General features: G+C 39.3%; 59 protein-coding genes, 1 other RNA gene and 2 other annotated features (1 of these 62 running past the window's edge). Of the genes, 8 read left to right on the top strand and 52 right to left on the bottom strand.

The genetic code is table 11. The features are described 5' to 3' along the window. Positions 1–160 carry the 3' end of a replication-associated recombination protein A gene (locus tag AC4D4A_RS14680; RefSeq protein WP_490996581.1) on the top strand. Its footprint begins 1127 nt before the window's first position, so only the last 160 of its 1287 coding nucleotides appear in the window; the start codon falls outside the window, past its left edge; its stop codon occupies positions 158–160. A 60-nt stretch (positions 161–220) separates the two neighbouring features. Here AC4D4A_RS14680 and AC4D4A_RS14675 read toward each other — a convergent pair whose 3' ends face one another. From AC4D4A_RS14675 to AC4D4A_RS14655, 5 genes are all read right to left on the bottom strand, one after another. Beyond that, positions 221–982, bottom strand: a complete 762-nt coding sequence (locus tag AC4D4A_RS14675; protein ID WP_066105431.1) for a tRNA threonylcarbamoyladenosine dehydratase — start codon at positions 980–982, stop codon at positions 221–223. A 401-nt stretch (positions 983–1383) separates the two neighbouring features. Beyond that, a non-coding RNA gene (ssrS, locus tag AC4D4A_RS14670) (6S RNA) lies at positions 1384–1571 on the bottom strand. Between the two features lie 31 nt (positions 1572–1602). Beyond that, the gene (gene aspS / locus AC4D4A_RS14665) at positions 1603–3387 is read right to left on the bottom strand and encodes an aspartate--tRNA ligase (RefSeq protein WP_490996580.1); all 1785 of its coding nucleotides are present in this window, start codon (positions 3385–3387) and stop codon (positions 1603–1605) included. Positions 3388–3402: 15 nt separating this feature from the next. Continuing rightward, positions 3403–4677 carry a histidine--tRNA ligase gene (hisS, locus tag AC4D4A_RS14660; protein ID WP_490996579.1) on the bottom strand — a complete coding sequence of 425 codons (1275 nt, stop codon included), beginning with the start codon at positions 4675–4677 and terminating at the stop codon, positions 3403–3405. A gap of 99 nt (positions 4678–4776) precedes the next feature. Further along, positions 4777–5010 (bottom strand) — a binding site (T-box leader). A 53-nt stretch (positions 5011–5063) separates the two neighbouring features. Continuing rightward, positions 5064–5240, bottom strand: a complete 177-nt coding sequence (locus tag AC4D4A_RS14655; RefSeq protein ID WP_175354278.1) for a hypothetical protein — start codon at positions 5238–5240, stop codon at positions 5064–5066. Between the two features lie 138 nt (positions 5241–5378). Here AC4D4A_RS14655 and AC4D4A_RS14650 point away from each other — a divergent pair, with 138 nt between their 5' ends. Then, positions 5379–6644 (top strand): N-acetylmuramoyl-L-alanine amidase family protein, encoded by a 1266-nt coding sequence (locus AC4D4A_RS14650; RefSeq protein WP_490996578.1) that lies wholly within the window; start codon positions 5379–5381, stop codon positions 6642–6644. A gap of 363 nt (positions 6645–7007) precedes the next feature. Here AC4D4A_RS14650 and dtd read toward each other — a convergent pair whose 3' ends face one another. The 7 genes from dtd to AC4D4A_RS14615 form a co-directional block, all read right to left on the bottom strand. Then, complete coding sequence (gene dtd, locus AC4D4A_RS14645) at positions 7008–7451, bottom strand: D-aminoacyl-tRNA deacylase (RefSeq protein ID WP_490996577.1); 444 nt, start codon at positions 7449–7451, stop codon at positions 7008–7010. Positions 7452–7461: 10 nt separating this feature from the next. Then, positions 7462–9657, bottom strand: a complete 2196-nt coding sequence (locus AC4D4A_RS14640; protein WP_490996576.1) for a RelA/SpoT family protein — start codon at positions 9655–9657, stop codon at positions 7462–7464. A 215-nt stretch (positions 9658–9872) separates the two neighbouring features. After that, positions 9873–10385, bottom strand: a complete 513-nt coding sequence (locus AC4D4A_RS14635; protein WP_066105448.1) for an adenine phosphoribosyltransferase — start codon at positions 10383–10385, stop codon at positions 9873–9875. Then, the gene (gene recJ, locus AC4D4A_RS14630; RefSeq protein ID WP_490996575.1) at positions 10376–12745 is read right to left on the bottom strand and encodes a single-stranded-DNA-specific exonuclease RecJ; all 2370 of its coding nucleotides are present in this window, start codon (positions 12743–12745) and stop codon (positions 10376–10378) included. The genes AC4D4A_RS14635 and recJ overlap by 10 nt, the downstream gene beginning before the upstream one ends. Before the next feature lie 67 nt (positions 12746–12812). Beyond that, the gene (locus AC4D4A_RS14625) at positions 12813–13103 is read right to left on the bottom strand and encodes a LapA family protein (protein WP_490996574.1); all 291 of its coding nucleotides are present in this window, start codon (positions 13101–13103) and stop codon (positions 12813–12815) included. Positions 13104–13367: 264 nt separating this feature from the next. Next, positions 13368–15635, bottom strand: a complete 2268-nt coding sequence (gene secDF, locus AC4D4A_RS14620) for a protein translocase subunit SecDF (protein ID WP_490996573.1) — start codon at positions 15633–15635, stop codon at positions 13368–13370. Positions 15636–15872: 237 nt separating this feature from the next. Continuing rightward, the gene (locus tag AC4D4A_RS14615) at positions 15873–16181 is read right to left on the bottom strand and encodes a post-transcriptional regulator (RefSeq protein ID WP_490996572.1); all 309 of its coding nucleotides are present in this window, start codon (positions 16179–16181) and stop codon (positions 15873–15875) included. A gap of 131 nt (positions 16182–16312) precedes the next feature. Between AC4D4A_RS14615 and spoVB the strand changes: the two genes are divergently transcribed. Next, positions 16313–17878, top strand: a complete 1566-nt coding sequence (spoVB, locus tag AC4D4A_RS14610) for a stage V sporulation protein B (protein ID WP_490996571.1) — start codon at positions 16313–16315, stop codon at positions 17876–17878. Between the two features lie 9 nt (positions 17879–17887). On the opposite strand, the gene AC4D4A_RS14605 is transcribed toward spoVB, so the two are convergent. Beyond that, the gene (locus AC4D4A_RS14605; protein WP_490996673.1) at positions 17888–18523 is read right to left on the bottom strand and encodes a DUF421 domain-containing protein; all 636 of its coding nucleotides are present in this window, start codon (positions 18521–18523) and stop codon (positions 17888–17890) included. 170 nt (positions 18524–18693) lie between these two features. Here AC4D4A_RS14605 and AC4D4A_RS14600 point away from each other — a divergent pair, with 170 nt between their 5' ends. Continuing rightward, positions 18694–19086: a TIGR04086 family membrane protein gene (locus AC4D4A_RS14600; RefSeq protein WP_306821561.1), complete on the top strand. Its 393-nt coding sequence runs from the start codon at positions 18694–18696 to the stop codon at positions 19084–19086. Between the two features lie 32 nt (positions 19087–19118). On the opposite strand, the gene yajC is transcribed toward AC4D4A_RS14600, so the two are convergent. The 9 genes from yajC to safA form a co-directional block, all read right to left on the bottom strand. Next, positions 19119–19406: a preprotein translocase subunit YajC gene (yajC, locus tag AC4D4A_RS14595; RefSeq protein WP_490996570.1), complete on the bottom strand. Its 288-nt coding sequence runs from the start codon at positions 19404–19406 to the stop codon at positions 19119–19121. Between the two features lie 37 nt (positions 19407–19443). Next, entirely contained in the window at positions 19444–20583 is a 1140-nt protein-coding gene (tgt, locus tag AC4D4A_RS14590) for a tRNA guanosine(34) transglycosylase Tgt (RefSeq protein ID WP_490996569.1), read from the bottom strand. Positions 20584–20606: 23 nt separating this feature from the next. Continuing rightward, positions 20607–21635: a tRNA preQ1(34) S-adenosylmethionine ribosyltransferase-isomerase QueA gene (gene queA / locus AC4D4A_RS14585; RefSeq protein ID WP_490996568.1), complete on the bottom strand. Its 1029-nt coding sequence runs from the start codon at positions 21633–21635 to the stop codon at positions 20607–20609. Between the two features lie 120 nt (positions 21636–21755). Then, positions 21756–21962 (bottom strand): DUF2905 domain-containing protein, encoded by a 207-nt coding sequence (locus AC4D4A_RS14580; RefSeq protein ID WP_490996567.1) that lies wholly within the window; start codon positions 21960–21962, stop codon positions 21756–21758. Further along, the gene (gene ruvB, locus AC4D4A_RS14575) at positions 21959–22960 is read right to left on the bottom strand and encodes a Holliday junction branch migration DNA helicase RuvB (RefSeq protein WP_490996566.1); all 1002 of its coding nucleotides are present in this window, start codon (positions 22958–22960) and stop codon (positions 21959–21961) included. Before ruvB ends, AC4D4A_RS14580 begins: the two co-directional genes overlap by 4 nt. 12 nt (positions 22961–22972) lie before the next feature. Continuing rightward, positions 22973–23584, bottom strand: coding sequence for a Holliday junction branch migration protein RuvA (ruvA, locus tag AC4D4A_RS14570; RefSeq protein WP_066105483.1), 612 nt, complete (start codon positions 23582–23584; stop codon positions 22973–22975). Between the two features lie 147 nt (positions 23585–23731). Next, positions 23732–24280, bottom strand: a complete 549-nt coding sequence (locus tag AC4D4A_RS14565; RefSeq protein WP_490996565.1) for a BofC C-terminal domain-containing protein — start codon at positions 24278–24280, stop codon at positions 23732–23734. 632 nt (positions 24281–24912) lie between these two features. Further along, the gene (locus AC4D4A_RS14560; RefSeq protein ID WP_490996564.1) at positions 24913–25881 is read right to left on the bottom strand and encodes a phosphotransferase; all 969 of its coding nucleotides are present in this window, start codon (positions 25879–25881) and stop codon (positions 24913–24915) included. Then, complete coding sequence (gene safA / locus AC4D4A_RS14555) at positions 25878–27515, bottom strand: SafA/ExsA family spore coat assembly protein (protein ID WP_490996563.1); 1638 nt, start codon at positions 27513–27515, stop codon at positions 25878–25880. Before safA ends, AC4D4A_RS14560 begins: the two co-directional genes overlap by 4 nt. A 170-nt stretch (positions 27516–27685) precedes the next feature. On the opposite strand from safA, the gene AC4D4A_RS14550 reads away from it, so the two are divergent. After that, on the top strand, positions 27686–28225 hold the full coding sequence (locus AC4D4A_RS14550) for a transcription repressor NadR (RefSeq protein ID WP_490996562.1): 540 nt from the start codon (positions 27686–27688) through the stop codon (positions 28223–28225). A gap of 110 nt (positions 28226–28335) precedes the next feature. Here AC4D4A_RS14550 and pheA read toward each other — a convergent pair whose 3' ends face one another. From pheA to AC4D4A_RS14400, 30 genes are all read right to left on the bottom strand, one after another. Beyond that, on the bottom strand, positions 28336–29178 hold the full coding sequence (gene pheA, locus AC4D4A_RS14545) for a prephenate dehydratase (RefSeq protein ID WP_490996672.1): 843 nt from the start codon (positions 29176–29178) through the stop codon (positions 28336–28338). Positions 29179–29244: 66 nt separating this feature from the next. After that, positions 29245–29697, bottom strand: a complete 453-nt coding sequence (locus AC4D4A_RS14540; protein ID WP_490996561.1) for an ACT domain-containing protein — start codon at positions 29695–29697, stop codon at positions 29245–29247. A gap of 40 nt (positions 29698–29737) precedes the next feature. Then, positions 29738–31027, bottom strand: a complete 1290-nt coding sequence (gene obgE / locus AC4D4A_RS14535) for a GTPase ObgE (RefSeq protein WP_490996560.1) — start codon at positions 31025–31027, stop codon at positions 29738–29740. A 42-nt stretch (positions 31028–31069) separates the two neighbouring features. Further along, entirely contained in the window at positions 31070–31600 is a 531-nt protein-coding gene (locus tag AC4D4A_RS14530) for a Spo0B domain-containing protein (protein ID WP_490996559.1), read from the bottom strand. 224 nt (positions 31601–31824) lie between these two features. Then, positions 31825–32115, bottom strand: coding sequence for a 50S ribosomal protein L27 (rpmA, locus tag AC4D4A_RS14525; protein WP_066105513.1), 291 nt, complete (start codon positions 32113–32115; stop codon positions 31825–31827). Positions 32116–32130: 15 nt separating this feature from the next. Continuing rightward, positions 32131–32454: a ribosomal-processing cysteine protease Prp gene (locus AC4D4A_RS14520; RefSeq protein ID WP_490996558.1), complete on the bottom strand. Its 324-nt coding sequence runs from the start codon at positions 32452–32454 to the stop codon at positions 32131–32133. A 10-nt stretch (positions 32455–32464) separates the two neighbouring features. Continuing rightward, positions 32465–32773, bottom strand: coding sequence for a 50S ribosomal protein L21 (gene rplU / locus AC4D4A_RS14515; RefSeq protein WP_066105519.1), 309 nt, complete (start codon positions 32771–32773; stop codon positions 32465–32467). A 13-nt stretch (positions 32774–32786) separates the two neighbouring features. Continuing rightward, positions 32787–32859 (bottom strand) — a sequence feature (ribosomal protein L21 leader region). Positions 32860–32906: 47 nt separating this feature from the next. After that, complete coding sequence (locus AC4D4A_RS14510) at positions 32907–34403, bottom strand: ribonuclease E/G (protein WP_490996557.1); 1497 nt, start codon at positions 34401–34403, stop codon at positions 32907–32909. Between the two features lie 56 nt (positions 34404–34459). Next, the gene (locus AC4D4A_RS14505) at positions 34460–35326 is read right to left on the bottom strand and encodes a M50 family metallopeptidase (RefSeq protein WP_490996556.1); all 867 of its coding nucleotides are present in this window, start codon (positions 35324–35326) and stop codon (positions 34460–34462) included. Next, positions 35319–36113, bottom strand: a complete 795-nt coding sequence (locus AC4D4A_RS14500) for a peptidoglycan DD-metalloendopeptidase family protein (RefSeq protein WP_490996555.1) — start codon at positions 36111–36113, stop codon at positions 35319–35321. Before AC4D4A_RS14500 ends, AC4D4A_RS14505 begins: the two co-directional genes overlap by 8 nt. Before the next feature lie 117 nt (positions 36114–36230). Continuing rightward, positions 36231–37034, bottom strand: a complete 804-nt coding sequence (minD, locus tag AC4D4A_RS14495) for a septum site-determining protein MinD (protein WP_066105532.1) — start codon at positions 37032–37034, stop codon at positions 36231–36233. Positions 37035–37036: 2 nt separating this feature from the next. Then, positions 37037–37720 carry a septum site-determining protein MinC gene (gene minC / locus AC4D4A_RS14490; protein ID WP_066105536.1) on the bottom strand — a complete coding sequence of 228 codons (684 nt, stop codon included), beginning with the start codon at positions 37718–37720 and terminating at the stop codon, positions 37037–37039. A 76-nt stretch (positions 37721–37796) separates the two neighbouring features. Next, on the bottom strand, positions 37797–38312 hold the full coding sequence (gene mreD / locus AC4D4A_RS14485; protein ID WP_490996554.1) for a rod shape-determining protein MreD: 516 nt from the start codon (positions 38310–38312) through the stop codon (positions 37797–37799). After that, entirely contained in the window at positions 38309–39181 is an 873-nt protein-coding gene (gene mreC / locus AC4D4A_RS14480; protein ID WP_066105543.1) for a rod shape-determining protein MreC, read from the bottom strand. Before mreC ends, mreD begins: the two co-directional genes overlap by 4 nt. 55 nt (positions 39182–39236) lie before the next feature. Further along, positions 39237–40253 carry a rod shape-determining protein gene (locus tag AC4D4A_RS14475; protein ID WP_066105546.1) on the bottom strand — a complete coding sequence of 339 codons (1017 nt, stop codon included), beginning with the start codon at positions 40251–40253 and terminating at the stop codon, positions 39237–39239. A gap of 162 nt (positions 40254–40415) precedes the next feature. Next, positions 40416–41105, bottom strand: a complete 690-nt coding sequence (radC, locus tag AC4D4A_RS14470) for a RadC family protein (protein ID WP_139892620.1) — start codon at positions 41103–41105, stop codon at positions 40416–40418. Between the two features lie 37 nt (positions 41106–41142). Beyond that, positions 41143–41751: a Maf family protein gene (locus AC4D4A_RS14465; RefSeq protein ID WP_490996671.1), complete on the bottom strand. Its 609-nt coding sequence runs from the start codon at positions 41749–41751 to the stop codon at positions 41143–41145. A 120-nt stretch (positions 41752–41871) separates the two neighbouring features. Next, positions 41872–42828: a hypothetical protein gene (locus AC4D4A_RS14460; protein ID WP_490996553.1), complete on the bottom strand. Its 957-nt coding sequence runs from the start codon at positions 42826–42828 to the stop codon at positions 41872–41874. 95 nt (positions 42829–42923) lie between these two features. Continuing rightward, positions 42924–43394: a type II secretion system protein gene (locus tag AC4D4A_RS14455; RefSeq protein ID WP_490996552.1), complete on the bottom strand. Its 471-nt coding sequence runs from the start codon at positions 43392–43394 to the stop codon at positions 42924–42926. Positions 43395–43424: 30 nt separating this feature from the next. Then, positions 43425–44237 (bottom strand): hypothetical protein, encoded by an 813-nt coding sequence (locus AC4D4A_RS14450; RefSeq protein ID WP_490996551.1) that lies wholly within the window; start codon positions 44235–44237, stop codon positions 43425–43427. Then, a complete protein-coding gene (locus AC4D4A_RS14445) occupies positions 44234–44881 on the bottom strand; it encodes a hypothetical protein (protein WP_490996550.1) in 648 nt (215 codons plus the stop codon). Before AC4D4A_RS14445 ends, AC4D4A_RS14450 begins: the two co-directional genes overlap by 4 nt. Further along, a complete protein-coding gene (gene pilM / locus AC4D4A_RS14440; RefSeq protein ID WP_490996549.1) occupies positions 44881–45876 on the bottom strand; it encodes a type IV pilus biogenesis protein PilM in 996 nt (331 codons plus the stop codon). Before pilM ends, AC4D4A_RS14445 begins: the two co-directional genes overlap by 1 nt. A 24-nt stretch (positions 45877–45900) precedes the next feature. Beyond that, the gene (locus tag AC4D4A_RS14435; protein ID WP_490996548.1) at positions 45901–46650 is read right to left on the bottom strand and encodes a prepilin peptidase; all 750 of its coding nucleotides are present in this window, start codon (positions 46648–46650) and stop codon (positions 45901–45903) included. Beyond that, complete coding sequence (locus tag AC4D4A_RS14430) at positions 46650–47111, bottom strand: type II secretion system protein (RefSeq protein WP_490996547.1); 462 nt, start codon at positions 47109–47111, stop codon at positions 46650–46652. The genes AC4D4A_RS14435 and AC4D4A_RS14430 overlap by 1 nt, the downstream gene beginning before the upstream one ends. Positions 47112–47227: 116 nt before the next feature. Then, entirely contained in the window at positions 47228–48436 is a 1209-nt protein-coding gene (locus tag AC4D4A_RS14425; RefSeq protein WP_490996546.1) for a type II secretion system F family protein, read from the bottom strand. Beyond that, positions 48437–49477 (bottom strand): type IV pilus twitching motility protein PilT, encoded by a 1041-nt coding sequence (locus tag AC4D4A_RS14420; RefSeq protein ID WP_490996545.1) that lies wholly within the window; start codon positions 49475–49477, stop codon positions 48437–48439. Between the two features lie 11 nt (positions 49478–49488). Continuing rightward, positions 49489–51150 (bottom strand): GspE/PulE family protein, encoded by a 1662-nt coding sequence (locus tag AC4D4A_RS14415; protein ID WP_490996544.1) that lies wholly within the window; start codon positions 51148–51150, stop codon positions 49489–49491. 38 nt (positions 51151–51188) lie between these two features. Next, a complete protein-coding gene (locus AC4D4A_RS14410) occupies positions 51189–52565 on the bottom strand; it encodes a VanW family protein (RefSeq protein WP_490996543.1) in 1377 nt (458 codons plus the stop codon). Positions 52566–52583: 18 nt separating this feature from the next. Continuing rightward, the gene (locus tag AC4D4A_RS14405; protein WP_490996542.1) at positions 52584–53426 is read right to left on the bottom strand and encodes a PRC-barrel domain-containing protein; all 843 of its coding nucleotides are present in this window, start codon (positions 53424–53426) and stop codon (positions 52584–52586) included. Positions 53427–53454: 28 nt separating this feature from the next. After that, positions 53455–55194: a hypothetical protein gene (locus AC4D4A_RS14400; protein WP_490996541.1), complete on the bottom strand. Its 1740-nt coding sequence runs from the start codon at positions 55192–55194 to the stop codon at positions 53455–53457. A gap of 137 nt (positions 55195–55331) precedes the next feature. On the opposite strand from AC4D4A_RS14400, the gene AC4D4A_RS14395 reads away from it, so the two are divergent. The 3 genes from AC4D4A_RS14395 to AC4D4A_RS14385 all read left to right on the top strand — a co-directional run. Further along, a complete protein-coding gene (locus tag AC4D4A_RS14395) occupies positions 55332–55799 on the top strand; it encodes a type IV pilus modification PilV family protein (protein ID WP_490996540.1) in 468 nt (155 codons plus the stop codon). Then, positions 55796–56419 (top strand): PulJ/GspJ family protein, encoded by a 624-nt coding sequence (locus tag AC4D4A_RS14390; RefSeq protein WP_490996539.1) that lies wholly within the window; start codon positions 55796–55798, stop codon positions 56417–56419. Before AC4D4A_RS14395 ends, AC4D4A_RS14390 begins: the two co-directional genes overlap by 4 nt. Before the next feature lie 11 nt (positions 56420–56430). Continuing rightward, the coding region (locus AC4D4A_RS14385) for a hypothetical protein (RefSeq protein ID WP_490996538.1) at positions 56431–57671 on the top strand (1241 nt) is incomplete at its 3' end.

The raw sequence follows: 57671 nt of genomic DNA, 5'->3' as shown, positions 1-57671 counted from the left end.
GCATGACTACCCAATCGGCACATTTGGTGGATGGGTTAAACAAGATTATCTCCCAGGCAACTTAAAGGGAACAAAATACTATGATCCGATTGAATCCGGCGAAGAGAAACGATTAGCCGCTATATATGAAAGACTGGAACAGTTTAAAAATAAGCAGTAAAAAAAGATTGGCTTTTATTAGCCAATCTTTTTTCAAGCAGGTGACGATTCGCCGATAACGTTAATCATTCACTCGTTTGATTTTTATTTCCTTCAATGCTTCTCTAACAACCCAGCTCGCTGCAATTAATCCAGCCGTAGAAGGCACAAATGCATTGGATGAAGGCGGGAATTTAGCCTTGCGAATATCTGCATCCTGGTTGCCCACCACTTTTGTCACTTCATCAAAAGGCACAATCGGGCTCTCGTCGGAGAAAATGACTGGAATCCCTTTTCGAATGCCTTCTTTCTTTAATTTAGTACGAATCACTTTAGCTAATGGATCTGTATGTGTTTTGGATATATCCGCTATTTGAAAGCGGGTTGGATCCATCTTATTGGCAGCGCCCATGCTTGAGATGATAGGGATATTCCTTATCAGACATTCTTTCATCAAGTGAATTTTGTAAATAATCGTATCGGAGGCATCGATTACATAATCGGGTTTATAAGCGAAGAAATCCTGATATGTTTCCTCCGTATAGAACATTTTTAAAGCAATTACTTCGCAATCTGGATTGATGTCAAAAATACGCTTTTTCATCGCATCTACTTTTTGCTCTCCAACAGTGGATAATAACGCATGAATTTGTCTATTCACGTTTGTTATATCTATATCGTCCTTATCTACTAATATCAACGTGCCCACCCCGGAACGTGCCAAAGCTTCCACGGCAAAAGAACCTACTCCGCCAATACCGAGAATCGCCACAGTTGTATTTTTTAATATTTCCAAGCCATCTTTCCCGACAGCCAATTCATTACGTGAGAATTGATGCAACATGAATAGCTCCACTCCAATTTCATTTTTGTTATTAAATGTAATTACCTATTTTTATTTTCCTAAACATTTCTGTTTATCTACACGCACTTCACTCTTTGATTGTATTTTATCCGAAAACATTTATCTCTGTAAAATACAGTTTCAGCTGATTCAGCAGCAGGCCACGATATTTCTCCCTATCCCTTTATTCACTTGTTTGAAGGATTGGAGTAACCATTAATCACCAATCGCTGAAGTAATGTATTGTTCTTTAATTATGTATCTTTTCTTCAGTAGGCGTCCGTCGTGTCGATTTATGATACCATACTTTCCTACTAGGAATGAAAGGATATATTTCTCATCGATAAAAATAAAAAACTCATTGCAGCAACTGCAACGAGTTTTAATAAGTTCATAAGTATAGACGCCCCAAATTGTGCCGTTTGATGCCTAGTGCTTTGGCCCGCCCTCGGCAGGTGGGTGTCCTGTTCCACTTTGTTGCAAGTCCTTCACGAAAAAGGCATTTGCGCAAGCGGTAAACTCCGGACTCCCGTTAAAAGAAATGTTCGGTCAAAACAAAAAGGATGCATAACGTACACTTCAGGACGTCTATTAATTGATTTAATCATATCAAAAGCAGGTTACTTTTTCAAGCCTGATTCCGTTTTTGAGACCTTTAGACTAAGCTCCTTAAGCTGACTGTCAGATACTTCACTCGGTGCATCTGTCAACAGGCAGCTCGCGCTCGCAGTCTTAGGAAATGCAATCGTATCACGCAGGTTAGAACGGCCGGAAAGCAGCATGACTAAACGATCCAATCCTAGCGCAATTCCGCCATGCGGAGGAGTACCATATTCAAATGCTTCCATCAAGAAACCAAATTGCTCATTAGCCTCTTCTGGTGTGAATCCAAGTACCTCAAACATTTTTTCCTGGATATCACGTTCGAAGATACGCAAGCTTCCTCCGCCCAATTCATAACCATTTAACACAAGGTCATAAGCAATGGCTTTTACTTCACCAGGGTTTTCATCAAGCAAAGGAATTTGTTCTCTAACAGGCATAGTGAATGGGTGATGAGCTGCATAATATCTGCCATCTTCTTCTTTATATTCAAGAAGCGGCCAGTCAGTTACCCATAAGAAATTAAATTTACTTTCATCAATTAGGTTTAATTCTTTTCCTAATTTATTTCGTAAATTACCCAATGCATCCGCGACAACAGATTTCTTATCAGCAACAAAGAGCAGCAAGTCTCCAGCTTCAGCACCAGTAACCTCGATTAAACCTTTTCCGTCTTCATCCTGGAAGAATTTTGCGATTGGTCCTTTTAGACCTTCTTCCTCCATCTTCATCCATGCAAGCCCTTTTGCACCGTATCGGGCAGCAAATTCACCTAATGCATCAATATCTTTTCTGGAATAATTGGAAGCAGCACCTTTTACATTCAATGCTTTAACCTGTCCGCCGGATTCCACTGCACCTGCGAATACTTTAAAGCCTGAATCTTCAACGATGTTGCTAACGTCAATTAATTCCATCGCAAAACGAGTATCTGGTTTATCAATACCATAACGGCTCATCGCTTCATCATACGTCATTCTCGGTAATGGTAAAGAAAGCTCGATTCCTTTGACTTCCTTCATCACTTTAGCCATCATGCGTTCAGTCAAATCCTGAATATCCTCCTGGCTCATAAAGCTAGTTTCAATATCGATTTGTGTAAACTCAGGCTGACGGTCTGCACGTAAATCCTCATCACGGAAACAGCGTGCCACTTGATAATAGCGTTCAATTCCAGAAACCATTAATAATTGCTTAAAGATTTGCGGTGATTGCGGCAATGCATAGAATTCACCTTCATGCACACGGCTAGGTACTAAGTAATCACGCGCGCCTTCTGGAGTGCTCTTAGTTAAAATAGGTGTTTCGATATCAAGGAAGCCCTCTCCATCCAGGAAGTCACGGATTGCTTTAGTTGCTTTATGTCTCATTTTAAACGTTTCAAACATAACCGGACGGCGAAGATCTAAATATCGGTAAGATAAACGAAGGTCCTCAGATACTTCTTCGTTATCCGTAATCGCAAATGGAGGTGTTTTAGATTCATTGATAATGATTACCTCTTCTGCCTGAATTTCAATACTACCTGTTTTAAGGTTTTTGTTAATCGTTCCCTCTTCACGAGCTACCACTTTTCCCCGTACGCTTAATACATACTCACTTCTGATTTTTTCAGCTAGACCTAAGGCTTCAGGTGATAAATCTGGGTTGAATACAACTTGGACAATCCCTGTACGGTCTCTTAAATCGATAAAAATCAACCCGCCAAGGTCACGTCTTTTTTGGACCCACCCTTTGACAGTGATTTCTTCTCCGATTGCTGTTATCGGTACTTCTCCGCAAAAATATGTTCTTCCGTACACTGTAAATTCCTCCTATTATCTTCCCAGTTTAGTTTTTAATTCTGTTACTAACTCAGCGAGATCCACTTGCTGTTGCTCACCGGTTTGCATATCCTTTAAGGAAATTTTATTTTCTTTCAGCTCATCTTCTCCGAGGACCGCTACAAATTTAGCGTTCACCCGGTCAGCCGCCTTAAATTGTCCTTTTGCTTTGCGATCTGAGTAATCTTTTTCAGCTGATACTCCATTTCTGCGTAGCTCATCTACCAGTTTCACAGAATAATCCTTTGCTTCCTCACCAAGTGATACGATAAAACAATCCACACTTTTTTCAATCGGAAGCTCAATATTCTCGACTTCAAGTGCAGAAAGCAATCTTTCAATACTTAACGCAAAGCCAATGCCCGGGGTTTCAGGACCGCCAACCTCCTGTACAAGGCCATTATAACGGCCGCCTCCACAAAGAGTTGTAATTGCCCCAAATCCTTCAGAATCAAGCATGATTTCAAAAGCTGTATGATTGTAATAATCAAGTCCGCGAACCAAGCCTGGATCAACAACATAAGCAATTCCAATCGCATCCAAGTACGCTTTTACCTTGTTGAAATACTGTGTAGACTCTTCATTTAAGTAATCGATAATGGACGGTGCGCCAGACATCAACTCATGATTACGGTCCTCTTTGCAATCCAGTATTCGTAATGGGTTACGCTCTAAACGATTCTTACAGTTCGGACAAAACTCCTCAATCCGGGGCTTAAAGTGCGCAATCAAAGCTTCTCTGTGTTTTGCACGGCTTTCTTTGTCTCCAAGACTGTTGATCACTAGCTTCAGATTCTTTAACCCTAGCTTTTTATATATATTCATGGCTAATGAAATTACTTCTGCATCAATCGCCGGATCGGAGCTCCCTAAAGCTTCCACACCAAACTGTACAAATTGTCTGAAGCGCCCTGCCTGTGGACGCTCATATCGAAACATTGGCCCGATATAGAATAACTTAACAGGCTGAATGGCATTCCCATACATTTTATTTCCCACAAAGGAACGAACTACGGCTGCGGTACCTTCCGGGCGCAGGGTTAAACTGCGGTTTCCCTTATCCGTAAATGTATACATTTCTTTTTGTACAATATCTGTTGTATCTCCCACACCTTTTTCAAATAACTCGGTACTTTCGAAAATTGGTGTGCGTATTTCTTGATACTGATACACTGAGCAAATTTCTTTTGCTATGTTTTCGATATACTGCCATTTTTCTGATTGACCAGGAAGGATATCCTGGGTTCCCCTTGGTATTTGAACGGCCATATCAAAATTCCTCCTTAAAATGCAATCTATAACCATTTCCAATTGGCATGGCTTGGTAATTTTAGGTAAAATAAAAACAACTCCCAGTCCCATGCATATGCAAGGGACGGGAGTTGTTACCCGCGGTGCCACCCTAGTTGGAGCATAAATAGCTCCCACTTTTACAGTTAACGCCTGTTCAACGTTCATCCCCTACTAGAAACTAACGTTTTTTCAGGGCGAAACCTACGGTGTGTTCGTTCATAAGGGCACATGCAGAAGTGTTTCCAGCCTAAGACACTTCTTCTCTGCTCATGTGTGATCTATATTACTCTTCACCATCATTGGAATATAATATGTATTTTTATTTAATTAATATTACGAAGTAACTTCCTAGTTGTCAACCCTTAAGAACGTCCAAGTTTCTTTTTTAGTTGTTTCACGTCTCTGACGGACAGGCCAAATTCCGATGCAAGCTCCACCATGGAATTATTCTGTTCTTTAACCAAAAAATCATGAAAATCCACTCCGAATATTTGTTTACCGGCATTTTGTGTGATTAATCCCTTTTCACTGTATCTCATATCATGAACACCCCTTATTTATTTAAACTACAGATTGTCTTAATCAGTATTCCCGACAGTTTAAAGTATCTTTCATAAAAAAAATTTTTTCTTTAACAAATGCCAGATCTGATTTTTAAAGAAGGAGCGATTCCCACCTTGCCAAAAAAAATTATGTTTTTTCTATGTGTAACCCTTCTAATTGCGCCGATAAAAAATTCTATATCAACTGTACATGCAACAATCGATAAAATTGTGGTTAATGAGCCATCTATTTATGTCCGAGAGGAGGCAAATATAAAGGCACCCATCATTGATGAAATCCAGGCGGGGAGTGTTTATGATGTCCTCGAAATAGATCAAGATTGGATTAAACTAAAGCTCAGTGACAAAAAAACAGGATGGGTAGCCAGTTGGCTCGTTACAGGCTATGAAAAGGCGAATCTCACCTCCGATTCCGGTATTATCACTGCAGATGGTCTGCGTGTTCGAAAAGGCCCAGGCACAGAGTTTAAGGTACTCGGCAATCTTCCCATCGGAACAGTAATCCACATAATAGAGAAACAGAATAGCTGGATTTCATTCACCTATGAGGACCAAATAGGCTGGATACACAGCAACTACATCCATCAACATCAATTACAAAAATCCTCAAAGAGAATCCGTATAACGGCTTCCGTTTTAAATGTACGAGCATCGGATAAACCAAATGCATCAGTCATTGGAACAGTAATAAAAGATGAGGAATATACCGTTCTCAAAGATATTAGAAACATGCTTAAAATTGAACTTCCATCTAAAAAAGAAGGATGGATCCCGAGTTGGTATACAGAATCAGAGAGTGAACAAAATTCAAGTCCTCAAAGGAATGAGTCATTAATGGGGAAAACTATCATCCTGGATGCCGGTCATGGGGGCACGGACGGCGGAGCATCCGGACCAGCTGGGACTTTAGAAAAAAATCTAACGCTTCAGACCGTTAAACTGGCATATGAAAAGTTACGAACAGCCGGAGCGAACGTAATCATCACTCGTTCCAGCGATCGGTATGTAGCGTTACATGCAAGGGCCAATCTTGCAAATATGAATACAGCCGATGCCTTTATCAGTTTTCATTATGATAGTAATGAGAATGGGGATAAAAGCGGTATTAAAACATATTATTATCATTCCTATCAAAAGCAACTAGCCTTAACTATTCAAAAATATCTAATGCAAAACGAGACATCTCTAAATGACCAGGGAGTAAAACAGGACAACCTGCACGTTTTACGAGAAAATCTTCGGCCGGCTGTTTTATTGGAATTAGGCTATATTAATAATCCTGCTGAGGAAACTCTTATCCAAACAGAATACTATCAGGAGACCATCACAGATGGGCTTGTAAATGGACTGGCTGCCTACTTTTCCGATTTAGGAATTTAGCGTTTGAAAAGCTTTGATAAATGGGAACCGTTGTAAAAATCAGTAACTGTTCATAGGTCTGTACTAAATAACTTAGAGTCTCCCTTTATGCTTTTAATTGATAGCTTAAAGGGAGTATTTTTATACAGAATTCTTTGGACGGAGAATGCAAAATAGTTAGAGGGGTTCGCTGGTTGAATATTTATTGTGTTTGGCTGGATAATTGGTAGAATTGGCTGGATTCTTGCTCAGTTTGGCTGGTTTCTCTCCTGTATATCTAGATCACTAATTATTGATACACAAAAAAACACCACCATATGTCCGAAATAACTCAGACATATGGTGGTGCACGGTTCTAAAAGAACGCCACTGCGTTGTTGACTTTTAGCTTTTGCTTTCAAGAATAAGCGTCACAGGTCCGTCGTTAATGAGCTCGACATCCATCATCGCCCCAAATCTGCCTGTTTCCACTTTCAAACCTTTTTCTCTCAGCATATCGTTAAACAAATCATACAATTTTTCAGCTTCATCCGGCTTGGCTGCTGCCATAAAGTTTGGGCGCCTTCCCTTGCGGCAATCACCATATAAAGTAAATTGGGAAATCGATAAAATCTCGCCGCCCACATCAAGCAAGGAATGGTTCATTTTCATATTTTCGTCTTCAAATATGCGCAAATGAACGATTTTATCAGCAAGGTAACGGCAATCCTCTTCTGTATCCTCATGAGTGATTCCAACCAATAACACAAACCCGGAGGTAATGGCGCCGACTGTTTCACCATCCACACGCACTGAAGCTGCCTTTGAACGTTGCAATACCACTTTCATTTTTTTACCCCTAACTCATAATTCTTCTGACAGAATAAATATCTGAAATTTGCTTAATTCGTTCAACTACCTTATGCAAATGACTTACATTATAAATGGATATAGACATGGTAATTGTTGCACTTTTGTTCCTGTCTGTACGACCTGATACAGCCGTAATATTGGTCTTCGTTTCACTTACAGCTTGAAGCACTTCATTTAACAAGCCATTCCGGTCAAATCCATTTATTTCGATATCAACATTGTATTCTTTTCGTACGCTCTGACTGCTTTCCCATTCTACCGGGATAATCCGTTCTTTACTTTCTTCATCCAATACATTGACACAGTCTGCCCGATGGACCGAAACACCGCGTCCTTTTGTAATGTACCCAACTATTTCATCACCAGGAACAGGATTACAGCAGCGTGATAATCTGATTAACATATTGTCAATCCCTTTTACACGAACCCCGGAATCCTTCTTCTTCGTTTTCGGTATCATACGCAACTCAGAGACCGCATCAAGCAAGCTTACTTCCTGATCTTTTTCTCTCTTTTTACGAAGCTTATCCGTTAACCTTGTCGCAATTTGAGCAGCTGTTATTCCGTTGTAGCCCACTGCTGCATACATATCATCTTCATTGGCAAAATTGAATTTTTCAGCGACTTTCCGCAGGTTCTCTGTAGTACAAACTTCTTTCACATCGTATTCCATTGCCTTGACTTCTTTATCAACTAATTCTTTGCCTTTTTCAATATTTTCTTCTCTGCGTTGCTTTTTAAAGAATTGTCGTATTTTATTTCGTGCCTGTGAAGTTTTTGCCAGCTTCAGCCAATCCTGACTTGGGCCATAGGAATGTTTAGATGTTAATATTTCAATAATATCGCCAGTTTTCAGCACATAATCCAGCGTAACCATTTTCCCGTTCACTTTAGCGCCAATCGTTTTATTGCCGATTTCTGAGTGGACGCGGTAAGCAAAATCAATCGGTACGGATCCTTTTGGCAGCTCATACACATCACCTTTTGGTGAAAAAACAAATACCATATCCGCAAATAAATCCAGTTTGAGAGATTCCATAAATTCCTCTGCATTGGTAGAGGCATCCTGGAATTCAACAATCTCTCTGAACCAATCCAGCTTTTTATCCATTCGTTGTGTCGACGTTAAATCCTTGCCTTCTTTATAGGCCCAGTGTGCCGCAATCCCGAATTCAGCTGTTCGGTGCATTTCAGTCGTACGAATCTGCACTTCCAATGGTTCACCCTTTGGACCAATAATGGTCGTATGAAGGGATTGATACATATTTGCTTTCGGCATGGCTATATAATCCTTGAAACGACCAGGCATTGGCTTCCAGCATGTATGAATGATACCAAGAACTGCATAGCAATCTTTAATACTATTTACAATAATACGGACTGCCGTTAAATCATAAATCTCTTCAAACTGTTTATTTTGAAGAGCCATTTTCCGATAGATACTGTAAATATGCTTTGGTCGTCCAAATATATCAGCCTGAATAGAAACTTCCTTCAGCTTTTCCTTCATTCGGTCGGTGACATCTGATAGATACTCTTCTCGCTCTGCCCTCTTCTTTTTCATCAAATTCACAATTCGATAGTATTGCTGAGGATTTAAATAGCGGAGAGCGGTATCTTCAAGTTCCCATTTAATCGTTGAAATACCGAGTCTATGCGCAAGCGGAGCAAATATTTCGAGCGTTTCATTCGCAATCCTGCGCTGTTTTTCAACAGGTAAATGTTTCAGAGTACGCATATTATGCAGCCTATCAGCCAATTTAATCATGATGACACGAATATCCTTAGCCATTGCGATAAACATTTTGCGGTGATTCTCAGCTTGCTGCTCTTCCTTTGATTTATATTTAATTTTTCCAAGCTTTGTTACACCGTCAACCAAAAGGGCTACTTCTTCGTTAAAGGTTTCCTTAATGTCTTCCAGTGTTACGGAAGTATCTTCCACAACGTCATGTAAAAATCCGCCCGCTACTGTAAATGTATCCATCTCTAAGCTCGCCAGGATGGCAGCAACTTGAATTGGATGGATAATATACGGCTCACCGGATTTGCGATATTGCTCCTTGTGAGCTTCTTTGGCGAATTCATACGCTTTTTCTAAGAATGCCACATCTTTTTCATTCATATAGTTTCTTGCTTTATCAAAGACCTGCTCAGCGGTATAAATTTGCTCATTTGCCATGAAATCACCTTTTACTCCGTATTTCCACGTTTTTTGCATATCGTTATCTATGTTAAACCATATAGGTTAATCGTTAAAAAGAGGATTGTTTCTATTATCATCAAAAAAAGTTTTCTTGTAAAGTAACGAACAAGATTTAATCTGTTGTTTCGCTATTATTCGCAATTTGATAATATAAAAAGCGCTCTAATAATTAGAACGCCATTACTATATGCTTAATATTCCATTAATGTGAGTATATCATAGCCGGCAAGTTTTTTTCTGCCCTCAAGGTATGTTAACTCAACTAAAAATGCTAATCCTGCTACAACTCCGCCAAGCTCTTCAACCAATTTAATAGTTGCTTCCATTGTTCCGCCTGTAGCCAATAAATCATCAGTAATTAATACTCTCTGACCTGGTTTGATTGCATCTTTATGAATAGTTAACACATCTTTACCGTATTCCAAACCGTATTCAACTTTAAAGGTTTCTCTAGGCAGCTTGCCTTCTTTACGCACTGGCGCAAAACCAACTTCCATTGCATAAGCTACAGGGCAGCCGATAATGAATCCACGTGCTTCAGGTCCTACAATAATATCAATTTCTTTCTCTTTAGCAAACTTTACAATTTGATCTGTTGCATATTTATATGCCTTTCCGTTATCCATAAGTGGGGTAATATCTTTAAATTTAATCCCTGGCTTAGGCCAATCCTCTACGATCGCTATATATTGTTTTAAATCCATTGCTCAGTTTCCTCCTTGTTTTCCATGTGGGATCGAATCAACTTGCCAAGGTATTCATAAAGCTGATTGAATGAAGCGTAGAGAAGCTCTTGTTCCAACGCCATTCTTGCTTGTCTTTCTTGATAGGTTTTAGATTCTTGCAGATCCCGTTTCATACTGGTCCTTACCAAATCAATGAGTCCGTTATTTATTGTAACAAACTCGAGCTCAAAAAACACCTTTGTCATAAAATCAATATTTTCTTTTGACCAACCTTTATGAATATTCAGCATGGAACGCAGTTCTTTATAAGATATGGGTCCCTTTTTTGCCAACAAGGCATAATACCATTTAAATTGGTCTCTTGTTGGAAACGCTGAGAAATAATCATTTTGAGTGGTACGAAAATAAACATACACTCTTTTAGGCAATTTACCAATAAAAAGTGCTTCAAATATATCTTTTTGTGAAGGTAAATCTGCTAAAACTACATGGTAACCGTCTAAAGTTTCCTGTTGAGCGGCTTCTAAAGAGGAAATATGGATAATTTGATCATTCTCTTTAGTATATTCCGTCAGCCATACCTTACTCTCTTCCTGAAATAAGATAATTTTGCGTGGAGACGGCACTGTCTGAACATGTATTTTCCCCTTATCGCTGCGACAATCAAATAACTGCCACCCTGGTACAGATAGATCCTGTAAAAACAATTGCGGCTTTTTTATATTATTCCATTCATTTATCGCCAATTCTCCAATAACAGATACCTTGGCCTGTGGAGATAAATGATCAAGGAACTCTCCTAATCCAAACCCAATGGTGTCTAACCCAGCATCATTTTGTTCAAGCTGAAGTTTAAGGTGAGTTTTATCTGCTCCAATTTTCCTGGAAGTTGTTATTGAGGCATCCTCAATCAAAATCCGCGGTTTTGGGTTTTTCATCCCGTACGGTGCAAGCTGGGACATTTGCTGAATAAGCGTTAATGAAATTTCATCAATCGCAACTAAGCTATCTATCTCAGTAACAGGCTGGAAATCTTCTTCTGTTAGAATTTCATTAGCCTGATTGATCAATCGTTGTCTCAATTCCTCAACATCTTCTATTTTCAGTGTCATACCAGCAGCCATAGGATGGCCCCCAAAATGAGGAAGCAATTCTCTGTTTAAAGATAAGTTTTGAAATAGATCAAATCCCGGGATACTGCGTGCAGATCCCTTTGCTGTTCCTTTCTCACGATCAATACTTAATACGATTGTCGGACGATAATATTTTTCTACAAGCTTACTGGCTACAATCCCTACTACTCCAGTATTCCAACCTTCACGGGCAATAATTAGGACCGGATTGGTTTCAGGTGGATACTTATTCTCCACTTCTTCAATCGCTTCCTGGGTCATTTCTTTTACGATTGATTGCCGCTCTTTATTCAACAAATCTATTTCGTCGGCTATCGAATCAGCTTCTTCCTGACTTTCAGTAAGTAAAAGCTCTACAGCCGGATCTGCTGATTCCAATCTTCCTACAGCATTTATTCTCGGTGCCAATCCAAATCCAATGGAATCCTCATTTAATGAATCGCGCTGAATACCTGCTTTTTGACAAAGGGCAAGGATTCCTGGTCTTGTTGATTTCTTTAATGCCTGAATCCCTTTAATCGCAATTAATCTATTTTCATCATGAAGAGGAACTAAGTCAGCCACTGTTCCAATTGCAGCAATGCCTATCAACTCATCAGGCAATTCACCAAGTAAAGCATGGGCCAATTTCATTGCCACACCGGCACCGGCCAACTCTGAAAACGGATAGGTTTCACCCGGCTTTTTGGGATGAAGGATAGCTAATGCCTGCGGTAACTCAGGACCCGGTTCATGATGGTCCGTCACAATATAATCCATTCCCAATTCTTTCGCCACTTGAGCCTCATGGATGGCCGAAATGCCACAGTCTACTGTGATAAGCAACGTAGTTCCCTGTTCTTTTATGAATTGAAAAGCCTCTTCATTTGGGCCATAGCCTTCTGTAAAGCGATTTGGAATATACCATGACACATGTTCTGCTCCCATTATTTTAAGCGTGAGCATCAAAATGGTTGTACTGCTGACACCATCGGCATCATAGTCTCCGAATATTGTAATCTTTTCGTTGTTTTTTACTGCTTTCACAATCCGCCTCACAGCTTCTTCCATACCTGACAGTAAAAACGGATCATGGAAATCATGCTGGGCTGCATACAAAAAAGACCGCGCTTCTTCTACGGTCTTTATTCCTCTGTTGACCAATAATGTAGCCACAATACGCGGCTGTTCAAGTTCTTGCATGAATAGATTTATAATCGTTTCGTCAGCTTTTTTTACAAGCCAACGTGTTTTTGATTGTAACATATTGTCACCCCTGACCTATCTATTATAAAAAATATCTATCAAAGGTTCAATGAGTGATTCTAAATATTTATGATTTAGGGTGAATGTTACGTTCACTACCATCCAATTCATTATGAACTATCCGTTCATTTTTTATTTCTTTTATCTGCTTAGTCAGAGAGACAATCCGAACTGCCATTACAGAACCAACAATGATTCCACCCATGGCAACCGAACCTAATATAACCAAAATTAATGGCCAATGAGCCGTTCCAAAGACATAATTAACATCCACTTTATCTACATTAACAACAGCAAAAATAGCAACGATAAGAGCAAATACTATCCCAAGAATCACGTACCATTGAAGTTTTTTCATATTCTTACTCCTTTATAAAGTATTATGAAATATCCTATTAAATCTTTGTATATAGTTTTAATCCCCTTATCATACAAAGGGAAAACGTACTCGATGAATGTTTGTTAGTCTATTGTTTACCTTTACCATATCTTGCATACACAACAAAAAAGCACACAAAATGATCAGTTATAACATAAAGTCTTTTTGTAAATCTGGTGTAGCTCTCATAAAAACAGCCCGTTTCTCAAGAAAGAGAAACGGGCTGTTTTGTATGAAACGTCATTAAACTTGCGGTTGATCGTTGTTTACGCGTTTTTCTTTATATGTTTTGATAACACCTTTCTTCTTCAGCTCTTTGCCTTTTAGGATTCCATAAATAGGGGCTGCAAGCAGAATAGAAGAATACATACCTGTTACCAAACCGATTAATAGAGCAAGGTTAAAATTAAAGATTGATTCGCTTCCAAGGAACATCATCGCCAACACAGTAACTAACACGGTTAGAACTGTATTGATAGACCTGACCATTGTTTGGCGAACACTGATATTAATAATCTCATTAATTTCTTCCTGAGTCTTAATGCGTTTTTTCATTTGCATATTCTCACGAATACGGTCAAACGTAACGATTGTATCATTAATCGAATACCCAATAATGGTTAATATAGCTGCTATAAACGTTAAGTCCACTTCGATTTTAAAAATACTGAAGATGGTTATAATCATAAACGCATCATGCAAGAGTGCCAGTATAGAAGGAAGAGCCATTCTCCATTCAAAGCGGAGAGTCGCATAAATGACAATACCAACTGAAGCAATTGCTACCGCAATCAGTGCATTTTTGGCTAACTCCTTACCAATTGTCGGGGATACCGTACTTATATTCGGATTATGCCCATACTTGGATTCAAAGTAATTGCTTAGCTCTGCAATTTCATCTTTTGAAAAGACATCTTTCGTCCGTACGACAGCCGATGTGTTACCCTCACCAGCCATAACGATATCTTGCGAATCAATTTTGTTTTCACTCAAATCTTTTTGAATTTCATCTACTGATAGTTCTTTATCAGCATTAATTTGAATTCTGGATCCGCTGGAAAAATCAATACCTGTATTTAAACCATTTATAAATAAGGATCCTACTCCAATTATGGTTAATATAATAGAGAAGATAAAGAATTTCTTAGCAGGCTTAATGAAATCCCATTTATCAAACTTCGTAGGTAAATATTTATCCTTTTTAAATTCATTTAAATCATGAATGTCACTTTTCTTAACAGCGAACCAGCCTGGGCGATTGTTAAGGAAGTTACTGTTCACCCATAAGGACATAATCAATCTTGTACCATACACAGCCGTTATAAAGCTGACTAATATACTGACAATTAAACTGGTCGCAAATCCTTTGACTGAGCTTATCCCAAAAAAGAACAGAACAGCCGCTGCAAGCAAGGTTGTAATATTAGCATCCATGATTGTGGCTAAAGAGTGTTTATTCCCTTCTTTATAGGCTGCCTTAATGGAACGACCCTTGCGAATTTCGTCCCGGATCCGTTCATTTGTAATAATGTTCGCATCGACTGCCATCCCTACCCCTAGTATGAGGGCAGCTATACCTGGCAATGTAAGAACTGCATTCATCCAATCAAATACGAGAATGACTAAATAAATATAGGCAGACAATGATACAACCGCAATCACGCCTGGGAAACGATAATAAGCAACCATAAAAATAAAGATTGCCAAAATCCCAACAATTCCGGCTAAAAGAGTATTATTTAATGCTTCTTCACCGAATTTAGCACCAACAGATGTTGAATAGATTTCATCAAGTTTAACCGGCAGCGCACCTGCATTTAAAATTTCAGCGAGGTCTTTAGCCTCTTCTACAGTGAAATCACCTGAGATAACGGCTGTATCTGAATTAATCACTTGATTTACGTTTGGTGCTGAAATAAATTTAGGATCCTCTTTTGTTATCTCTTCTTTATAAGAATCTTTTCCTTCTTCAAAATCCAGCCAAATCGCTAATTGATTCTCTGGAGCCATAGCTAATATATCACGTGTTACCTGTCCAAATTTTTCCGCATCTTTTAATTGGACCTGTACAATGGGTTGATTGGTTTGACTATCAAAGGATTGGCTCGCCCCTCCTTCTTTTAAGTCCCCGCCATCCATTCTCACTTTATCGTTTACATCACGAAAAGTTAAATTAGCTTGCGTTGAAAGAAGTTCCCTTGCCTTCTCCTGGTCATCTACACCTGCAAGCTGTACCCGAATTCTATTTCCGCTTTCAACTTGAATACTCGGCTCACTGACACCGAGAACATTGATTCTTCGGTCCAGCGCGCTGGCAGTAGCCGCCATTGCTTTTTCATCGATCTTTTGTCCATCTTTTGCTGGCTCCACTTTATAAAGAACTTCAAACCCGCCCTGTAAATCAAGGCCCAGCTTAATGTTTTGCATGATATTAGACGTTGTACCAACAAAGGTAACTCCTAATACGATTACAATAAGGAAGAAAGCCAGGATTCTACTTCTCTTAACCATTATGTAAATAGCCCCCTAATCATAATATCCCGATTGAAGCAGCATGGAAGGACGCTACTTTAATAAAACGTGATAATCCGAAATACTTCGGTTCCTATGTTTTATTCCAGTTGTTTCAATCTTTTAAAATTTAATTTTACCGTTCTTATTATGAAAGATAGAATACAAAGTGTCAATTTGATTTCTTATGAATTGGAAATTAATGCATGGTTATATACCGCTTATATTTCTATAAAATCACGAAAATAAATCTTTGAATTCTTCAAGCCCTGAAGCCATATTTTTCTTCATAGCCTCACCTTCTTTTAATGCCTCTATTGTCACATAATTCATATAATGTGCCACTTTAACACTCATGATATCTTGAAAAATTTCATATGCCCTTATTTCAGGATTAGGTTTCTTCCATTTTTTATTCGTTAAATACATCCAAATATCGTTTCCCTCAACCTCCGGATAACCTAACAATTGAAATTCTTCTTGTTTACTTTTTAAAGCTGGTAACATTTCTGAACGAAATTTCTCATACGGATGCTGTCTGTCCAATTTAATCGTCCTCCAACCCTCATTTTTCATAGATATTCACTTTTTCTGTGAAGCTTGTCATGGTTAGTCCATTTGCATGCATATAGATAATTGTATATGATTGCTGCTTGTTTGAGAAGGAGGGGAATTGAATGTCCAAGTTTATAAGGGGAACTGTTATCTTATTGATTGCAGGATTCATTACGAAAATCTTAGGATTTATTAATCGAATTGTGATTGCCCGCTTTATCGGTGAAGAGGGCGTCGGTCTATATATGATGGCATTGCCATCATTATATCTAGTGATTGCAATCGTTCAGCTTGGAATGCCCATTGCAATCTCAAAATTTGTGGCAGAGGCATCAGCAAAAGGGGATCATCAAAAAACAAAGAAAATACTGGTTGTTTCTTTATGTGTAACCGGAGGTCTTTCTCTTATTTTCACCCCATTATTATTTATGCTTGCTCCATATTTATCAACTCATGTATTTACAGACTCCCGAACTTTACTGCCTTTATTGGCGATTGCACCGATTGTACCAATTACGGCTGTTTCAGCTGTCTTGCGCGGATACTTTCAAGGGAAACAAAATATGAAGCCATATGCCATCTCAAATATTATCGAACAAATCGTACGTATTTCAATGATAGCAGCATTGACGAAGGCCTTTTTGCCCTATGGAATTGAATATGCAGCTGCCGGTGCCATGGTAGCCTCAGTCATTGGAGAAATTGCCTCCTTGCTATATTTAATGTTGATGTTTAAATTTAAAAAGAGTTTCAAAATGAGAAAACAATTTTTCAGCTATGTTTCATCTGGTAAAGATACATTAAAGGAGCTTTTATCCATTGCCATTCCTACTACAGGAAGCAGGATGATTGGATCTATTACTTGGTTTTTTGAACCGATTGTTGTGGCAAGGAGTCTTTTGGCAGCGGGGGTTGCGACAGGCGTTGCTACTGCACAATACGGTGAACTGGCGGGGTATGCCGTACCATTGCTTATGCTCCCTTCCTTTATCACCCATTCACTGGGTACATCATTAGTCCCTGCTGTCAGTGAAGCCTATTATAAAGGAAATATTAAACAGGTGATCCACCGGCTGCAGCAGTCGCTCCGATTTGCTTTTTTAAGTGGAACCCTAGCCGTGGTCACTCTATATGTACTCGCTGAACCAGTCATGCAGGTCATGTATCATAATGACCATGCCAGCATATATGTACGATTTATGGCACCCTTTTTTCTGCTCTTCTTTTTTCAAGGTCCTCTTCAGGCTACGTTACAGGCTCTTAATATGGCCAGAGCGGCTATGTTTAACAGTCTAATTGGATCAATAACGAAAATTATCTTAATCCTCACACTCGTAACACAGCCGAATATCGGGATTATGGGAGCTGCTATTGCCATCTGTGTATCTACTGTCCTTGTTACTCTTTTACATTTTGCTACTGTCATGAAGAAAATCCACTTAACTATTTACTTGCATGAATACATCATGGCTCTTGTCGTCATGTCCATCTCCGGATTAATCGGACACATGCTCTATGAACAATGGTTAGTCGGAATCCCTGTGATTCAGCGTTTAATTCTATCAATAGCAGTTATCGTATGCGTCTTTGCAATTGGTTGTTTATTAACAGGCTTAATACGAAAGAAGGAAATCAGAAGAGTCCCTATTATCGGTACTCTTTTATCAAAACTAGCATTATTTCCATAACAGCAAAGACTAATCCGCATCATTAATAAATAATTCACCATCTTCCATACCGCAGAAGAGGATTTTTTTGACATTTTTGTATCCTTTTCTATCTAACTCCTGAATAAGCCAGCTTTCTGATTTTCCTAACTCTTTTAAATTCTCCTTTTGTATCACTCCATCTTGAATGAGAGGGAAGAGTGGAGCTGGCTGATTATGATTATTTTTTTTGTATGATTCCTTCTGGTAAACCGATAATTTCCCTGAAGGCTCAAAAATGGCATATTCAATATCACTCATTTTCTCTACTTGCTGGTCACGTAACTGCATTAGCAAATCATCAAAATTATAACGCAGCTTTCTCATGGCGTTTTTATCAATTTTCCCTTTGTGAATAATAATAGAAGGTTTTCCATCTATCAATTTCCGAAAAAACGGCCATTTAAGAGAAATAAAAGCAAGTGAAACTTGAATAATTAATAACGATACAAGTGGTATAATGGAATCCAATAAACTCCCACTTTTGTTTTCAATAGCTATAACAGCTATATCCGCCATCATCATAAAAACAATTAAATCAAGCAGGCTTAGCTCCCCTATTTCCCTCTTCCCCATGATTCGGAAGACCAGCAAAATAATAAGATATAAAACGGCCGTGCGCCCCATAATTTCCAAATACTCAAGCACCTTTATCCCCCTCTATTCGAATACATACCTTAGTGTGTATTCGAATAGCAAAAAATAATCATTTATTTAACTGGTTGTACAAAAATTGCATTCTAAATAAAAAGAATCGGAATAAATTATTTATAGAGATCCAATAGAAGATAAGGAGGTTGACCATAATCGAAACAAAAAACATAGGTTCTGCCATTTTGTACGGAGTTGTAACCATCTTTATTATGGCTGCTTTGTTCAGCTTATTATTCTCTTTATTACTTAGATTCACAAGTATTTCTGAATCTTCTTTAACGTATATCATCATGGCTCTCTCTTTTTTAACATTGTTTATTGGGGGATTTATATCCGGTGGAAAAGGAAAAAAACAAGGATGGCTACTCGGGGGCAGTACAGGCCTAATCTATACTTTAATTGTTTTCCTCTATCAATATCTGGGGCTTGAGACCGTATTTACATCTACGCAACTAATCTATAATGGCTGTTTTATTATCACGGCTATGATGGGTGGAGTACTGGGGGTAAATATGAACGGCGGATCACGAAACTAAAAAACCTAGCCATTCGGCTAGGTTTTTTCATATTAATCTTCTTTCGTTGTTACTGGACTTTCTTTTTTCTCAACTACTTGAGAAACAGATCTTCTATCAAATGTTAGACGAGAACCGTCTGGACTTTTGATAATGACAGTACCTTCATTAATAGAATCAACAGTTCCGTGAAGACCACCAATCGTCACGACTTTATCTCCTCTTTGTAAGGCAGCTTGCATTTGTTCAGTTGCTTTTTGTCTCTTTTGCTGAGGGCGGATTAAAATAAAGTAGAAAAACACCAACAGTAAAATTGGCAACAAGAATTGGGATAATACCATATTATTTTCACTCCTTTCATTACATTAGTAAGAATGGTTAGAAGTTTTTTGCATTTGGTTTATTGAACCCATAATTCTCAAAAAATTCTTCCCTAAAGTCTCCAAGCCGATCTTCCCTGATAGCTTGTCGAACTTGCTCCATTAAGTTTAGCAGAAAATATAGATTATGATAAGAGGTTAAGCGAATTCCGAATGTTTCGTCACATCTGATAAGGTGGCGAATATACGCTCTTGAATATGTTTTACAAACATGACAGTCACAATTCGGATCCAATGGGCCAAAATCCATAGAATATTTGGCGTTCTTAACTACTAGTCTTCCTTCAGAAGTCATTAGTGTACCGTTCCGGGCAATTCTCGTTGGCAATACGCAGTCAAACATATCAACTCCACGGATTGCTCCATCAATTAGGGAGTCCGGAGAACCAACACCCATTAAATAACGTGGTTTATTGGACGGCAATAACGGTGTAGTGAATTCAAGAGCACGATTCATGACATCCTTCGGCTCCCCTACACTTAATCCGCCAATAGCATATCCCGGAAAATCCAAAGATACTAAATCGCTGGCACTTTGACGGCGAAGATCTTCATATTCTCCACCTTGTACGATTCCAAATAGCCCTTGATCATTCGGTCTTTCATGCGCCTTCAGACAGCGCTCTGCCCATCTGGATGTTCTCTCAACGGATTTCTTCATATATTCATGTGTTGCAGGATATGGAGGACATTCATCAAATGCCATCATAATGTCAGAACCTAAAATGTTTTGGATTTCCATAGCCTTTTCAGGAGATAAAAATAATTTATCACCGTTTAAATGGTTACGGAAATGCACGCCCTCTTCTTCAATTTTTCTGAATTGACTCAAACTGAAAACCTGGAAACCGCCGGAATCAGTTAAAATGGCACGATCCCAGTTCATAAATTTGTGTAACCCGCCTGCAGCCTTAATGACCTCTGTACCTGGTCGCAGCCACAGATGATACGTATTTCCTAATATAATATTGGCACCCATTTGTTTCAATTCTTCTGGTGACATCGTTTTAACTGTAGCCAAGGTTCCTACAGGCATAAACGCGGGTGTTTCAAAACTACCATGAGGTGTATGAACCCGTCCCAGTCGGGCTCCTGTCTGTTTACATGTTTTAATTAATTCATAACGGATTGCTGTCAATCGTGATACTCCTCTCAAAAATCTTACTTAATAAACATTGCATCGCCAAAGCTGAAAAATCTGTATTTTTCACGAACGGCTGTATTGTATGCATTTAATACATGCTCGCGCCCAGCAAGAGCGCTGATTAACATAATCAACGTGGACTTCGGAAGGTGGAAATTCGTAATCATTCCATCAATGGCTTTAAATTCAAATCCAGGATAGATAAAAATATTAGTCCAACCGCTTGCCTCAGCAAAGCTGCCATTGTAATCACGGGCAATCGTTTCAAGCGTACGTGTGGATGTAGTTCCCACCGAGAATATATTGCCTCCCTCTTCTCTAACCCGATTTAATAGCTGAGCTGTTTCAGCATTCATTTGGTAAAACTCTGAATGCATATCATGCCCTTCGATTGTATCGGATGAGACCGGCCTGAATGTTCCAAGCCCAACATGAAGCGTAATAAAAGCTAAATGTACGCCCATTTCTTTAATCTCTGCAAGCAGCTCTTCCGTAAAGTGCAATCCGGCTGTAGGTGCTGCTGCTGATCCTTCTTCCCGCGCATATACGGTTTGATAGCGGTCTTTGTCCGATAACCGCTCTTTAATATATGGAGGCAGAGGCATTTCACCAAGGTCCTCTAATACTTCATAAAAAATGCCGTCATATTTAAATTCAAATTCCCTGCCGCCATGCTCCATCTCTTTTACACAAACAGCTGTAAGCTGGCCGTCACCAAACACAACCTCTGTTCCAACGCGAATACGTTTCGCTGGTTTGGCAAGCGTTTCCCATACGTCCCCTTTAATTTGCTTCAAAAGAAGAAGTTCTATATGAGCACCTGTATCCTTCTTCTCTCCATGCAATCTGGCCGGCAGTACCTTTGTATCGTTTAGGACGAGGCAATCTCCAGGTTTCAAGAATTCTTTAATATGTTTAAATTGCGTATGATTCACATCACCCGTCTCTTTATCGAGGACCATCAATCTGCTTTCTTCACGTTTTTCAAGCGGAGTTTGGGCAATTAATTCCTCAGGCAAATGAAAATCAAATAAATCTACTTTCATGGTGACACTTCCATTTCTTTAACTAGTAATCATGCAGCACACTCAAATGGCGGAATTTACATATCTTTTAATGACGGCAAACCAATTCGGCCAACGGATTTATTCACACGACATTAACATTCATTTAAAACGGCTGATGATATAAAAAAACACTGATAATAAAATACTGACAATAATAGACGTCATAATAGGAAAATAAAAAGTAGTATTTCCTTTTTTAAATAAAATATCACCAGGAAGCCGTCCAATTTTAATGAATTGCATTAAAAAACCAACCACAAAAATGGCCACACCTATCATCATAATCGTTTTTGGTAAATGATTCATGAATTTGGCACTTCCAAATTGAAATGGCGATACACATGTTCAGTCACAATCCGACCGCGAGGTGTTCGCTGCATAAATCCAATCTGCATTAAATAGGGTTCATACACATCCTCAATTGTGCCGGATTCTTCGCCAATTGTAGCTGCAATCGTATCCAGCCCTACAGGTCCGCCTTTAAACTTTTCTATGATTCCAAGCAATAACTTTCTATCAATCTGGTCAAGTCCAACCTTATCCACCTGCATTAATTCCAAGGCATAATCGGCTAAACCGAACTGAATATCTCCATCGCCACGTACCTGTGCAAAGTCACGCACTCTTCTAAGCAATCTGTTTGCAATCCTTGGCGTGCCCCTGGACCTGCGGGCAATTTCGCTCGCCGCTGATTCCTCAATCACTGTGTCCAGCACCTGGGCTGTACGGGTCACGATTTCGCGCAGCTGTGACTCAGTATAATACTCCAACCTGGATATGACACCGAAACGGTCACGTAATGGCGCTGATAAAGCACCCGCTCTCGTTGTGGCTCCCACAAGGGTGAAAGGGGGCAAATCCAATCGAACAGAGCGCGCTCCAGGTCCTTTACCGATTACGATATCGAGGCAAAAATCCTCCATCGCAGGATACAGTACCTCTTCAACAGATTTTGGAAGTCGATGGATTTCATCAATAAATAAAACCTCACCAGGCTGAAGAGAACTTAAGATAGCAGCTAAATCGCCGGGGCGTTCAATAGCAGGTCCAGATGTAGTACGAATTTCCACTCCCATTTCATTCGCAATGATTGTGGCCAATGTCGTTTTACCAAGTCCCGGTGGGCCATACAGCAACACATGATCAAGCGCCTCTTCTCTCATTTTGGCTGCTTCAATAAATACACGCAAATTCTCTTTTACTTTATCCTGCCCAATATATTGTTCAAGTGAATGGGGTCTCAGACTATATTCAAACGTCTCATCCTGATTTTGTGCATGCAGGTCCATGATTCGCTCTTCCAAGTTGTCCACCTCCTATTTCAACATAAGCTGTAATGCACCTTTTATATATTCTTCCGTTGTTTTTTCCTCTTTTTCAAGCTTCGGCACTAATTTCTTAACTTCCTTCTCGGAGTAACCTAGTGCCTGTAATGCAAGCAATGCTTCTTCCAACGCAATATTCTTAGTGGAGTAGCTCAATTCTTTTCCATCTGCCGTTTGGAATAAATCAGGGAATGCATCTGGAGAAACATCTTCAAGCTTCCCTTTTAGGTCAAGAATCATTTGTCTTGCCGTTTTCTTTCCAATGCCCGGGAATTTAACAAGAAACTTCTCATCCTCAGATTCAATGGCTTCCACAACCTGATCGACTCTTCCACTCGCGAGTACAGCAAGCGCACCTTTTGGACCGATACCTGTGACATTTAATAATTTTATAAACAGTTTCTTTTCTTCTCTTGAACTAAAACCGTACAATGCCTGTAGGTCTTCACGTACATAGTGATGTACGTAAATTTTCTTTTCCTCATTCGTTCCGGAAAATACAAATGGATTTGGCGCATGAATTAAATAACCAATCCCGTTATTCTCGACTACTATATATTCAGGACAGACATAGTCTATCCGACCTTTTATAAAATCGTACAACGTTTACCTCTCCTCTAATTCGACTGTAAACCATTGTACCATACTACATTTAACCATTATACACTACCAGCACAAATGTTTGATTTTTTGATTTTTAAGAAAACAGCCAAAAGAGCTGTCGCAGGTAAACGATCAGCTCTTTATAAATTATTGAAGCGTTTTAGAAGCCGGTGTTGAATAAGATTTATAAACTTCCAAGAACTTAAGATATCTTTCTTTGTTTACGATCCTAACACCATTCTGCAATTCCGATTTTTCAGTGGATTCCAGCTTCTTTAAATCAATTTGATAGAAAGATTGAATGATTTGATCCCTGGCAGGCTTGCCGTTAAAAATAGTAATCGTTCCATCAGATTTAATTCCAAAATACCCATTTCCCTTTAATAAAGGAGAAATATCATCAACATATGTTTGGAATACAAGCTGCTGATCGTTTTGGTCCACCAATAGCCACTTATCATATTTTCTCCAAAAATCATCCATGGAAATAATCGTTTCCTCGATTTTTTCTTCACTCATCTCTCCATCCAAATAAACTCGCTGAAGAATGACTGTTCGCTGGATTGGAGCAATTCCAAGGACCGGACTATCCTGACCGGCATCGTTTCTAACCGCAACACCTACGTGATCATTCATACCTGGAATGACTATTAAACAAAGCAAACAAGCCACCAGGAAAAAGTACCGTCCATTCATCTAACCCACCTCACTAAGATGTAAATCACAACTCCCCACCAGTATTCCCAAAAAATAAAAAGTAATACTAAAGTGCTGAAGTGGCTTGTTCAGAAGCGAGGAGCATAAGACAGAGGCACAAAGGGGCCGTCCTTCCCCCGAAGTGGCTATGCTTATGTCCCGAGCTTCTAGCCACTGAAGCCGGATTACATATAGTGCTGAGGCGACTGTTCAGGAGCGAAAAGCATAAGACGAATACTCAGTGGGAGTGTTCTTCCCTCCCGCAGAGTATTTGCTTATGTCTCGAGCTCCTAGGAGCCGAAGCCGGATTAACTAAAAAGCTGAAGGGCCTTGTTCAGCCGTGACAAGCATAAGAGGAGGCACGAGGGAGGCGTACTTCCCTCCCACAGTGGCTACACTTATGACTCGAGCGGTTAGGCCCTGAAGCTAGAATTAGATAAAAAGCTGAAGGGCCTTGATTAAGGAACGAAGACTAAATACGCCACGTCCTGGGGCAACGTCTTCATGACCTACATCCTGTAGGCCTCCGACAAGCATAAGCAAGATGCAAAAAAGGACGCACATATATGATGTCCATCCTTTTCAATCATTTCATTATACAGTTGCTATTATATGGTTTCATAATCTTAAATCTATATGCGTCCAATCCTTTTTTTTAACTCTGTAAACAACTGAATCCTCTTTGGTAAGTCTTCCTTCGTAATATTCAATAGAGAATCAAGGCGATGACTTGAATTCCATAATTGATCACGGCAGATTCTATTCCATTCTCTATAAATATCAGTTGGAAAACTAAGTCCAATCAAAAAGAACGGATTATCGCGATATTTTTTAAACTGAGGAAAAGAAAGAATCTCTTTCAATGAGCAATTATTAAAAATTAGCAATCTGTTGGCATACTGTAAATAATCAATCATAGGCGGTGCCTCTGCCATCAAATCAAAATCAATAAGGAGGAGCTCACCATCATCTTTTCTAAAAAAGTTGTGATGCGCCAGGTCGCCATGAATGATGACCGGATCTTCATCCACATCCTCAAGCTCGTATGGACCCAGCTTATTTAATGCCCATTCTCCCATTCTTAAATATTCGGTCAGCATCGAGTCGGGAATAACCCTATTGAGCATATTTATATTAGATGTAAATTCTCCTAATCGTTCTCTCCATTTTGATACTTGTGAAAAAGTGTATTTTTTCACTGTCAAATCATTGATTATCGTAGCAGAAGCCTCGTGCATCTTATTTAACAATGTCAAACCTTCTAATCGCTCCGAATAATTCTCATACGTAAAGCTTCTTGGATGCTTTGATAAATATTCTATAAAACCGATTGATTTACCTTTACATCCAAACGGCTTAATTTCATCAGAAAACACATAAGATCCATTGAACCCTACTTTTCGCAGCTTTTGTAAAAACTCGAGTTGCATGAGTAATCTTGTTTGATTTACAAATTGTTTAGCTATAAATATACCCTTATTTGTACTAACCTTTATCAACTTTGGTTTGATAGCTTTCATCTCATAAACTACAATATTTTGTTGACTTAAATAAGCAAGGAGGCAGTCTTTTAGACTGCCTCCCTCCTGCTCCCTCATCATGATTGACCTTCTTGCTCACTGCTTTCTTCCTGTGTCCTTGGCATATCAAATGCTGCCGGCTCGATATGCGGTATCACATGCTGGCCATTGGGATTGTAGGAAGGAGATCCTGCTTCAAACTGCTGACCCCCATACCTTTGATGAAATTGGGAATCCTGAAAAAATGGTTGTTGAGCAGCCTGCTGATACATAGGGTGAGTCATGCCTTGATGGTCATACTGACCCATTTGTTGACCCATTCCTTGGTGGTCATACTGGCCTTTTTGCTGACCCATTCCTTGGTGATCATATTGACCCATTTGTTGATCCATTCCTTGTTGTTCATACTGACCCATCTGTTGACCCATTCCTTGTTGGTCATACTGGCCCATTTGCTGACCCATTCCTTGTTGGTCATACTGACCCATTTGCTGACTCATTCCTTGGTGGTCATACTGACCCATTTGTTGACCCATTCCCTGGTGGTCATACTGACCCATTGAATGACTCATTCCTTGGTGGTCATATTGATTCATTGGCTGATAAAATGCCCCCTGTGCTCCTGTATCAGAACAGCCGCAGCCTTTCGGTATATACCCATCAAACGGAATATATTGCTGTTGCTGCTTATGATGATGATAATCCATCATATGGCTTGACGATTCCATCCCATAATAGGAAGATTCATGTCCATGATGCCCAAATCCAGGTTGCTGAAAGTATCCCTGTGTTCCTTGCATAGGGTATTGACCATATGGTGACATGGTTCCCCCTTGCTGTTGAGGGTAGTATTCTCCCTGGCTACCCATAAAATGGGGTGAATCGTGATACCCATGGTGAAAGGTAGAGCTGTCTCCCATATCGTCTTCATAACCCCAGTAAGGCTGTTGAATATACGGTTGGTGATAAGACGGTCCAGTCATATATGACTGATTAAAATAAGGCGTTGGATAGGCCATGCATGGATGCATCATAACTGGCGGACAGCATGGATCATAATATGGAATCATAGGCGGACAATATTCCGGCATATATTGCGGCATTGGCTGCGGTTTCGGCATTGGCTTGTGCTGTGGCTTCGGCATTGGTTTTTCCATTTTCTTCGGCTTTTCTTTTATGACTGGCTTCTCTTTAACTTTAGGTACCTCCTTAATAATAGGCATAGGAGGAGGTGTTTGCATTTCCATTTTGGCCATATTCATTAAATAATAGTTGTTGATATCGATTTCTGGTAAAACAGGTTTCACACTGGCCTGGGGGGCAACATACGGCATTTTAGGCATTTCTTTAACAGGCTTTTCTTTTTTAATATCCATCGGTTGAATTGGCATCTCCTTCACTGCTGGTGGTGGTGGTGACACAATCGGCATTTCTTTCGGTTTACTCGGAACTGTCTCTGCTTTTATACTTTCCTTCACATTTGAACTCCCACCTGAAATAGGAGCTTCCTTTACTGTTCCAAAATTAATCTTTGTATTGCCTCCTTTTTTTACAGATGGAGACGTATTATCGGGTATTTTAATTTTCATGCCAGGCATCAGCATATCCGGATTGCTGAGCTGTGAATTCATTTTCTTTAATGTTTCAAAATTCACTCCATATTTCTTAGCAATCTTCCATAATGTGTCGCCCTTTTGGACGATGTGTATTTTCACGCATAATCCCTCCCTACGCATATGTCCATATATACTATGATTGATTGGGCAGATTGCTATTGATTCAAGAAAATTTATGCGGAATTATTCTTGTTTATGAAGAAAATCCCTCTATGTTACAATAAAGACAACCAATATTTTAAAATAACACCTAAGCAAGGAGGGCATAAGTGATGATTCAGAAAAAATATACAACAGAAGAACGGCGTAAATACATCCTATCCATTTTAAAAGAACGTCATGAACCGATTACGGGAAGTGAGCTCTCTGTTATTTGCTCAGTCAGCCGCCAAATCATAGTTGGAGATATTACCTTGCTTAAAGCACGGAATGAACCGATCATTGCCACGCCAAGCGGATACATTTATATACATCAAATCGATCCAAAACTGGAACGGAAAACAAGGATTATAGCGAGTTTTCATACGCCTGAACAAGCAGAAGAGGAATTACTGCTTTTAGTGGACTGCGGTGTTACGGTAAAGGATGTAAAAGTGGAACATCCCATGTACGGTGACTTAACAGCATCCATTATGGTCAGCACCAGACAAGATGTCCGGCAGTTTATCGCCAATCTAAAAAATACAAATGCCTCTCTCTTGTCCCAGTTAACAAATGGTTTACATCTTCATACAATCGAAGCTGCAAGTGAAGCAGAGCTCGAGCAAGCTGTACAGGCATTAAGAAATGCAGGTTTTTTGAAAGAATAATTAGATATGCTGCGCAGTTTTTAGTTATGTACAACTTAAAAAAACAGGAACAAATAAATAGGACCCCTGCTGAATATAGCAGGGGTCCTTCATTTATATCCGAGTGATGATTAATAACTATAATAACTGCCCATAACCGTAACTTTACAACCCAAGGCTTCCATTTCGGCAATGGCACCCGGCAACAGAATATCATCCATCTTTTGTTCAATATCGATAATGAAGAAATAGTTGCCAAGTCCTGTTTTTAATGGTCTGGACTCGATTTTGGAAAGGTTAAGCTTCCTCCACGAAAAAGCAGATAACACTTGATGGAGAGCTCCGGCATGGTCAGCTGGAAGCAATACCATAACCGTTGTTTTTTCTCCTTTTTGTTGAATAGGAATCATTTTTTCCGATAACGGCTTATGACCCAGAACAACAAATCGTGTATGGTTATGAGAATAATCGTGTATATCCCATTTAACAATCGAAAGTCCATATTCTTCAGCGGCCATTTCATTTGCAATCGCTGCTGTCATCTCATCCGGATGCTCCTGAATATAGTGCGCGGCTGCAGCAGTGGAGGTTATACTTTCACATCGTACGCCTTTCATATCTCCATGCAGAAATTTGTGACATTGGGCTATCGCATGGCTGTGCGAAATAATCCGATCAATCCTGGTTAACTCATTGACATGAGAAGGGTGAACCATTAAATGCTGGCGAATCGGAGAGGAAAACTCCGCTACTATCGGAATCTGGACTTCATGAATCAAATAATCCAGTGTGATATTGACTGATCCCTCCAAAGCATTTTCTAATGGTACAACCGCATAATCGACCAGCTTAGCTTCCACAGCATCAATACACTCAGGAATCGTCATAAAAGCCTGCCTTTGTCCATAGGGAAATAATTTTGATGCTGCCAAATCACAAAATGTAGCTTTTGGTCCTAAATAGGCAATACGTATGTCCAAAGTGTTCTCCCCCTGCTTTAAGCCTCTCTGTTTCTCTATCTATGTATGAATATTTATTTTTCAAGCTCCTGAGCCTAAAATTTCAACCTTATCCACGAATTCAAGCCTTTTTAAACGGTTTATAAATTCATTCATTTCCATATGCATCTCACCTGTGTTTAACGATAAGGTTACATTTGCACGTCCCTGAATCGGAATGGTTTGATGGATGGTCAGCACGTTGCATCCCGAGGATGCAACGATACCGAGTAATTCAGAAAGCGTGCCTGATCTGTCTTCCAAATGGAAAAATAGCGTAATAATTTTTTCTTTTACAACTGAATGAAAAGGAAAAACCGTATCTCTGTACTTATAAAAAGCACTTCTGCTTAAATCGACGCTTTTAACAGCCTCCCAAACAGAAACAGCCTTTCCTCTTTCAATCATCTCTTTAGCCTGCAACGTTTTTTGCATCGCCTCAGGCAATACATCTTCCCTGACTAAATAAAATTTCTTATCAGCTTTATTATGCAAGCAAGTTCACCCTCTTTGGAACCATCCTTAAACTTTATGCTTAATCTACAAATTCAAATTCATATTCCATTAAACGAACAATATCTCCGTCAACTGCGCCGCGTTTTCTAAGAGCTTCATCCACACCCATTGCTCTAAGCTGGCGGGCAAAGCGTTTAATGGATTCATCACGGCTGAAGTCTGTCATCTTGAATATTTTTTCAAGCTTATCGCCAGTAACAACAAAGGTACCGTCCGATTCTCTTGTAATAACGAATTCTGCTTTCTCTGCCTCATGTTTATAGAGAACACGGTGGACGCCGCCTGTCTCTTCTTCATGCTCAAGCGGGAATTCCGGAGTTTCCTCAATTTTATCAGCCACAGCAAACAGTAATTCACGTAAGCCTTCATGAGTAACCGATGAAATCGGGAAGACTGGTACATCGTCTTCTAACTGTTCTTTAAAAGCCTTTAAATTCTCTTCAGAATCAGGCATATCCATTTTACTTGCTGCGATAATTTGCGGCCTTTCTGTTAGGCGTAAATTATACTCTTCAAGCTCCTTATTAATAGTTACATAATCTTCATAAGGATCACGGCCTTCCTGACCGGACATATCAATGACATGGACGATTACACGCGTACGCTCAATATGGCGCAGGAATTGATGTCCAAGCCCAACACCTTCATGAGCCCCTTCAATCAGTCCAGGTAAATCAGCCATGACGAAGCTGCGTCCATCACCGGTTTCAACAACACCCAGATTAGGGACAATCGTAGTGAAATGGTACTCAGCAATCTTCGGCTTAGCAGCTGAAACAGACGATAGCAATGTGGATTTACCTACACTCGGAAATCCAACCAGACCCACATCTGCCAGTAATTTCAATTCCATAATGATATCACGTTCAATCCCTGGTTCACCCTTTTCAGATAGTTCAGGAGCCGGGTTTGCAGGTGTAGCAAAACGAGTATTACCACGTCCGCCTCGTCCGCCCTTTGCAATAATGGCACGCTGGCCGTGTTCGGTTAAATCTGCAATAATTTCACCAGTATTGGCATCGGAAACAACTGTGCCCGGAGGAACTTTGACAATCATGTCAGCTGAATTCTTACCATGCTGATTTTTAGACATTCCATGTTCCCCTCGGGGTGCTTTAAAATGCCTTTTATATCGGAAATCCATTAGTGTGCGAAGTCCTTCTTCTACTTCAAATACAACATTCGCTCCATGGCCTCCGTCTCCACCGGCCGGACCGCCCTTAGGAACATACTTTTCTCTTCGGAAAGCGACCATTCCATTGCCGCCATCTCCACCTTTAACGTAAATCTTGACTTGATCCACAAACATGGGTGGTAACACCTACTTTCTGCTTTTGCAACTCTTTGATTGTTATCTTACCGTTATTTCAAAATAAAAAGAATTAATATCCTCTGTAATACCGGATATTTTTAAAGGCTCTTTTACCTGAAATATTTTTATTAATTCTTCTTTATTGTTTACTGGTCCCTGAAAATCAAAACCAATCTTTAATGAATCCTCATCTGTTTTGCTGAGGAGGATGGTTAAATGCAGGATATCTAACGCTTCTATTTGCCTATTCACTTCATTGAAAAACTTCTTCATCCAATTGGTTATCAATTCATCCAATTCAGGATAGCCTTTTATATCATCCATAATTTCATATGTAATATGGAATTTGTAACGAAGCCACTTGCCTGTCAATAAAAGTTCGGAAAGCATCGGCATATTCATATTCGAGATTTTCGCTTCCTGCTGTGCTTCAATAATGATTTCATCTACAAGACCGGATACTCTATCCATTTTACCTAATGCCATATTTCCTTTAATCAGCTGTATTTTGTTTAACCAATCATGACGTGCATGCCTCAGTAATTCTACAGTCGTCCATTTTGTTTCCATCTTAATACATTCTCCTGTCGGATTGGAATAATGAGGTCCTGGAAAAATCGCAAATCATCTATTACAGTATAACAAATTTAGCGAAGTTTCAGGAGAGGAATATATTCGCCAGCAGTAAATAACTTGGGGTACATACGGAAGTATAATGGTTTTAACCAAAAAACTCATATCTAAAAAAGAAAACTCCAACCAACAAGGTTAGAGCTTCTTTTGACTGTTACGTATTATGCTTCTTGTGCTACTGGGTAAACGCTGACTTGTTTCTTGTCACGGCCCAAGCGCTCAAATTTAACAACTCCGTCAATTTTAGCGAAAAGAGTGTCGTCTCCACCACGGCCAACGTTCAAACCTGGATAGATTTTTGTACCACGTTGACGGTAAAGGATAGAACCACCACTTACGAATTGTCCATCAGCACGTTTAGCGCCAAGACGTTTAGAAATGGAGTCACGACCGTTCTTTGTAGAACCTACTCCCTTTTTGGAAGCGAAGAACTGAAGATCCAATCTTAACATGTATTCCACCTCCTGTTAGCTAAGAATAATTTTCATGTATCTACCATAGTCACGTTCAATCGTTTGTAAGGAAACAAGCATGCCTTCGAGTAACAATTGTACCTTGTCATCGCTATCCGTTTCCGGAAAATGGACTTCAAGAAAACCGCCATCTTTACCTGCCTGTTTAATGATGGGTTCAACAGAAGTTAAACTCATCACAGCATTTACAGAGCCAAAAGCTACTGCAGATACCCCTGCACAAACGATATCCTGACCTTTTCGTGCAAAATCGGCGTGTCCTGATATAGTGAACGAAGAAATTCGCTCATCAGCTCGCACTACCTTTACTTTAATCATACGCGTCGCCTTAGAAGCTAATCTTTTCGATTGTTACTTTTGTGTAAGGCTGACGGTGACCTTGCTTTTTACGGTTGTTCTTTTTCGCTTTGTATTTGAAAACGATGATTTTCTTTTGTTTGCCGTGTTTTTCAACTTTACCTGTTACAGTAGCGCCTTCAACAACAGGGCTTCCAACTTTCACATCTTCTCCACCTACAAAAAGAACTTTATCGAAAGTAACGATGCCACCTTCTTCAACGTTCACTTTCTCAACGTAGATAGATTGACCTTCTTCTACTTTCACTTGCTTTCCACCAGTTTCGATAATTGCGTACATACCTGCACCTCCTTAATTGTCTAAGACTCGCCGACGGCAGGCGCCAAAATGGACTTATTACCTGACGTGTGCGGTTGTAGCATGGGTGCTACAAACTTAACATAAAAATACTATCATAATCAGACAAACATTGTCAATCATGATTTACTAACATACGGATAATAGGCTTGTTTTTTATTCCTTCCTCTGTACGCTTCATACGCTCTTCAAGATCCTTCTTGTTTCCGAGGGCTCGAATTTCAAAACGATTGGCTCCTGTCATTTTACCTTCCGTCACAAATATATTTTTATCGCCTGACAGGATATGTATTTTCACCATATGTATATTGTCCTTGATATACATGTAAAAGGATGAATCCACCACAACCCATACAGAATCATCCAAACAGTATTTTAATGCCGCTAATTGACGTTCCAATTCATAAATCGCGCTCTGACGGCTTTTTATTAATCCTGTTCCGCTGCATTCCAAGCAGTCTTCCTGAAGAATTTCATATAGATCCGGGCCTTCTTTTTTGCGTGTTAGTTGCATGAGCCCTAGTTCGGTAAACCCAATGACCACAGAACGCAGCGGATCATCTTTTAAGGCTGTTTCCATCGCTGTCTGTACTTGATGACGGTGCTCAGAAGATTTCATATTAATAAAGTCAATTACAATAATCCCGGATAAATTGCGCAGGATCATCTGTCGTCCCACTTCTGTTGCGGCAAGGATATTTGTATCCAAAATCGTTTTATTTATGTCGTGCTTTCCGGTAAACTTACCCGTATTTACATCTATCACATGCATGGCTTCTGTTTTTTCAAAAAGTAAATACGATCCGTTCGAAAGCCAGACTACCTTCTTGACTGCTTTCTCCAATTCTTCAGTAACTCCGAGAGAATTATACAGATCCACCTTATCCTTTTGAAGCTTTGCTTCCCATGATTCAGGTATTACAGAACGGAGTAATTGTATTCCTTCTGCAGAATTAGTCCATAGCTCCCCAGTTGTCCCAGCTGTCCAGCTTTCTATCAGATTTAGAATGCGATTTTGATCACTTATAAGTGCTGGTGCTTTACTTTTTGACGCTTTTCTTTGTAGTTGCTCATAACGTTCACGCAGCTCACTAAGCTTCGAGATAAAGGCTTCTTCATCCGCATCCAAGAAGGATGTACGAACAATTACACCTTCATCTTTTTGCAGATGCTTGGCTGTTATATGTTTCCACTTCTGAACAGTCTTCCTATCTGCCTTTTTAGAAGTACGGACAAAATGTTCACCCTTTATATAAACGATTTCCGGCGAAGAAACTTCAATTAACGCACTTATTTTAGCGCCTTTCGTTCCTTCTGGATCCCGCAGAATGCGTACAAGCAGTTTTTCACCTTGCTTTACATATGTTTTTGCCTGACGGTCTAAATGATAGTTCGGCGTTTCTTCAAATGGCAAATAAGCATTTTTATCAAACCCAATATCAACAAAAGCCGCATTCATACCCGGTACAATTTCACGAACAATTCCATAATAAACATTGCCGGCAAATGGGCCCTGCCCTTCTCTTTCAATATGTAACCTCATCAACTTATCATCTTGCAATAAACCGAGACGTCGTTCCATTCCTTGAAAATCAAGCACTATTTTTTTCATAAAAAAATCCTCTCGTTGACTCATTAATCTTACTTTAACGAGTCAGGAGAGGAGCGTCAATAAGGATACAAAAGTTCTCCGATAGGCCGATACGCCAATTTTGATGTAAAACAGGCGTGTAAAACCTCAGCTTCATCCAGCTTCCCTAATTCTTCATCCTTATTTTTGACGATTATAATATGCTTATTGTCCCTGCGGAAATCCTCAAGTATTTTATAAATCTTCATATCCTTTTCTGCTTCCAGTCGTGATATCGCTCTAATATCCTTATTATGTCCATAATGTCTTTCCATCAAGAAGCGTAAAAATACAAATTGGCGGTGTTTCCACTCCTTCCATAAGGAAAAGATCAGAAAGCCAACAACCATCCACCAATTCATATTAAGCGGATTAACAGCGACCAATCCGATGAAAGCAAGGAATAGACTGACTCCGGAAATAATAATGACTAGGCGGTGTGCATGCAGGAAGGGCATCCGCTTGCTCAATAAAACAAACAGTGCTTTTCCTCCATCCAGAGGCCAAATAGGAGCTAGATTTATAAATAAAACAATAAAATTATATAGAATTAAACTGGTATAGATATAATCTGATATAAAGCCAATTGTGTAGAAAAAATAAGTTAGCGCCAAAATCCAAACATGCTGCAAAGGGCCGGATGCCAATACAATCAATTCCTCATGCCATGGCCGGTTTCCATGCTCATCTGTCTCCAGCTCCCCGCCAAAAGGCAAAAGTGTAACGGATTTTATCCTCCAGCCAAATAACTGCGCGGCAATAGCATGACCCAGCTCATGACATAATACGATTGCAAACATTAAGAGCAATTCAGTAAACCTGGCTGTTAACACACCAAGAGCAAGCAACAACCAGGTTAATGGATGAATGCGTATTTTCGTAAGCACAGGCCATATTTTATTCAAATGAGATCACCTCATTAGGATCAATAAACTTTCCATTGGCTTTCAATGCAAAGTAAAACTCCCCCTTGTCCGGCTCATCCGACGGCGATACTTTTCCTACCTTCGTTCCTTTCTTAATTTGTTCATACAAATTAACGTTTATCTCCTGTAGGTGAGCGTACCATGATTCACTCTTATCCGGATGCTGGACAATAACCGTTTTTCCGTGAGTCTCCTTCTCACCTGCGTAGATAACGACCCCCTCTTTAATTGTGTCAACCGATGTACTATTGGATGTTTTGATTAAGACTCCCTGTCCATCCTTCACAAAGCTTTTCATAATGGTGCCTGTTGCCGGCGTGGCAAAACGATTATCAGCAGCATTATTATTTTTAGGTTCATCCACCGATTCCTCAGGCAAAAAAGCAAACGGCTTTCCGACTGTATCTTCAAACCAGTTAGATACTGACGCAAATTGGAATTCCTTCTGATAGACTTGGTCGAGGGTAGTTTTCGCTGTCTGGGTCCATGGAGCAGAAGTTCGATAAATAATGGCCATGCACAAAACCAAACAAACAGAAGCAAGGATACGAAATAAGATCCAATCTTTGTTTATAATAGGCGGCTTTTTATGCTCACTCACCCCTTCTTCATATACGAAAACATTTTCAGAACCCCATTCTTTTTCATCTTCCATTTCCGGCCATGCCGGCCTTTCATTCCTCTTACTGGCATTCATCATTCTTTCCCGATTTTTTCTTCTCTCAGCAATGCGCTTCCGAACATCTGAGCTACTTTGGCTGCCCATCCTTTCACCTCTCTATACAGCTCTTTTCTAAAAGATATGTATAGTCGGTCCAAGCTATGCCATGCAAACATACAAAAAGGACCTCTAACCAGTTAGATTAGAGGTCCTTACTTACTATTACTTAACACCAAATAATTTTTTTATCCGCTTAAACATTCCTGTCTTTTCATCTTCAAGTGGTTTGAGCGGGATGGATTCACCCAAAATACGTCTAGCCACGTCACGATAGGCAACAGATGCTCGATTATTCGGATCAAACACAATCGGTTCTCCCTGGTTTGAACCCTTAATCACATCATCATCGTCAACTACAATCCCAATTAAATCAATGGATAGATGGGTAGTAATTTCATCAATATCCAGCATATCGCCCATTTTTAGCATATGATTTCGAATACGGTTGATAACTAGTTTTGGAGATTCGACATTTGGTTCCTTCTCCAATAACCCGATAATCCGATCCGCATCTCTGACTGCAGATGTTTCAGGTGTCGTCACAACAATTGCTTTATCAGCGCCAGCCACTGCATTTTTGTACCCTTGTTCGATACCGGCTGGACAATCAATAATGATATAATCAAAATCTTGTTTCAAAGTATCAATTAACTGCTTGACCTGTTTTGGATTTACGGAGGTTTTATCCGCTGTCTGTGCTGCAGGCATTAAATAAAGACGATCATCAAAACGCTTATCTTTCACAAGCGCCTGATGGATTTTGCATCTTCCTTCAATCACATCTACCAAATCGTAGATAATACGATTTTCAAGGCCCATTACTACATCCAGATTTCTCAAACCTATATCAGTATCGACCAAACAGACTCTTTTCCCCATTAACGCTAAGGCAGTTCCGACATTGGCAGTAGTAGTCGTTTTCCCTACTCCACCTTTACCGGATGTTATTACTATGGCCTCTCCCATGGCTATACGCCCTCCTCAAATAAGGATAAATTAGGTCTCACTTTACATAAAACTTGTAATCTATCAAAAATCATCTCACCAGATTGATCTAAATAAGCACATTCCATTTTGTGGTCATCCTGCTCATCATAATCAAAAGAGTTATATAAAACATCTCCAATAACGATTTGGGATGGCTTAAACACAGATGCAGACACGACACATTCTTTATTGCCGTGTATACCTGCCAGCGCCTTCCCCCGCAGTGTACCCATAATAAAGATATTACCGCCGGCTTTAACGGTCGCACCGGGATTTACATCTCCTATTAAGAGCATGTCACCCTTCACTTCCAAAACTTGACCCGAACGGACAATCCTCACGATTTTTGTCACAGCCACTTCTTCAGCCAATCTTTTGGCTTCTTCATGCAAAATAACATTAGATTCAACATTATTTACAACCATGTATCCCTTTTTTTCTACTAAATCGACCAAAGCTTTCGCTTGTTCGTCCGTTAAATAACGATTACCGGTATGTATGGTGACATGAATACTTGATGTTGTTTCAATCGTTGAATTATGAATAGACAATTTTTCATCCAAATCTCTTAAAGCTTCAGAAATAGATGAATGATCATCAATCACAATCGTTAAACCTTGTTTACTTCCTTTGATCATAACATGCTGAATATTCTTCTTTCCCATGACGTCGTGCTCACCTCAATGCAATTTAATTCGACATGAGCGCTGACAATTCCTTTTTTTATAGAATCAATACCGTTTAATTATCTTCTTCAACAGTCCATTTTTTAATCCACTTAGCAAATACATAAGCGAACAGGAGTAGGAAGATTAGATTCAGAATTAAGGTAGGCAGCAATCTCATACGTGCAAATTCAATGAACGTCAATGAAGTATAACCAATTAAGGTATTCACCTCATAGACGATAATTTCTAAAATAGATATAGCAAGCAAACATACAGATGAGACAATCCCAAGATTAATTTGCAGTACTTTCATCAGTTGAGTTGATAAGTACACCATTAACGGCAAAGTGAATAAATAAACACCCAATACTTCTGTATAGACGACATCATAGAAGATTCCCATAACAAAAGCATATATGATTGCCATGTTCCTCTTTCCGTACACACCTAAAAACACTAGAAAGATAATAATAAACCGTGGCACCAGGATGAAGGGCGTTGTATATAATTTCGCCGAAAAAATTTCAACAAAAATTCCTTCAGATATAAAAACAAGGACAGCTAAAAGGAAGATTTTAAACCTTATCACAGGTCATCCCCCTCAGTGCTATCTGTATCTACAGTAGTCATTGTACGTTTGACAATCATTACATTATTCAAATCATAGAAATTCGCTGCTGGCTTAACCAAAGCTGTTTGAGTTAATCCATATTGATCGATAACGACCTCTTTAACCGTACCTATGACTAACCCTTCTGGGAACACACCGCCAAGCCCGGATGTTGTCACATTCTCACCTTTTTTAATTTTAGCATCATAATGGAGACCTGTTAATAGCAAGGCTTGCTTATCTTCGTCATATCCCTGAATAAATCCATATGATTTTTCTTTACTTTGGACCATTGCTGAAATACGGTTTTGCGGATCAAGAGCCGTCATTAATTGTACTGTGGAAGTAAATTGTGACACACTTTTGACCTTTCCAATCAATCCTTCAGCAGTAATTACAGCCATATTTTTCTCAATTCCATTTACACTGCCCTTTGAGACCGTCAATGTTTCATGCCATCTTTCCGGACCTCTGCCAATGACAGTTGCATGAGAAACTGTATGATCACTTAAATCTTCTTTTTTCTTAAGTATATTGCTTAATTCTTCATTTTCTTTTTTCAAATCATATATCTCTGTTTCCAACTTCACATATTCTTCCAGGCGTGATTTAAGATTCTTATTTTCTTCATATGTATTCCTTAAATCTGAAAGATTCTCAAAAAAGCCCGCTACAGCAGAAGCGGGCTTATGGAAGATTGTTTGAACAAAGCCGGCCGAGTCCTTCATAAACTGTTCAGGCCAGCTCAATTCATCCCTTTCCCGAAGTGAGAACCCAATCAAAGCCACCAGAAAGATGATGCTAATCAGCAAGATAATCAATTTTTTGTTTAAGAAAAATTGTGGCATATCCTTGCTCCTCTATCATTATTATCCTCTTTCAGGATTTTTGTGTTCTATTTTATTATCTTGAGTCTTTAACTTTTGATTTGAACAAATGAATATGATCAAGTGCTTTACCAGTACCAATAGCTACACAATCCAATGGATTTTCCGCAATTAGAACAGGCATTTTTGTTTCTTCACTAATCACCTTATCCAGGTTGCGTAATAAAGCGCCGCCACCTGTTAGAACGATTCCGCGATCCATGATATCAGCAGCAAGCTCAGGCGGAGTTTTTTCAAGCGTATTTTTAACTGCGTCAACAATCGCATACACTGTGTCATGAAGAGCTTTTGCAATTTCATCAGCAGTGATTTCAATTGTTTTTGGTAAACCAGTTAATAAGTCACGGCCGCGAATCTCCATGTTTTCAATATCTTCTGGATCTCCTGCTGAACCGATTTCAAGCTTAATAGCTTCAGAAGTTCGATCACCAATCATCAGATTGTAGTTTTTACGGATATAGTTAATAATCGCTTCATCCATTTCGTCTCCTGCGATACGGATAGACTGGCTAGTCACAATACCGCCTAAAGAAATAATCGCGACTTCTGTTGTACCGCCACCGATATCTACAACCATGCTGCCTGTTGGTTCCCAAACAGGTAAGTTTGCTCCAATTGCAGCTGCAAATGGCTCTTCAATTGTATAGGCATCACGTGCACCAGCTTGTCTAGTTGCATCAACAACCGCTCTCTCTTCAACAGCTGTTATTCCAGATGGAACACATACCATTACATATGGCTTACGTGCAAATAAACCTTGGTTTTTTAACGCTTGCTTCATATAATATTTCATCATAGTTGCAGTCGTATCATAATCAGCAATAACTCCGTCTTTCATAGGGCGCAAAGCCACAACATTACCAGGTGTACGGCCGATCATATTTTTCGCATCATTACCGACAGCAACAATGGATTTTGTATCTGTTTGAAATGCAACAACGGAAGGCTCACGTACTACAATGCCTTTTCCTTTAACATAAACAAGTGTATTGGCGGTTCCTAAATCAATTCCTAAATCTCTATTTCCAAGCATCTTTTAATATCTCCCTTTCTGAAACATATTCCATATTAGGTACGAGTTTTTTTATTTTCTTTTTCATATCATAAAGTTAAGTTCTTCAGTAATGTAATGAAAAATAAATTCTTTAAAAAGCATACGTAATATTATAGCTCATCCTCATGTGAATTCCTAGTATTATAAATATCCTTTTTCTTTAAGACTTACATATTTTTTCTCTCCGATAACCAAATGGTCCAAAAGTTCTATTCCCATAATTTTCCCACATTCAGCTAGACGTTTGGTTACTTCAATATCTTCTCGACTTGGAGTGGGGTCTCCTGAAGGATGGTTATGCAAGCATATTATAGATGCTGCAGATCTGCGGAGAGCTTCTTTGAAGACTTCACGGGGATGGACAATTGAGGCGTTTAAACTGCCGATAAAGATCGTTTGTTTATGGAGTATTTGGTTTTTCGTATTTAAATAAATACATACAAAATGTTCCTGTGATAAAAAACGCATATCATTCATACAATAATTGGCACAGTCCTCTGGCGAACGAATCACGTACCTTTCTTCATTCGTCAAATTGCTGATTCTTCTTCCTAATTCCATAGCTGCAGCAAGCTGCACAGCTTTTGCTTCCCCAATACCTTTAATACTAGTCATTTCTTCAATACTTGCCTCTTTCAAAAGACGCAGCCCGCCAAACTTAGCTAAAAGTTGGTTAGCCAGATTCATCACTGAATCTTCCTTTGTTCCGGTTCTTAAAAGAAGCGCCAGTAACTCTTGGTTTGACAGACTTTCCGGTCCAAATTGGATAAATCGTTCTCTTGGGCGATCATCCTTTGGATAGTCTCTTATCATGATTTGCGTTGTATCCATCCATATTCTCCATTCCATTGACGGAGTGAGGCTATTCTTAAGGATGTACTAATTTTTCAAGTTCCCTCTTAAGTCTGGAAACCGGGAGCCCTACAACTGAGAAGTAGTCACCTTCGATTCTCTTCACCAGCAAGGAACCAAATCCCTGTATCCCGTAGGATCCCGCTTTGTCAAACGGTTCTCCGGTCAATACATATTGTTCTATTTCTTCTTTTTTTAATGGCCAGAATTCTACATCTGTTTTTTCATAAAACAAGATAGAATCTTGCCCTCTTAATAAGGCGACTCCCGTATAAACCTGGTGTACATTACCCGATAAACGATTCAGCATGGAAATTGCTTCATCTTTATTTTTCGGCTTGCCCAGGATGTCACCATCCATTACTACAATCGTATCTGCGCCTATCACAACGGAATCACGGTTAGTTTCAGCGATAACAGTTGATTTTATGCGTGCTAATTCCATCACTATTTCGTGAGGTTCCATTCCATCCTGATAGGTTTCATCTGCATAACTTACTTTCACATGAAATGGTATGTTCAGCATTTCAAGCAATTCTTTTCTCCTTGGGGAAGAAGAAGCCAAGATTAAATCCAATCCTTTTCGCCACCTGCCATAAGAATTTATATAGATAGGGAGATACATATTCATCCTAACAGAATACGACACCATTCTCAATTCTTAAAGCAAAATAAAAAAGAGTACCCCGAATAGTGAAGCACCCCTTTAAACACAAATTGTATTTTTTATTTCCCGGAAAATACATTATAATCTATTCCATTCATCAAAAAATTGAAGTATACATTTTTGAAGCTGCATTAAGGATGTTTCTTCTGGTCTAGATTGATAGGTAGACCAAGTTTTATTCATACTTTCACTTAAATTATGGAGATTTTGTAATTCTTTCGGAATATTCTCCATTTTAATAGACTTTATATCTGGCTTTTCTTTCGTTTCACTCTGTAACAGGCCCGCGGAAGCCAATTGTGTGTATTGACCGGTGTTGTGAAGCATATTATGGATGACCTCTATTTCTTTTTGTTTATAAGCTTTTTTTGTTTGACCCTGAAAACGAATTTCCTTCCAATACGTATCGACACCTTCTCCTCTATATAAAAGTGCCAATTTCTTTGTATCCTGTAATGTAGCCGCTGCACCTATATAAATAAAGTATTTCCCTTCCTGTTCAAGAATAATAGCTGGAATCCCGTCCCCTTCAATAAGCGCGGCACGTTGTTCTGCTGCCTGTTTACTCGAGTAGACACCACCCTGAACGACAAAAGCATTCATATCCTTGACCATTTGCTTCTCGTCCTGGGGCGCTTGTTTATTGGAACCAAGCAAAGGAACAGATTCCTGTACTTTAACAGTTTCCTCTCCACCGCCAAACAGGACAATTTTTAAAATCACAACTCCAAATAATGTTCCAATTATAAGTGCTACTAATACAGGAATTCCTGCTGCGAGAAATGGTAATTTATTCATTTTCACATGGTCAAGAAAAGCTCTTTTTTGTGCCGGCTTTGTTTTCGTCTCATTTTTTTCAACAGTTTTTTCTTCGGGTACTATCCAAAGAGACGGTTCTTGTTCATCCTCAATCGTGCTGGCGATTTCCTGGATTGTATCCAGAGTATCTGGATCTTCACTCGGAATCCATTTGTATTCCTTTTTTTCGCCATTTATGTTTACGATGATTGTTCGTTCCCGGGTTGGCTTATCCATTCCTTTGCCTCCGCGTTTTTTGTTCATCTTATCATTCCATAAAAAAAAAAGAACAAGACTCTTGTCGTCTTGTCCAAAAAGGTTTCGCCAAATTTCTAGAATTCTCTATCCTCAACATTCTCTTCACGTATTTGATCAAGAGACAGCGGCAAATAACCTTCACCTTGCTTTTCACCGCATAATTTACGTTTCATTCCAATTAAACAGATGGATACTGCCTTCCCATCCTTAAATTGTACATAGGAATCTGTATGATCTAATCCCCATTTATCTCCTGTATCCGGATCAATGATGACATCCAAAAAACCTGAGGTAACAAGTTCGTTATATGTTACAGGATTTACTATCGGTTCCTTATTGAATTCTTTATTTTTATAATAAATCGTACTGGCATTGCGCATGATATAGGCATTAGAGACGAGGGCCTGTTTTCTCGCCTTTTGGATGACATCACCAATCACGAGGACAGCCATTGAAGCTATAATACCCAATATGACAATAACCGCCAGTAACTCAATTAAGGTAGCTCCGTTTTCATTAGACTTCCTATTTAATTTCCTTATCATTTCACTCACAACCTGAATACTTCTATTAAACTACTCACTTTCTTTTTTTGAATCCTCATATACATCCGGTGCAATGCTTAATGGATTATCTTTATTAGCTGGAGGAGGCGCCTCTATATCCGGCAATTGTTTTTGCAAATCTAAAAGGTCCGGCGAATAAAAAGCAGAAACACTTAATGTATAAACAAGCGGCTCCGTGTTTTGCTCAACGGAAGTAATCTCTTCTGTCCCAACAAACTCAAGGCCGTCTACCTTTATAATCCTCCTGGAGGACTCCATTGTCTCAATAAATTTTTCAATTTCATCATACCCATCAGCCTCAACTGTCACCTTTACCGCCAATTTTTTCACACCCTGCGGCAGCGGTAATGGGGGTTCAAGCTGCTCCTCTTCTGATTCGGTTTCAACCTCTGTTCCGGATGCTGTTTCGGTATTTGACGAGTCAGCCGTACCTGTTCCATCTGCAGAATCAGTTGGTTGAGCGGGCTCCGCCCCCTCTGCTTCAGCCAGTTCTTCATCACGAACTTCCAGTTTCAAAATCAGACTATCAGAGATAACCTCTGCTTTTTCAAAATCCAGGATTAACTGATCTCCCAATGGTTTTACCGGTAACTTTTTCTGCAATTCCATCGTAGACTGATACGTTGATCCAGTTGACTGATTCAGCTGTGAAGAAATAGAATCCAATACAGTTTGCTGTGTAGCTACTTCAGATTTCTTTGTTTCAATCGTTGATTTCATCGGATTAAGAAGCAAGAAATACAATCCGGCAAATAGTAATAGAATGGCTACGCAAATACCACTTAATATGTAGATTTGAACTTTACTTAATCGCCAACTCATTTCGATTTCACCTCTTCTTCAGAGGGCAGCTCACCATCAGCCTTCAATTTTTTTACTGCCGGCATATTGAGAGTTAACTCAAATGTCCCAATATATCGGGGATCGTATTTTAGTTCCACAGAATCACTTTCTTCACTATCTTCGCTCTCTTCATTCTCTTCCTCAACAGGTGCTGCCTCCAATGAAGAAACCATTGCATTCGTTATGACCTCAGTTGATGATAAATCCTTTAGATAATAGGCTGCTTCTTCTGCTTTATCAAATCGCACTTCGAGTTTAATTGCGCCATTTTCAGCATAAGAAAAGGTTTCAATAAATCCTCGCTCCGGCAAAAATCCATTTAAATGTTTTAAGAGAGGTACTGTTTTAACAGGGTATTGGTTTGCCCATGTAACTTTTTCTGTTAATTGAGTAACAGAATTGCTATTCTCCTGAGATACAACCTTCTGCTGTTCCACTTCAATCATTTGAGCAGTCATTTCATATTCTTGTTCTAATGCATTCAACTGACTTTGATTGCTCTGATATTGCCAAAAGTAAAGGATTCCGCAGAGAATACCGAGAAACACTGCAGATAAGATAATCAGGAGTACCCCACGGTTTTTGCGCTCTTTTTTTGGCAGCAAGTTAATTTCTACAAGCATCATCTCACTCCTTTAAGAGCCAATCCCCCGGCTAAAAAAAAGGGCTCCGGCAATTCAGGTTCCTTATTGGTTTGTATATATCCCTTTGGAATACTCACCACAGTTTGATCATATCTATTTTTTATGTCAGTGATCACTTCAGTTAGATAAGGATGATCACCGGTTATGATTATTTTAGTGACCTGATGCTGCTCCTGGCTTAAGGAATATTGATAAAAGCTTAGCACCCGATCAATCTCTGTATACGTATCCTCTAACAATTGCATATAATCTTCATTGTCACCGGTATATTCCATGACTTGCTTATCTTCATTTATACGTGATAGTTCCCATTCACCACTTTGCCCTGTAATCGGGATATTTTTCATAAAGATTGGCTTATCATTTACAAAAATACTTGTATTGACGGTATGCAGATTAAATTCAATCAGTAAGAGATGGTCTTTTGAATCTCTTTTTCCCGCATGAAAAAACAGCCTGTACAGCGACAAAGGCGATATATCTGCTTCTATAGGGTAAAGCTGAGATTTCTCAAGCAAAGTGGCGTACTCCGATACCACCGCTTCTTCAGCAGCGAATAACAGAATTTCCTTTTTTTCCTCCGTCTCTTCCAACAGAACCACATCAAATATCGGTTCCTCAAACGGAAGATGTATGGTCGTTCCCATTTCCAAATACAAGTAGCCCTTGATTTCATCCTCTTTAATATCCTTTGGAATGGCAACCTTACGAATGACCAAACGGGAGTCCGGTACTAAAAACCGCACCTGACGCTTATGTATTTTCCATTTAGCAACACAATCACTTAAAATATCCTTAAGAAGGTCAAAATCAGTAATAATGCCGTCCTTTATAACACCGGCAGGTAAAAAATGCTCACCGCATTTATGAACAATCGGTGGGTCCAGCTGTTTAAGTTCTACATAACGAATCACATGGTCTTTTAATACCAGGTTCACAACCCGATTGCTGCCTGAAAATAAAGTAAAAGCCATTATAACTTCTCCCTTCCAAATCAATCACAAAAATTGTAAATACCAGTCTAGCAAGGACTCCCCAAAAAAGTAGGCCACCAGGGTACCAATGACGATGAACGGTCCAAATGGAATCGGCTTCCGCCGCTTCACAAGACCGATTAACATCCCAATGACTCCAAAGACAGCTCCAAAAAAGGTGGAGAATATAAAGGCGAGAATAACTCCCTTTACTCCCATCACAAATCCAATTAAACCGAATAATTTAATATCTCCGCCACCCATGCCGCCTTTGCTGATTACAGCGATAAAAAACGGGATTCCAAACCCGACAATAGCCCCAGCTAAACTGTCCCACCATGGGTCCAAAGGAATAAATACCCGAATAAACAAAAAAACAACTGTAAAAAACAGCAGAATTTTGTTAGGTATAAGCATGTACGTAATATCCGATATAAAAATAATGATCAGCAGGGAAATAAGTGTCCATGCTACAAACAATTCGGCAGTCCAGCCAAGCAGCATCGGGGCTGCCACAAAAAGAATAGCCGTTGTCAGTTCCATCATCGGATAAATAGGTGAAATGCCCGCCTTACACTTACGGCATTTACCCCCTTGAAGCAAGTAAGACAATACAGGGATAAGCTCTTTCGGTGTCAATGTATGGCCGCAGGCCGGACAAGCCGACCTTGGAGCCACAATTGATTCCTTCGCTGGAATCCTCAAACCTACCACATTATAAAATGAGCCAAAGATGAGGCCGGTGAGGAAGATTAAGAGATAGAGAGTAGACATTATGGTAATGTGATATCTTCTCTACTAACTTTGCTTGAATCAACAGTTACATATGTCTTATTCCCGCTAGAAGAAATTAAAGTTACTGTGTAAACCGCTCCCGCCCCTTTAGTAGTTCCTGAAGTTGGTACTGGAGCTTTGTAATCTACTTTACTATTTGTTGTGTGATAAGTCGTATCTTTAGCGCTTGGGTCAGTAATATTCTCAATAAAACCACCTTCTTCTAATTGCGCTAATGTCATAGAAGCAGGTACTTTTTCTGCATTAGCAATATACATTCTTGCAGCATTCGCCATTTGCTTAACATTTACCACATGTGCGTCTTTCTCACTGTTTTTCATTATAGTTCCAATGGCAGGGATAGCGATGGCAGCAATTATTCCAAGGATCACGACAACAGCTAAAAGTTCAACAAGCGTGAAGCCTTTTTCGTTCTTTACTTGCTTTTTGAATAGTTTCATTCAAATTCTCCTCCTAAAAAAGATTTAGTATAATAGTCCAAATGTTCTATATATCTTACAATATATACTATTTTCTGGTAAAGATAAAGACATTTTTTGATAATACTGTAATATTTTTACCCGCTCATCTCATTAAACATTGTGAACATTGGCACGATAATAGCTAGTACAATGGTTCCTACTAACGAAGCAAGGAACACAATCATCAAAGGCTCAATCAATGCCTTCAATTTATCAGTACTAGCTTCTACTTCTTTTTCGTAAAACTCAGCTACTTTCGTCAGCATGGCTTCCAGAGATCCGGTTGTTTCTCCAATTGAAATCATCTGCGTTATCAAAGGCGGAAAAGCCCAATGTTTTTTCATTGGCACTGTAATCGACTGTCCTCTTTCCAATGAATCTCTTGATTCGAGAACAACCTTTCCAATCACCTCATTCTCAACTACCTGCTCCACTAATGTCATAGATTCCAAGATAGGCACGGAGCTTGAAAATAAGGAACTGAGTGTTCTGGTCATACGAGCCAGCGCGGCCTTTTGCAACATACTGCCGAAGATTGGAACCTTTAATAAAAAATAATCAAAATAATATTTACTTTTCTTATTTCTTCTAATCATTTGGATGGCTCCAATAAATAAAAGAATGAACAGAACAACAAAGTACCACCCTGCTTGCATCATTTCACTGGCCTTAAGGACGAATTGGGTTATGGCAGGCAGTTCACCGCCAAAATCGGCAAACATGCTCACATATGTTGGAACAACCTTTACTAAGAGGAAAATGACTACTGCAACCGCTACTATAGCAATCACGATTGGATAGGCCAAAGCAGAGGAAATCTTTCTCTTCGTATCATGCTGTTTCTCATAATGGATAGCCAAACGTTCAAGCGTATCATCGAGATTACCGCCAATCTCTCCTGCTCGAATCATATTGATAACCATAGGTGGAAATATTCTTTTATGCTTCGCTGCCGCTTTGGAGAGTGGCTGTCCATCTCTTAGATCTGTCTCAATGGTTTGCAGTGTTCGTGCTAAAGCCTTACTATCTGTTTGCTGAGAAAGAATGTTTGTCGAATCTACAACCGTTACCCCAGCCTTAATTAAGGTTGAAAATTGACGCAAATAAATAACAAAATGCTGCAGCTTCACAGGATTTCCAATTGCAATATCCTTTGTTAGCAACGTTTCAGGCATCTGAGACATTTCAATGACACGTATATTATCTTTTTTTAGTTTTTCCATCGCTTCGCGTCTGTTTATAGCATTCACCACACCAGACCGCTTGCCTTTTACGTCACGACCGGTATATTTAAACCTTGCCATCTACTCCACCTTTTCCTTAAGAAATGGAGAAGCTGATTCTCTCGTGATAACCCCAGCTGTCACCAATTCTCGAATATTGCTCTCGAGTGTATGCATTCCCTGAGCCTTTGATGTCTGCATGACATTCATAATTTGATGTATCTTTTCGCTTCTGATTAAATTCGACACGGCTGGATTATTAATCAAAATTTCAGTTGCTGATCTTCGCCCGCTTTTATCGACAGTCGGAAATAACCTTTGCGAAATAATAGAGATCAAGACAGAAGCTAGCTGAATGCGAACCTGCGCCTGCTGGGCTGACGGGAATACATCTATCACCCGGTCAATCGTTGAGGCTGCTGATGAGGTATGGAGCGTACCGAGAACCAAGTGGCCTGTTTCGGCAGCTGTAATAGCTGTATGAATTGTCTCCAAATCTCTCATTTCACCCACTAAAATGACATCAGGATCCTGTCTGAGTGCTGCTCTCAAGCCATTTGCAAAATTATTGGTATCAAAGCCTACCTCTCGCTGGTCGATAATGCACCCATTATGCTTATGCAAATATTCAATTGGGTCCTCTAGTGTGATAATATGCTTTCTCATCGTTTGATTCATATATTGAATCAATGATGCCAGCGTAGTTGATTTGCCGCTCCCTGTTGGACCTGTCACAAGCACAAGCCCCTGCGGCTTATGGGCAATTTGCTTTAAAATCGGTGGCAGCTTTAATTCTTCCATAGTTGGAATTCTCGTAGGTACGATTCTGATTGCCATTGCTACACAGGATCTCTGGAAATACGTATTAATCCGGAAACGAGATAATCCAGGAATACCATAGGAAAAATCCAATTCTCCTTTTTCTTTAAAACGATCCCACATATCCTCCGGGACAATCGCTCGCGCCATACCTTCCGTATCCTCGGGACGCAAAATCTCCTTGCTATACCTTTTTAACTCCCCGTTAATCCGCATAATCGGCGGAACTCCAACCGTTAAGTGAATATCTGATGCTTTGAATTCAAATCCAGCTCTTAGCAAGCTATCAATTTTTTTATCCATCCATGCCACCCCTATTCAAGAACAGCTACACGCAGCACTTCTTCCGTTGACGTAAATCCCTGTTTTACTTTAAGAAGACCATCATCTATTAGAAAAACAGTTTTATGCTTGATTGCCAGTTCCCTTAGCTTTGTAAAGGATTCTCCATTCATAATGACTCTTTTCATCTCATCATTTAAAACAAGAATTTCATGAATAGCTATTCTTCCTTTATATCCAGTCATATTACAAGAAGAGCAGCCCTTTCCTCTCTTTACAACTTCAATTTTCATGCCTCTTTTAGCAAATATCTCAATCTCTCTTTTAGTCGGCTGATGTTCCTCTCCGCAATCTCGGCAAACACGCCGCACAAGACGCTGTGCCACAATACCGCTGACCGATGAAGCAATTAAAAATGGTTCAACCCCCATGTCCATTAACCTTGTTACCGTACTGAGTGAATCATTCGTATGGATCGTGCTTAAGACAAGGTGGCCAGTTAGTGAAGCACGAATGGCAATTTCAACTGTTTCCTTGTCCCTAATTTCCCCGACCATAACGATATTGGGATCCTGACGCAAAATCGATCTTAATCCGGTCGCAAATGTCATTCCAACATTCGAATTAACCTGTATTTGATTGACACCTTCAAGTTGATACTCAACTGGATCCTCGATTGTGATAATATTGACCTCTTCACTATTTAAATCATTTAAGGCTGCATACAATGTTGACGACTTCCCTGATCCGGTAGGACCTGTAATTAACACAATTCCTGCAGGCTGTTCAATCAGTGATTTAAACCTTTGCATATTTAACTTATTGAAGCCAAGACGATTTAAATCGTTCAACGAGCTTCCCAAATCCAGAATCCTCATAACAATCTTTTCACCAAAAACCGTCGGCAAGGTGGATACACGTAAATCGACAGGGTGGAAGTCCAAATTAATTTTAATTCTTCCATCCTGAGGGATCCTGTATTCCGTAATATCCATATTAGCCATGATTTTAACTCGCGCTGTCAAAACGCTCTGCATGGATTTTGGCAATGTTCGTTCTGTCCTTAGAACTCCATCCACACGATATCGAACAAGTACTTTTGTCTCGTGCGGATCCAAGTGAACATCACTCGCTCTTTGTGAAACGGCATTGGATAAAATCTGATTAACGAGTTTAACAATCGGGGAGTCCTGATCAGTGATTTTGTCATCCTTACGTACATCAGTCTGATTCAGATCCCCAAGCAGCTCTTCTATTCCTTCATCATGATCGTAATATTTTGTAATCGTCCGCAATATATCATCTTTTGTAGCGATTGCTGTGATAATTTGAAAGCCTGTGGCTAAACGCAAATCATCGATTGCATAAAAATCCATTGGGTCAGCCATCGCTACATATAATTTTTCTCCTTCTTTTTTTAAAGGAATGAGCAGGCTCCTCTTTGCGATATCCTTCGGTACAATCGCAAACAAAGTAGGATCAAACGGGTATCTAAACAAACTAACGTGTGGAATCCCTAACTGAAATTCAAGCACTTCTATTAATTGCTGCTCCGTAATATATCCTTTTTGTAAAAGGACATCTCCAAGCTTTTCACCTTTTATCTTTGTTTCTAAAGCATTTTGAAGCTGGTCCTCTGTAATTAAACCCGCTTCCACTAACAAATCACCTAAGCGTTTTCGGGTTTGCGACATCCAACCATCTCTCCAATACCATTAAATTTTTCCCTGATTTATTTACTGATTTTCTCTGGAGCATCCGGTCCTTCTTCAGCATCCTCTTCTATTTGTTTATCCTGATCTTCCAAATTATCTTCCTCTTCAATCAGCTCATCATCATTTTGCTCACCATCTTCAGTCGGATCCTGATCACCATCTGATTGTTCTTCTTCAGATTCCTCTGGATCCATACCTGGTTCGCCGTCATCCGTTTCTTCTACAGGTGTCTGTACTTCAGGCTCCTTTAATCCACTGATAACCACCCGATGAACAGGATTGTAAAAGTCATCAGACAGGACCTCTGACAAAATTTCTTCTCCATTTTCATCGATCGTTTTTCTGACGATTCTGATGAGCAATCCATCTTTCCCCTCAGCAGACACTTTACTTTCATGCTCTTTCATTAAAGCACTGTACTGTTTGATCGTATTTGGCTTAAATTTTGTTTGCTCTTCTATGACAAGATTGTATTTATAAAGGAAGGAATGACCTTTCAATGTCACTACCAATTTGCTTCCCTCTATGGAAAAACTAAGGGTATAAGCCGTATCGTTCGGATTAGAAAAAACAAGGTCTACCTGCTTTTCCAAATCGACTCGAGCTTCATAGCCCAACTTGGCATACTCAGGTAATTCGCGGCTAATATTTCTCTCCAAAATATTAAAATTTGTAGGCATAATTGCTTCATAGAGAGCTGATGCAAAAATACCTGATGAAATCTTGTCTTTCTTTGTTATATTGGCAGCTTTGATTGCCTCAACAAGCGATACCTGTGTTTTTGCCGGTATTTCAATTTCCGGAAGTGCTTTAATCAGAAGACGGATTTCTCGTTCACGGTCCTCTAAACTAATGCTGGCCTTAGAAATGACCTCATTCTGTTCATCTGATCCATCCATATATTTTTCCAACTGAAAAACCTGAGGACTGCCATCAAGCATGGCAGCTCCCGCCAGTAAATCAGAGGTAAGTTTGTCTTTATCGATGTTCTCTATAGCGAGCTTGCTGGATAAAGCAGGGATAAATTCCTCAATCGCATCCTTTTTAAGGATGACCTGCATGACATTCTGTTTCCCGGATTGTGCCTGTCCAAGTGTCTTTTCTATGTTAAAGACGAATGAACCTGCATTAAAAACGGTACTTGTTTCCTTATAGGTAAACTCAATAATACTATCTTTCTTCCATTTTTCTGTCTCTTTCTTGATTAAATCATTCGCCTCTGTTACTGATTTATTCGAGACATTTACAGAACCAATCACGGTATTTTCCTCAAACTTATTCTCAGGGTCGATCATGTTGTTGATTGCTAGTGAGCCATAATGAGAGAATCCAAGCATGTATGCAGTAGAGAATAGTAATATAATAAATACTTTGCCAATGTGCTGCTTTCTCATAGCCGGGCTCCTCTCTAATTAGCTAATGACATTCATAGACAATTCAACTACCACGGAAGGCCCTTCGCTTTGAGCTGTTTCAATGTCTGTTACCGTAAGGATTGTACCCTTTGCAAATAACAGTTCACCTTGTCCATTCAGAATATCCTTGCTCACTTCTTTCCCTTGCAATAATTCAATTTGCTTGTCTTTAAGAGCTTTTTCACTTTCAGAAAGCTGTTGGTACAACGAAACACAGGCTTCCGCTTCTGCTTCAGCTACCACATCTGACACTTCAGTCTGTTCTACAGTCGTTTCTTCAACGTTTAAAACTGGTTCAGATACTTTAATAGACTGTTCAATAGACTCTGCCTCTGCGCTCTCTTCCAAGTCTTCAATATTCTCAATATAGTAGTCAGACGCATTCTCAACGACAACCAGAATGTCTTTCCCAAAAGTTAAAACAGCTTCTGCCTTCAAAATAATGTCCTTACCGCCAACACCGACCTGCATAGCGATAATATTTCCATTCTCTTCATCAATGTAATACTCGGAAACTTCACCAAGCAGCTGCCCTTTTCGAGTCATTACCTTTGTATTAGTGATTTTAATTTTTTTATTAACTAATGTATTTGCGATTGGAATCTCGTTTAAATCAATCACTGCATTGTCATTTTCAACAGTAATGGCATATTCACCAATCCCGATTACTTTTTTGAAAGGGATGGCTTTTACACTTACTTGCCAATCCTCATGTTCAATGGTAAGGAAATCAACAGATCCTTTTTCCGGATTAATAACGATTGATTTTACATTTCCGATTTGATTGCCCTCGGAAATACTGATAATTGGTTGACTGATAATTTCTAAACTGTTTTTCATTACGAATACACATCCCTATCTTTTTTGTTTATACACAATATGTTTGATATAAATATTCCAGTTGTTTAGCGAGGATAGGATACTGTTCAAATCTAATTTGCAGTTCAAGCAAAATTTGTTTAAGTTCCTCCCATTTTTTCTTTTCGATAAAATGATCGAGTAACAAAGTACTGAACCGGTAATATGTTTGATCAGGTAATTCATCTGTCAAGTATCCTTTAATCAGTGATTCATACTCATCCTCAGAACATGTCATTTTTGCTAATTTAATCTGATCAAAAAAGGTATCAAACAACTGAGTTTGCAGCACTGAATATTCAGGTGATGGTTTACTCGGCTTTTGTTCCTCCTGTTGTGCAGGTTCATTGTACAGAGTTATCTTTTCTTCGTCAGGAAGTTCTTTCTCTAGCCATTCATTCACTTGAGTTTCTTCAGCCGAGTCAGAAGGATGGTTAACTGCCTGTTGACCGCTAACTGGCCCTTCGGCTGGCTCAACTATTGGTTCTGGCTTAGTTTCTTCCGTATTTACGATGCGCTCTTTTTCCAAATCAACTAAATTGGATTGTTGGTGCTCATCCGATAGATCTCCTGTTACTGTTTTATGAAAAGAATGATCTTCTTCCAATTCATTCACTTGAGTTTCCTCAGTTTTGTCAGAATGTTGGTTTTCTGCTTGTTGATCTCTAACTGGCCATTCAACTGACTCAACTAATGGTTCTGACTTAATTTCTTCAGTATTTACGATGCGCTCTTTTTCCAAATCAACCAAATTGGATTGCAGGTGCTCATCCGATAGATCTCCGGTTACTGTTTTATTAGAAGAATTATCTTCTTCCAATTCATACAGCGGAAAATCCTCTTCTACATATAAATTAACGATTGGATCAACTGACGGTTCTTCTACTAGTAAATCCTTGGCTTCCAGCAAATCCTCATCTTCGTCCTCTAAGAGGATTTCAATATCCTCCATATAATGAACCGATGATTCATCGGGGGATATCAATTCATCCTTGCTAAGGAGGAAAGCGACTTCATCATTCGTTAGAGATCCATAAGGCTCCTCCTTGTTAGATATGAAAAGTCGTTCATCCCCTTCACCTTCCATCATTTGAGCTTTGTCTGGATTAGAATACGGATGCTCTATGTCTCCATCGTCCATGACTTCTGGTTCATTTTTAGAAATTAAAGGAGACTCATTCTGAAGCAGCTCCATTTCTTCATCCCAATTGATCGTTTCCTGAGTTAACGGTACTTCTGTAACCGAGGATTGCTCATTCTCCTGCTCTATCATTTGGTTTTTTTCAAGCGAAATCATTTCAGGACTATCGGTAAGATTTTCATCCTCTTTACCTGCCTCATTACCCATTTCCGCTTTTGTTTCTTTCGGCTGTTCCTGCTGTAGTTCTTGATTGCGCAATCCTTTTGACTGCTTTTGATTACCCATGAGATGGATCAGATCATCCTTTTCCTCTATTTCACCCTCTGGTTCATCACTTTTATACGCTGTCAGGTCATTGCCCTCCTGGTCAAAAATCAAGCCTTCAAATTTTTCTCCCATAAAAAAGGTCATCGCAATAATAATTAGAAGCAACATCCCAGCTGTCTGCCAAAGTGGAAAGTTCATATTTACATAGACCCCAATAGTAGCGACGAGGATAGCACCTACTATAATGATCATTTTCCCTTTAGAAGTGATTCCTAGTGGCAAATACATAATGATTGGAATTAACAAAATCAACGATGCTAAAACCAATATATAACTTTCCAATCCTACCACCCCTTTTTTTGACAAATTCTAATAAATTGTGAATTTATTATAAATATAAGAAAAGATACCTATTTATTACAAATATTTACTAGAATCATTGTATAATAAAGTAAGAAATATTAAAAGAAGGTGCGGGCATGAAAAAAAAGAATATTTTATATATCGAACGAGGTTTTACATTGGTAGAGGTTCTTTTATCCGTTACCATTCTTGGAATTATTTTTTTAAGCATATTAGCTTTATTCCACAATACGTACGATTATAGTAAACGAAACGAGTCCAAAACAGTCGGAATCAATGTAGCCAGAAATGTTTTGAATTATATCGAGAACCAGGACTTTATTACTATTAAAAATAATTATTTCCCAGTTTCATCTGCACCTGAGGAAATTCTAATCACGAGGGATTCTTGTAAAAAAAGCCCGTTTCCTGAAGATTCCTGTGAAAATATGTTAGAAACAGTCATTAATAATGTGACATATGAAGCCACTGTTACCTTAAAAAAACACCAGGAAACTGGTTTGCAAAATTATTTAATCCCTGTTGAGGTAAAGATCAACTGGAACGATCGTGAAACAAGTGTGGAGGGAGTATTGAAGAAGTGAAAAAATTCATTTTGCCTGAGCGCGGTGTTACCCTTGTCGAATTACTGGTTACAATTGCACTTGTTTCATTGTTTGGCACGATTATGTACTCTGTATTTTTAACCGGAATAAAACTTTATCAAAAAATTGAGGTGGAGGGACAATTGCGAGATGACGCTGACTTTGTAGCAACTGCTATTTTAAATGAGATGTACAGCAATTCTCCAAGATCCGTAAAAACCTTTAAGGATTCAGCGACTGGCAAAGAGGGGATCATCCTCGTCAGAGCCAATGAGAAAAAAGTTGATGGATATCTTGTTGAGGACAATACAAATAGTCCGGAAAAAACGATTAAAATTTACTTTGATGATCATCAGATTGTCATTGAAAGTACCACCGGAGCAGTCCAGGAAATAAAAACAGTTGAGATTGATTCGAAGTTCACAACTATTAGCAATGGTACGTCCAATGAGACTAAATCTAAGATTACCCTCGGTACGGTAGGCGAATGTAATGCCGGTTATACGGAATGCAGTCATGGGACAATTCGACTGACACTTGCTCTCGAGGGTGAGAATACCATAAAAAATTCCCTTATTAATTCTAAACCACTTGTCTTAGAGAGTTCTTTTGGCTTTTAGGAGGATCCAAAATGATAATTAAAAATGAAAAAGGATCTACATTAGTGCTTGTTTTATTAATCTTCCTTGTCCTCACTACCCTTGGTTTAGCCATAGCCAGTGCCACGATTAACAGCGGTAAGCGGACAGAGCTACGAGAAGAGGATATCACACAAAACCTGGATGCCCTGCGTGATTTAAAAGAAGGTGTGGCAGCCGTTGAGGCTTTTATCGCCAAAGAAGGCAGCTATATGATTAGCCTTCCTTCGAAAGCAGATTACGACAAAGCGATCAAGGATATGATCACGAGAGTAAATTCTACAAATAACAAGCGATATAAGATTGAGGATAAAACAACAGACATAAGCAGTTATACAAAAATACTGCAAATCAACAGTTCGGCCTATTCACAAAAAGTATATATCACAGCCATGCCGAGTTTTCTAAAATACGCACTTGGGTCAAGGGAAAGCCTCACCCTAAATGGCTCCCCATTAATTGAAGGAGATATATATTCAAATAAGACACTCTCTATTAGCAATGATACGAATTACATTTATAATTCAGTTCCTGATAGTGAGGATACTTCATTGCCCGCTATTAAAACATCATCAAAAATTCATCTCGGTGATAAGAATCAGCCGATAGCACTCTGTTCTTCCAGTAAGGCAAATGATTGCTATAATCCCAGAAGTGTACAAGATAATCTGCCTGTCTTTGAAAAAAACAATCCATACTGGCAAAATTTATCTATTCAAAACATAGCCCCGGCTTTTTCATCAGATGAAAAGCCTATATATGAAGATGAACCAACCCAATTTATTGATGTGGACATTCATCAATCCTTTATTGAAAAGCTAAGTGTGGCTGGCTTCTCTCCTCAACCATTACAGGGGGATACGGATGAGGAAAAGAAATCGTTTATTGTGAATCAGATCAAGTCTGGCCAATCAAATTTAGGAATCAAGAGAATTACCAATTTTAATTTGCTCGATAAAGATATAACATCCACGGCATTTTTGTATTCAGGAGATGCCCGAATTGATGTAGATGAAATCGATCTCCAGGATCATCAGTGGCTGATTATAGATGGAAACTTGTTTTTAGAGAGCGAAGGAAACAAAACGATGGATGTGAAGGGCAATATATTGGTAACCGGTAATATCAGTATAGTAGGTAATTTAAGCTTTAACTCCGTCATATATGCGCTTGGGAATACAACGTTAAATAATATTAATATTACATGCTATCAAAATAGCTGTGACCAAGGAAA

Source organism: Pradoshia sp. Z5_111 (genome assembly GCF_058267535.1).
This window is presented reverse-complemented; position numbering and strand designations above follow the sequence as displayed.

Excerpts from the sequence above, each read along its gene's own strand:
- AC4D4A_RS14675 (WP_066105431.1), bottom strand. The coding sequence starts at position 982 with ATGTTGCATCAATTCTCACGTAATGAATTGGCTGTCGGGAAAGATGGC.
- hisS (WP_490996579.1), bottom strand. The coding sequence starts at position 4,677 with ATGGCCGTTCAAATACCAAGGGGAACCCAGGATATCCTTCCTGGTCAA.
- AC4D4A_RS14655 (WP_175354278.1), bottom strand. The coding sequence starts at position 5,240 with ATGAGATACAGTGAAAAGGGATTAATCACACAAAATGCCGGTAAACAA.
- dtd (WP_490996577.1), bottom strand. The coding sequence starts at position 7,451 with ATGAAAGTGGTATTGCAACGTTCAAAGGCAGCTTCAGTGCGTGTGGAT.
- AC4D4A_RS14640 (WP_490996576.1), bottom strand. The coding sequence starts at position 9,657 with ATGGCAAATGAGCAAATTTATACCGCTGAGCAGGTCTTTGATAAAGCA.
- AC4D4A_RS14635 (WP_066105448.1), bottom strand. The coding sequence starts at position 10,385 with ATGGATTTAAAACAATATATAGCGATCGTAGAGGATTGGCCTAAGCCA.
- recJ (WP_490996575.1), bottom strand. The coding sequence starts at position 12,745 with ATGTTACAATCAAAAACACGTTGGCTTGTAAAAAAAGCTGACGAAACG.
- AC4D4A_RS14625 (WP_490996574.1), bottom strand. The coding sequence starts at position 13,103 with ATGAAAAAACTTCAATGGTACGTGATTCTTGGGATAGTATTTGCTCTT.
- secDF (WP_490996573.1), bottom strand. The coding sequence starts at position 15,635 with ATGGTTAAGAGAAGTAGAATCCTGGCTTTCTTCCTTATTGTAATCGTA.
- spoVB (WP_490996571.1), top strand. The coding sequence starts at position 16,313 with ATGTCCAAGTTTATAAGGGGAACTGTTATCTTATTGATTGCAGGATTC.
- AC4D4A_RS14605 (WP_490996673.1), bottom strand. The coding sequence starts at position 18,523 with ATGGGGCGCACGGCCGTTTTATATCTTATTATTTTGCTGGTCTTCCGA.
- yajC (WP_490996570.1), bottom strand. The coding sequence starts at position 19,406 with ATGGTATTATCCCAATTCTTGTTGCCAATTTTACTGTTGGTGTTTTTC.
- queA (WP_490996568.1), bottom strand. The coding sequence starts at position 21,635 with ATGAAAGTAGATTTATTTGATTTTCATTTGCCTGAGGAATTAATTGCC.
- AC4D4A_RS14580 (WP_490996567.1), bottom strand. The coding sequence starts at position 21,962 with ATGAATCATTTACCAAAAACGATTATGATGATAGGTGTGGCCATTTTT.
- AC4D4A_RS14565 (WP_490996565.1), bottom strand. The coding sequence starts at position 24,280 with ATGAATGGACGGTACTTTTTCCTGGTGGCTTGTTTGCTTTGTTTAATA.
- AC4D4A_RS14560 (WP_490996564.1), bottom strand. The coding sequence starts at position 25,881 with ATGATGAGGGAGCAGGAGGGAGGCAGTCTAAAAGACTGCCTCCTTGCT.
- obgE (WP_490996560.1), bottom strand. The coding sequence starts at position 31,027 with ATGTTTGTGGATCAAGTCAAGATTTACGTTAAAGGTGGAGATGGCGGC.
- AC4D4A_RS14530 (WP_490996559.1), bottom strand. The coding sequence starts at position 31,600 with ATGGAAACAAAATGGACGACTGTAGAATTACTGAGGCATGCACGTCAT.
- rpmA (WP_066105513.1), bottom strand. The coding sequence starts at position 32,115 with ATGTTAAGATTGGATCTTCAGTTCTTCGCTTCCAAAAAGGGAGTAGGT.
- AC4D4A_RS14520 (WP_490996558.1), bottom strand. The coding sequence starts at position 32,454 with ATGATTAAAGTAAAGGTAGTGCGAGCTGATGAGCGAATTTCTTCGTTC.
- rplU (WP_066105519.1), bottom strand. The coding sequence starts at position 32,773 with ATGTACGCAATTATCGAAACTGGTGGAAAGCAAGTGAAAGTAGAAGAA.
- AC4D4A_RS14510 (WP_490996557.1), bottom strand. The coding sequence starts at position 34,403 with ATGAAAAAAATAGTGCTTGATTTTCAAGGAATGGAACGACGTCTCGGT.
- AC4D4A_RS14500 (WP_490996555.1), bottom strand. The coding sequence starts at position 36,113 with ATGGGCAGCCAAAGTAGCTCAGATGTTCGGAAGCGCATTGCTGAGAGA.
- minD (WP_066105532.1), bottom strand. The coding sequence starts at position 37,034 with ATGGGAGAGGCCATAGTAATAACATCCGGTAAAGGTGGAGTAGGGAAA.
- minC (WP_066105536.1), bottom strand. The coding sequence starts at position 37,720 with ATGGGAAAGAAGAATATTCAGCATGTTATGATCAAAGGAAGTAAACAA.
- mreC (WP_066105543.1), bottom strand. The coding sequence starts at position 39,181 with ATGCCACAATTTTTCTTAAACAAAAAATTGATTATCTTGCTGATTAGC.
- AC4D4A_RS14475 (WP_066105546.1), bottom strand. The coding sequence starts at position 40,253 with ATGCTTGGAAATAGAGATTTAGGAATTGATTTAGGAACCGCCAATACA.
- radC (WP_139892620.1), bottom strand. The coding sequence starts at position 41,105 with ATGGATACAACGCAAATCATGATAAGAGACTATCCAAAGGATGATCGC.
- AC4D4A_RS14465 (WP_490996671.1), bottom strand. The coding sequence starts at position 41,751 with ATGTATCTCCCTATCTATATAAATTCTTATGGCAGGTGGCGAAAAGGA.
- AC4D4A_RS14460 (WP_490996553.1), bottom strand. The coding sequence starts at position 42,828 with ATGGATAAGCCAACCCGGGAACGAACAATCATCGTAAACATAAATGGC.
- AC4D4A_RS14455 (WP_490996552.1), bottom strand. The coding sequence starts at position 43,394 with ATGATAAGGAAATTAAATAGGAAGTCTAATGAAAACGGAGCTACCTTA.
- AC4D4A_RS14450 (WP_490996551.1), bottom strand. The coding sequence starts at position 44,237 with ATGAGTTGGCGATTAAGTAAAGTTCAAATCTACATATTAAGTGGTATT.
- AC4D4A_RS14445 (WP_490996550.1), bottom strand. The coding sequence starts at position 44,881 with ATGCTTGTAGAAATTAACTTGCTGCCAAAAAAAGAGCGCAAAAACCGT.
- pilM (WP_490996549.1), bottom strand. The coding sequence starts at position 45,876 with ATGGCTTTTACTTTATTTTCAGGCAGCAATCGGGTTGTGAACCTGGTA.
- AC4D4A_RS14435 (WP_490996548.1), bottom strand. The coding sequence starts at position 46,650 with ATGTCTACTCTCTATCTCTTAATCTTCCTCACCGGCCTCATCTTTGGC.
- AC4D4A_RS14430 (WP_490996547.1), bottom strand. The coding sequence starts at position 47,111 with ATGAAACTATTCAAAAAGCAAGTAAAGAACGAAAAAGGCTTCACGCTT.
- AC4D4A_RS14425 (WP_490996546.1), bottom strand. The coding sequence starts at position 48,436 with ATGGCAAGGTTTAAATATACCGGTCGTGACGTAAAAGGCAAGCGGTCT.
- AC4D4A_RS14420 (WP_490996545.1), bottom strand. The coding sequence starts at position 49,477 with ATGGATAAAAAAATTGATAGCTTGCTAAGAGCTGGATTTGAATTCAAA.
- AC4D4A_RS14415 (WP_490996544.1), bottom strand. The coding sequence starts at position 51,150 with ATGTCGCAAACCCGAAAACGCTTAGGTGATTTGTTAGTGGAAGCGGGT.
- AC4D4A_RS14410 (WP_490996543.1), bottom strand. The coding sequence starts at position 52,565 with ATGAGAAAGCAGCACATTGGCAAAGTATTTATTATATTACTATTCTCT.
- AC4D4A_RS14405 (WP_490996542.1), bottom strand. The coding sequence starts at position 53,426 with ATGAAAAACAGTTTAGAAATTATCAGTCAACCAATTATCAGTATTTCC.
- AC4D4A_RS14395 (WP_490996540.1), top strand. The coding sequence starts at position 55,332 with ATGAAAAAAAAGAATATTTTATATATCGAACGAGGTTTTACATTGGTA.